The organism is Bradyrhizobium sp. LB8.2 (assembly GCF_040548035.1).
Classification (GTDB): Bacteria; Pseudomonadota; Alphaproteobacteria; order Rhizobiales; family Xanthobacteraceae; genus Bradyrhizobium.
In genome coordinates, this window is sequence record NZ_JBEPQV010000005.1 from 109,906 (window position 1) to 167,576 (window position 57,671).

The window sequence follows — 57,671 nt, forward strand, 5'->3', positions numbered from 1 at the left end:
GCGAAAATCGTCGCTGCGGAAGACTTCCAGCGCGGCGCGATATTCGCGCATCAGGCACTCCTCCAGGCTCGACGCCGTGCGCGCGAGCCGCAAAAGCTTGAGCGTCACCACCATGCCGCGCGGCGATTTTTCGTAGAGCGTCTTCAATGTCGCATGGGCGAACTCCGAGCCGTCGCGCTTGAGCGCAGCGACGATGTCCTCCATGCGGTCGAAGCCGAACAATGCGTCGATCGTCGCCTGCCTGGCCGTCACCGGCCCCGCGGCCTCGTCGGTGACAAAACCGTTGATCAACTTGCTCACATCAGCCGCGGTCACGCCCTGGCGAACCTTGGTCAGCGCTGCCCGCAACTCCGGCCATTTGGCAACCGGCACCACGGCATCGGCGAATTTCGCATGGATGGCGTCGGGGCCGTTCATGGTCTGGCCGGTGAGACCAAAATAGGTGCCGATCTCGCCCGGCGAGCGTGACAACAGATAGGTGCCGCCGACATCGGGGAAGAAACCGAGCCCGACCTCGGGCATCGCGAGCCTGGTGCGCTCGGTGACGATTCGATGACTCGCATGGGCCGAGAGCCCGACGCCGCCGCCCATCACGATGCCGTCCATGAAGGCGACATAGGGTTTTGGGAATTTCTTAATCCGGGCGTTGAGGATGTACTCCTCCCGCCACAGAATCTTGCCGAGATCGCCGTCGACCTTCGAGCTCTCCCAGAGCGCGCGGATGTCGCCGCCGGCACACAGGCCGCGCTCGCCGGCACCTTCCAGCACGATCACGGCAACGGCTGGATCGGCCTCAAAATGGTCGAGCGCCTTGTCGATGCCGCGAAACATCTCCAGCGTCACGGCGTTGATCGCCTTCGGACGGTTAAGCCTGATAATGCCGGCCGAGCCCTCGACCCGTGCGACCAGGTCGTGCTCTTCCACACCACTCATCGCCCGCCCTCGATCAGTTTGCGCGCCACGATGAGCCGCATGATTTCATTGGTGCCCTCGAGGATCTGGTGCACCCGCAAATCGCGCACGATCTTCTCGATCCCGTATTCGCTGAGGTAACCGTAGCCGCCATGGAGCTGGAGCGCCTGGTTGGCGACCTCGAAGCCGGCGTCGGTCCCAAAACGCTTGGCCATGGCACATAGCATGGTGGCGTCCGGGTCCTTGCGGTCCAGCGCCGCCGCTGCGCGCCACAAGAATGTGCGCGCGGCCTCGAGCTCGATTGCCATGTCGGCGAGGCGGAATTGCAGCGCCTGGAATTCGTCTAGGCGCTTGCCGAAGGCTTTGCGCTCTTTCATGTAGGAACGCGCCTTGTCGAACGCGGTCTGCGCACCACCGAGCGAGCATGCCGTGATGTTGAGACGTCCGCCGTCGAGACCGGCCATCGCAATCTTGAAGCCGACGCCCTCTTCGCTTAAGCGATTGGCGACCGGCACGCGGGCGTTCTCGAAAACCACGGCGCGGGTCGGCTGCGCGTTCCAGCCCATCTTGCGCTCGTTGGCGCCGAACGAGACGCCCGGCGTCTTGCCGTCGATGACTAGGGTCGAGATGCCGCCGGGGCCGTCGGCGCCGGTGCGCACCATCGTGACCAGGAGATCAGTACCACCGGCGCCGGAAATGAACTGCTTCTGGCCGTTCAGCACATAATGATCGCCGTCGCGCACGGCGCGGGTGCGCAGCGCCGCCGCGTCCGAGCCGGCGCCGGGCTCGGTCAGGCAGTAGCTCGCAATCAGCTCCATGGTGCAGACCTTTGGCAACCATGTGTGGCGCTGGGTGTCGCTGCCGTAGGCATCGATCATCCAGGACGCCATGTTGTGGATGGAGATGAAAGCCGAGGTGGTCGGACAGCCCGTCGCCAGCGCCTCAAAAATCAGCGCCGCGTCGAACCGCGTCATGGCGGAGCCGCCGACATCCTCGCGGATGTAGATGCCGCCCATACCGAGCGTGGCGGCCTCCCGCATGACCTCGACAGGGAAATGCTTCTCCTCGTCCCAGCGCAACGCGTGCGGCGCGATCCTCGAAGCCGCAAACGCCAACGCCATGTCGCGAACCGCGATCTGATCCTCGTTCAGAGCGAACTGCATGATGGGCTGCTCACTGTTCTCGTCATTGCGAGGAGCGAAGCGACGAAGCAATCCAGTGTGTCCGAGGAGAAAGTCTGGATTGCTTCGCTACGCTCGCAATGACGGGCTGGGCTACAGCCTTACTTCATCAGCGGAATCGAGAACTCCGCGCCTTCCTTGACGCCGGACGGCCAGCGCGAGGTCACCGTCTTGGTCTTGGTGTAGAAGCGGACCGAATCCGGGCCGTGCTGGTTGAGATCGCCGAAGCCGGACTTCTTCCAGCCGCCGAAGGTGTAGTAGGCGATCGGCACCGGGATCGGCACGTTGATGCCGACCATGCCGACATTGACCTTGGCCGCGAAGTCGCGTGCGGCATCGCCGTCGCGGGTGAAGATCGCAACACCGTTGCCGTAGTCATGCTCGGACGGCAGCGCCAGCGCTTCCTTGTAGTCGTGCGCGCGCACGACCGAGAGCACGGGACCAAAGATCTCTTCCTTGTAGATCCGCATGTCCTTGGTGACGTTGTCGAACAGCGAACCGCCGAGATAGAAGCCGTTCTCGTAGCCCTGCATCTTGAAGCCGCGGCCGTCGACGGCGAGGGTCGCGCCTTCCTTGATGCCGATATCGATATAGCCCTTGACCTTCTCGACCGCCTCGCGCGTCACCAGCGGACCGTAATCGGCCGACGGATCGATCGAGGTGCCGATCTTGAGCGACTCGACGCGCGGGATCAGCTTTTCCATCAGGCGGTCGGCGGCGGACTTGCCGACGGGCACGGCCACCGAGACGGCCATGCAGCGTTCGCCGGCCGAACCGTAGCCGGCGCCGATCAGTGCGTCGACGGCCTGGTCCATGTCGGCGTCCGGCATGATGATGGCGTGGTTCTTGGCGCCGCCAAAACACTGGCAGCGCTTGCCGGTCTGCGCGGCACGCTCGTAGATGTATTGCGCGATCGGCGTGGAGCCGACGAAGCCGACGGCCTTGATGTCCGGATCGTCCAGGATGGCGTCGACCGCTTCCTTGTCGCCGTTGACGACGTTGAGGATGCCGGCCGGCAGGCCCGCCTCGATCATCAGCGCCGCCAGCATCATCGGCACGCCGGGATCGCGCTCCGACGGCTTCAGGATGAAGGCATTGCCGCAGGCGATCGCGGGGGCGAACTTCCACATCGGGATCATTGCCGGGAAATTGAACGGCGTGATGCCGGCGACGACGCCGAGCGCCTGGCGCATGGAGTAGATGTCGATGCCGGGTCCGGCACCTTCGGTGTATTCGCCCTTCATCAGATGCGGGATGCCGCAGGCGAATTCCGCGACTTCGAGGCCGCGCTGGATGTCGCCCTTGGCGTCGGGCACGGTCTTGCCGTGCTCACGCGCCAGCATCTCGGCAAGCTTGTCGTAGTCGCGCTGCACCAGCTCGACGAATTTCATCATCACGCGGGCACGGCGCTGCGGGTTGGTCGCGGCCCATTCCGGCTGCGCGGCGCGGGCGTTCTCGACGGCAGCGCGGACCTCGGCCTTGGACGCCAGCGCTACCTTGCCCTGGACGTCACCGGTCATCGGCTCGAAAACGTCGGCGGTGCGGCCCGATGTGCCCTTGACCTCCCTGCCGCCGATGAAATGTCCGATTGAACGCATGGAATGATCTCCCTGGAAGTCGAGCACGATCGCTTTGACAAATCCTATCAACCTGCATTTTATAGGATTCAAGTCTGAGATAATGCACCATAGATGTGCGAAAATGCTGGATCAAGGCGCTATCGACTGGGACGACTTCCGCTTCGTGCTGGCCATCGTGCGGGGCGGCTCGGTTTCGGCTGCGGCAAAACAGCTCGGCGTCGACCATGCCACCGTCATCCGCCGCGTCGACCGGCTGGAGAAGCACCTCTCGGCAAAGCTGTTTGACCGGCGCAAGACCGGCTACCTCCTGACGGAGGCCGGGCAGCGCGTCGCCGACAGCGCGGAGGCGATGGAATCGACCATCGTCGCCAACCAGGAGCAGGTCGGCGGCTCCGTGGCCCGGCTGACCGGCACGGTGCGGATCGGCGCGCCCGACGGTTTTGGGACTGCGTTCCTGGCGCCGCGGCTCGCGCCCTTCGCCGACCGCTATCCCGACCTCGATCTGCAACTGGTCGCGACCGCGCGGCTGTTCAGCCTCTCCAAGCGCGAGGCCGATATTGCCATCAGCCTGACCATGCCGAAGGAAGGCCGCATCGTCGGCCGCAAACTGCTCGACTACCGCCTCGGACTCTATGCCGCGCCCGCCTATCTCGACCGCTTCCCGAAAATCACCTCGCGCGAGGTCCTGCCGCAGCACCGCTTCGTCGGCTATATCGAGGAGCTACTGTTCACGCCCGAGCTCGATTATCTGCCGCAGGTGTCGCCGAAGATCTCCGCACGTTTGCGCAGCGCCAATCTGATCGCGCAGCTCAATGCCACGCTCGCAGGCTTCGGTATCGCTGTCCTGCCGCACTTCATGGCGGCTGACTATCCGCAGCTGCTTGCGGTACTGACGGAAGAGGTCTCGATCACCCGCACCTTCTGGATGCTGATGCACGCCGACAGCAAGGACCTCGCGCGGATCAGGGCTGTGGCGGATTACATCAGCGAGATCGTCGAGCGCGAGCGTGCGCTGTTTGCGGGGCGGTGAATTCGGGGTGTTGAGAGCCCAACTGCCAGATCCTCATGGTGAGGAGGCGCGTAGCGCCGTCTCGAACCATAGAGGCCGGTATCTCACCCGCGACCATCCTTCGAGACGACCGCTTCGCGGTCTCCTCAGGATGAGGCCTGGAGCCTCTGGCTGTCGCTAATTCTGCTTCGCCTTCTTCGCCGCCGCAGTCTTCGGCTCACGGCGCGCGCCATCCAGCGCGCTCTCCCTGCCCGTCTTCAGCACCTCGTCCGACAGCTCGCTCGAGCCGGCGATGCGCGCCAGCAGCATGGTGCCGGCCATGGTGGTCAGCGTCGCGATTGCCTGCTTGCGCGCGGCCTTGCGCGGGAGGTTCGGGATGAAGTCGGTCATCATCTCGATCATCTCGTCGAGCTTGCCGGCAAAGGCCTTTCGCGTTTTCGGGCTCTCGCGGGCGATCTCGGCGCCGAGCGCGGGGATCGAGCAACCATGCCCGGGATTGTCGCGATGGAGCGCTGAGAGATAGGCTTCCGCGATCAGCGCCAGCCGCTTCTCCGGCGCGACCTCGTCGGTGATCTTGCGCCAATGGTCCATCCCGCGATCCATGGCGTAGCCAAACGCCTCGATCACCAGCGCCTCGCGGGAATCGAAATGCGCGTAGAAGCCGCCATGGGTCAGGCCCGCTTCCTTCATGAGGTCGGCGACGCCAATGCCGTGGGCGCCCTTTTCGCGCAGCCGCACGGAAGCCTTCTTCACGATACGGTCGTGTGTTTCCTGCTTGTGTTCCCGGGAATAGCGCATGCTGGTCTCATTGAATGTCGAAGATCATCTCATAACACAGAAATGGACTAGGCGGCGCATTAATTCATGTTAAGATATTGCCGATCATCGAAAAGGTTGCAGTTGCATGCACCGCAAGCGCCCCTTTGCCGTCGCGCACAAAACCTTCGGCGTAGCTGCTCTGGCGTCCCAGCTTGATCACTTTGCCTTCGGCCGAGATCAGCCCCGAACGGACCGAGAGCGGACGCAGGAAGGTCATTTTCAGGTCGAGAGTGACCGAGCTCTGCCCGGCCTCCAAGCGGGTCGAGATCGCACAGCCCATGGCAGTATCGATCAGCGCCGCGGCGCTTGCCCCGTGCAGGAGCCCGATGGTATTTTCGAGATCCTCGCGCGGCTCCAGTTCCATCACGATCCGGCCCGGTTCGACCACGGCCATCGTGAACCCGATCAGTTTTGCAAAAGGCGGCGGCGGCAGGCGCCCGTCCCGGATGCCCATCATCGCATCCATGCCCGATAGCCCCATGGCCGCCTTTGCGACCGGCGCGGGCACTTGCCAGTCCACGACACGCTCGCGCCGTTGCGCGGGTGAAAACAGGTCGAGTTGATCGTTGTCGGACATGGACACTCCATTGCATGATGTGCATCATGCTATCTCGCGGACTTCGCGCTGGCAACTCCGCCCCCCACCGCTTGACAACCAATGCGTTTCGGCTCGGAAGTGATCCCGAACGGCGTACCTTTGCGCAACGTCCACGAAATCAGAGATCCCATCATGGAAATGCTCAACCACCACTGCGGCGTGACGCGCGATGCGCGCGGCGTCGTTCATGTCGCGATCTGCAACGCCGGCTCGCTCAACATCCTCGGCTCCCCCGTGACCGACGCGGTCCGCGAAGGTTTGCAGAAGCTCGCGACTGATCGCAGCATCCGCGTCATGGTGCTGCGCGGCCAGAGCGAGAAGAGCATGATCGGCGGCGCCGACATCAAGGAGATGGTGAAGCTCGACCAGACATCGGCCGAAGCCTTCATCAGCCGCCTGCGCGATCTCTGCGAGGCCGTGCGCGCCTTCCCCGCCCCCGTGATCGCACGCATGCCGGGCTGGTGCCTCGGCGGCGGGCTCGAAGTGGCCGCGGCCTGCGACTTCCGCATTGCCGCGCATGATGCGCATTTCGGCATGCCGGAGGTGCGCGTCGGTATCCCCTCGGTGATCCATGCCGCGCTGCTGCCGCGCCTGATCGGCTGGGCCCGCGCGCGCTGGCTGGTGATGACCGCCGAAAACATCGACGCGCCGACGGCGCTGGCCTGGGGTCTGGTCGACAAGGTAGCTGCGCCCGGCGAACTGGACGCCCAGGTCGAGCACACAGTGAAAGCGCTGCTCGAATGCGGCCCCGAGGCGCTGCGATCGCAGAAGGCACTGCTTCGGCAATGGGAGGAACTGCCGCTGACGGAGTCGGTGAATTTGAGCGTGAAAGTGTTCGGCCAATCGTTCCTGACCGACGAGCCGACGCGGCTGATGCAGGCGTTCGTCGACCGGAAGCGGTAAGCCTGCCCCACAGCCTCCTCCCTTCGAACGAGCAAATCTCATCCGAGCCACGACAATTTCTCATGCTGGACGCGGTTGCATTTTTTGCGCCGCATCATATGATGGTCATAATCTTACCCGTCATCGCAGGGAGTCCGCCATGGCCGAAACCGCCGATCCTGTCGTCATTGTCTCCGCCGTCCGTAGCCCGCTCGGCCGTTTCATGGGCGAGCTGTCGCCGCTGCCCGCACACAAGCTCGGCTCGCATGTGATCGCCGCCGCGTTGGACCGTGCGAAGCTCGCGCCGGAAAAGGTCGACGAGGTCTTCATGGGCTGCGTGCTGCCGGCCGGCCAGGGCCAGGCCCCGGCGCGCCAGGCTGCGCGTGCAGCCGGCCTGCCCGACGCCACCGGCGCGACAACCGTCAACAAGGTCTGCGGCTCCGGCATGAAGGCGACCATGTTGGCGCACGACATCATTCGCGCCGGTTCGGCCGAGATCGTCGTCTCCGGCGGCATGGAGAGCATGAGCAACGCGCCGTATCTGCTGGCGAAGGCACGCGGCGGCTATCGCGCCGGCCATGACCGCATCATCGACCACATGATGATGGACGGCCTCGAAGACGCCTACGAGACCGGCCGCTCGATGGGCGATTTCGGCGAGGCGACTGCGGAAGCCTATCAGTTTACCCGCAAGGACCAGGACGCCTATGCGATGGAGACGCTGAGTCGCGCGCGCAAGGCGGTCGAGGGTGGTGCGTTCAAGGCCGAGATCGCGCCGATCACGCTGAGCGAGAAGGCAGGCCCCCGCATCGTTGCCAATGACGAGCATCCGCTGAAGGTCGATCCCGCAAAGATTCCCGGGCTGAAGCCGGCATTCCGCGCCAACGGCACCATCACGCCGGCGGCCTCCTCCGCCAACGCCGACGGCGCCGTCGCGCTGGTGCTGACGAAGCGGTCGCTCGCCGATCGCAACGGCCTGCCCGCATTGGCAGAGATCAAGGGCCACGCCACCCATAGCCAGGAGCCGCAATGGTTCACCACGGCGCCGATCCCGGCGATCCGCAAGCTCCTGGACAAGGTCGGCTGGAGTGCCGGCGATGTCGATCTGTTCGAGATCAACGAAGCCTTCGCCGTGGTGGCGATGGCGGCGCAGCGCGATCTCGGCATTCCCCGCGAGAAGCTCAACATCAACGGCGGCGCCTGCGCGCTCGGCCACCCCATCGGCGCCACCGGCGCACGGCTGATCGTGACGCTGCTGCATGCGCTCGAAGCAAAAAACCTCAAGCGCGGTGTGGCGGCGCTCTGCATCGGCGGCGGCGAAGCCACTGCGATCGCGGTGGAGCGCCTGACGCATTGACGCAAAAGTCCGAAAATGAGGGAACTCCGTCATTTCCGACAGACGCACCCCGTGCCATTCTGCAAACTCGCGCAGGTGTTTCAAATCCTGCCCACCAAGATTGGGGCCCAATGATCTCGAACTGGCTCGCGGCAACACTCGGCCGCCGCAATATTCACTACGGCTGGGTGATGGTCGGCGTGACCTTCCTCACCGCGCTGATCAGCGCCGGCACGGTCGGTGCGCCCGGCGTGTTCATCATTCCGCTTCAGAAGGAGTTCGGCTGGAGCACCGCGGAGATCTCGTCCGCGCTGTCGATCCGCTTCATCCTGTTCGGGCTGATGGCGCCGTTCGCTGCCGCGCTCCTGAACCGCTACGGCCTGCGCAACGTCACGCTGCTGGCTCAGCTCATCGTCGTCTCCGGGCTGATCCTGTCGCTCGGCATGACAGAGGTCTGGCAGCTCGTCGTACTGTGGGGCGTCGTGATCGGCCTCGGCACCGGCATGACCGCGCTGGTGCTGGGCGCCACCATTGCGACACGCTGGTTCGCGGCGCGGCGCGGCCTCGTCGTCGGCATTTTGACCGCGAGCGTCGCCACCGGCCAGCTCGTCTTCCTGCCGCTGCTTGCAAGCCTGACCGAACGATACGGCTGGCGGCTTGCACTCGGCTTTGTCTGCATCGCGCTCTGCGTTTCCGCTCTGGGAGTTCTCCTTGTGATGCGGGACCGCCCGAGCGACGTCGGCCTGCGCCCCTTCGGCGACGAAGGCACCGAGCCCCTGCCCGCCCCACCGGTCAGCCATGGCTCGATCACGGCTGTGGCACTCGGCACGCTGCGCGACGCCTCGAAGTCGCGCGCATTCTGGGTCCTGTTTGCGACGTTCTTCGTCTGCGGCGCATCCACCAACGGCCTCGTGCAGGTGCACCTGATCCCGATGTGCCTCGATTTCGGCATTCCGCAGGTGCAGGCCGCCGGTCTGCTGGCTGCGATGGGCATCTTCGACTTTTTCGGCACCATCATGTCGGGCTGGCTGTCGGACCGCTACGACAACCGCTACCTCTTGTTCTGGTACTACGGCCTGCGCGGGCTCTCACTGATCTTCCTCCCCTTCAGCGATTTCTCGTTCTATGGGCTCTCGATCTTCGCGATGTTCTACGGGCTCGACTGGATTGCAACCGTGCCGCCCACGGTGCGCCTCACCGCGCAGAAATTCGGACCCGAGCGCGCCAATCTGGTGTTCGGCTGGATCTTTGCCGGCCACCAGCTCGGTGCGGGCACCGCCGCCTTCGGCGCCGGATTTTCGCGGACGGTGTATCAGAGCTATCTTCCCGCCTTCTTCATCGCCGGCGCACTCTGCGTGTTCGCCTCCTTGATCGTGCTGACGCTCTCGCGACAACCGAAGCCAAAGCCGCAAGCCGCGATGGCCTAATACCTGATCGTGGTGGGTGACGCCGAAGACCGCAGCTTCGACGTCGAGATTGTGCGCGCCGTCGCAGTGATATGGGCCCCGGCTCTTCAGCGCACCGTCAAAGCGACGCTGCGCTGCGTCCGGGGCGCGAGACTGCGCATAAATTTCTTCCATTCAGAACGCATGGCTTCTCAGAACGCACGGCTTCGCATTCTCGCGGCTCATTTCGCCCGAGCTTTGCTCTCTTGTTCGCACCCTGTCGCAAGAAAGCGCGCAGGGAAGGCCGGGCGCCGGCTGGCACCCGCAGTCCCGTGTGCGAACAAGACGCGCACGGGGTGGACCACAGGTGACGCCGAGCAATCGGCCTTCCCTGCGCGAATGGTTTTACGGCTTATGACGCGCTCTCCCCGGGGAGCGATGCACTATTGCCCCCGACGCCTCGCGGATGGCTGATGTGCTGGCCCGGTTGGGCAGCAGCATCACCACAAGACTTGACGCACAGACCCCGGGCGTCAGGACCACACGATTTTGCCGTCCGCGCACCTCCCCGCCCCTGTCCCCGATGTCTGGCGTGCGCTCGCCATCGAGACCGAACGGGGACGCTGTCAGCGCCGTGTCGTACCGCGTGTGCAGTTGCTCACGGGAAAACCCGCCCTGCAGCTTGCCCAGCGCGCCGACGCAGTCGCGGCCACCGCCTCCCGGCCCGCGTCTCGTGACGATCGCGAAACGCCCTTGTAGCGGGCCGGGATGAGCGCAAACTACGCCTTATCCGAACTTCTGTAAATACGAATATTATTCCAGCGCAGGCTTGACAGGGTGTTTTGCCCGACGGCTCCACGGCTCGTTACGTGCCCCCTGCCCTTGGCCGGCTGGTCTCTCAAGTGACCGAACCGCCGCGCGGGTTGACGATCGTATACCCACGCAATGAACGCGCATGCATTCGAGTCGCGTGTCCGCCCGAGTTGGCGTCGTAGGCCAACCAGGTGTCCCCTCCCAGGTGTTGTTCGAGGACGAACACATGTCCGCGTCGGGCTGCGACCATTCCCGGTGCGGGTGATGTCCGCGGAAAGCGCAGCCAGTTCGCCGCAAGATTCAACTCCGGCACGATACGGCCGAACACGCGCAGAGCCGCGCCGCAGCCGCAGAAGGAGGAAGGGCAACCTGCCGGACGACTGCCGACAATGCGAGCCTCAGCGATGCTCGCCGTCGCGGCGCCGCCTGCGTCGGTCACTGTCAGTTGCGTCGCGCGATAGGCTTGTAATGAGGACCTGGACGTTAGCGAGGACCTGGGAATCCGCTCACGGCGCGTTTGCGAATACGAAAGGTCGCAGGGCATCGTGACATTGCATTCGGGTGCTTGATGAATTCGATAGGGCCGTGCTTCGGAAGCGACTGAGCTAAAGGCAACAAATAGACACGCAGAAAGAACCGGCTTGAACATTGCAGGGCTCCAAATTGGAAGGACCCTGCCCCGACAACGAGAAACCAACAACAGTTTGGCTGAAATGGGCTCAAAGAGCGGCTGAAAGTGGCTGCCCTTGCAGGCCGCTCCCTGCAATCATCATAATCCACACGTAGCGACGGGCATGATTGGCTCGCAGAACGCGAATGCTTATCGTTGCAACTGAGACGCGGCTGCGTGTGCATTCGCTACTGACGCCGGACTGCAAGCCGATCATGAGGCCCAATCACGACGCCCCAGAGCGCTTGCTTTCCGCGTCAATTCGAAAGTCCGACTTGGCTGCGCCGAGCGCTGCGGCGAGCTCGTCGATGTGGTAGGGTTTCGGCAAAATCTGGACGCCGGCCGTTTCGGCGTCGCGAACCGCGGCTTCGGCGTATCCGCTCGTCAGCAGAACCGGGATGTCGCTTCGCCGTCTCTTGATCTCGCGCGCGAGTTCGACACCGTTCATGCCGCCCGGCATCATGATATCCGAAAACACCAGATCGACGGAGCGGCCGTCCGCCAGGGCACCGAGCGCCGCCGCAGCACTCGCCGCGCGCGTGACCTCGTAGCCGAGTTGCGCCAGCATCTCGCTCACCAACGCGGCGACCTCGTCATCGTCTTCGACGAGGAGGATCCGGCCATGGTTGGCCTTCTTCGGCCGCGCCCTGTTCAGATCGATGAAATGGCGTTCACCAGAAGGGATGTTCCTGGATCGCGGCAGATAGAGCTCGATGCTGGTGCCCTCGCCGACCGTCGATTTGATTCGAACCGTCCCTCGTGACTGCGTCGCAAATCCGTGGACCTGGGCAAGCCCCAGGCCCGAGCCTTTCCCGACATCCTTGGTCGTGAAGAACGGCTCGAAGACCCGCGCCAGGATCTCCGGGCTCATTCCAACACCTCTATCGACCACGGACAGACGAACGTAATCGCCCGCGATCTCGTCCTCGGTCAGGCCGGCCAGGTTCTCGCCACGGACAACGATCGTGCCACCGCTCGGCATCGCATCGCGGGCGTTGACCGCCAGGTTGAGAATGACCAGTTCGAGCTCTCCCGGATCGACTTCCACCGGCCAAAGACCATCCGGAAAATCGAACTCGACGTGAACGTCGCCTCTCAGGCTCCGATCGAGCAATTCGCGCATGCCGCCGATCTGCGATGCGATGTCGACAGCCACGGGCCGGAGCTTCTGCCGCCGCGAAAAAGTCAAAAGCTGCCTGGTCAAGCCGGCACCGCGCTGCGCCGCCTGGACCATTCCTTCCATGAGACGACGCCGACGATCAGGATCTGTCTGCCGGTCGAGCAAATCGAGGCCGCCGGAGATCACCATCAGCAAATTGTTGAAGTCGTGAGCTACGCCGCCGGTCAATTGTCCGATGGCCTCGATCTTCTGGGCCTGACGAAGGGTCTCCTCGACGCGGGCGCGCTCTTCCATTTCGGCCCGCAGATGCTTGTTGGCCTCCTCGAGCGCACGGGTGCGCTCGACCACGAGCTTCTCGAGCTCCTGGGCCGTCCGCTCGCGCGCCTGCAGCAAGGTTCGAATTTCATATTGCCGCCGGCGGGCCCGCATTGCGGATTGAACCGCGCTCGTCAGCGTGATCGGCTGAACCGGGCGTTCAAGCAGCGAAACGTTGCGGAGTGTCTCGACGATACTGCGGCGCCAGGCAACCACCGCCGGCTGCTCCCGATGGCTGGTGAGAATGACAAAGGGCAGGTCAGACCAGGGCGGCTGCCTCTCGATCCAATGTGCCAGCGGCTGGGTATCCTTCCCGAACAACCCCTCCTCGGCCAGAAGGACCGCGCCCACGCCCGCCGACATCTCGCTGACCAGTTCAGGGAGACCTCGACAATTGATCGCTACGAGATTCGAATTACGTAAAAGCTCGACCGATGCCGGTCCATCGCGGCCGATCGGGGCAAACACGAGAACGCAATGATCGCGGGCAGCGCTCATTCCGCCGGCCCTTCTGGTATCTCCGTGCCCGTATAACGTGGATTTCCGGAGAAGATGCCGCTGAACTCGCTCAGCGGAGGACCCAGCGTGATGCCGGCACGGCCAAGGCGAAACTCGCGGATGGTATTTTCATGATTGCCGCTGCGTTTCTTCACGACCGAGAGGGCACGCCGCACCGTTCCGCCGACCTCGAAATAGCGCAGCATGAGCACGGCATCGCTCAAATAGCTGATATCGAGAGCCGTTTCCATCGGGCCGACCAGCCCATGTTGGGCGAGGATTAGGACGGTCAGCACGCCTTTTTGCGCAAGATAGCTCAGGAGCTCATGCATCTGGAGGATGAGAAATCGCTCATCCGGCATCGCGTTGAGGTAGCCGTTCAGACTGTCAATGACGACAATTCTGGCGTTATCCTTTTCGACGCTCTTGCGCACATTGGCGGCGAATTCCCCGGGGGACAGCTCGGCGGGATCGATCTGTTGAAATCGGATGAGTCCCGATTGCAGGTAGCTTTCGAGGGGCATCCCAAGCGTTCGAGCCCGGGCTTCCACGGTGCCGCGACCTTCATCGAAGGCAAAGAACACCGCATGCTCACCGCGTTCTGCCGACGCGATCGCATAGGTCAGCGCGAGAGACGACTTGCCGACACCGGCGGCGCCCAGAAGAAGCGCACTGGTGCCGCGCTCGAGCCCTCCTCCCAGAAGGAGATCGAGCTGCGCGTTGCCGCTGGGCGTGAACTCGCCGACAAACGAGGCGTGATGTTCCGCCGCCACAAGACGGGGGAATATCCGCACACCTCCCGCTTCGATCGTGAAATCGTGGAAGCCGCCGCGAAACCGAATGCCGCGCATCTTGATCACGCGAAGCCGCCGGCGCTCTGCTCCATAATCGATGGCGAGCTGTTCGAGCATGACGACGCCATGCGCGATCGAATGGAGTTGCAAATCGTCCTGGGAGGACGAGAGGTCGTCGAGGAGAATGACCGTGCAATTGCGGTTCGTGAAAAAGTGCTTCAGGGCCAGAACCTGGCGCCGGTATCGCAGCGGGTTCTGCGCAAGGAGGCGCAGCTCGGACAGGCTGTCCAGCACCACGCGCGCGGGATTGATCCGTTCGACTGCCTTGAATATCAGGCCGGTCGTTTCGCTCAGCTCCATTTCGGCGGGATGGAAGACGGTGAGCTCCCGGTCCGGATCGAGCGTCGTCTCCGGCGGGACAAGTTCGAAGATGTCGACAACTTGCAGCGACCAGCCGTGCCGCTGCGCCACCAGCGTCAGCTCACGCTTGGTTTCCGACAAGGAGATATAGAGCACGCGTTCACCGCAGCGGGCGCCCTCAAGGAGGAATTGAAGCGCCATGGTGGTCTTGCCCGAGCCGGGCCGACCCTCGTAGAGATACATGCGATTGGGATCGAGCCCGCCATAGAGGATGTCGTCGAGGCCCTGACTGCCGGTCGAGATCCTCGGCAAATCTTCGGACTCGCTGGTTTGGGCCCCGCTCGAAGAATCGGTCATAGAACCCCCTGAAGGTCTATCGCCAAAAGAGACGCGCCCTGGCCCGGTTCGGGCCGCGCAGCCTAGCGCCCCGGTTCCAAGCCGAAAGGCGAGATTTGGCAAAGAACGCCCGAGGCCGGTTCCCGGTTCCGCATCAGGACGCATGCCCCCAGACCGTCCCCTGCGGAACAGCTCCGGGTATTCCCCTGCTTAATTTCAGCTTCTACCGCCTGATTCGCGGCGGACGGCGCAAAAAGCGAACCGGCTCACTGCATCATCGCAGCCGCGATCTTCTCCGCCGACATCAGGACCGGAAAGTTGGTGTTGGCGCAGGGCACCACCGGGAAGATCGAGGCGTCGACGACGCGCAGTCCCTGCACGCCCTTGACGCGGCCCTCTGTATCGACCACCGCCATCGGATCTTCCGCCCGGCCCATGCGGCACGAGCAGGAGGCGTGCCACACGCCGATGGTCGCCTTGCGCACGAAGGCTTCCAGCGCCTCGTCGTCGTTGATCACGTCGTCGAAGGTAAAACCCTCGACCACGAAATTGTCGATCATGTAGTGGCGCAGCGCCGCCGGCCCGTCCATCAGGGCCGCGGCGATTTTTGTCAGTATCCGGTTCCTGGTGTTGACCACGCCGATCTTGCGCACGCGGTCGGTATAGGAGGCCGGGAACGGCTTGTCCGTCACGGCCCTGACGACGTCGCTCATCTGCACGGCCGCCATCTTGCGGAAACCGCTCATCAGGCGATCGAGATCGCGGCGGTCGGATAGCAAGTTGAACTCGACGATCGGCTCGGCTGCCGGGTCGCGCGAGGCGAGCTTGACCTGTCCGGTCTCGGAATAGGTCTTGTTGACGAACGTCAGCAGCGATCCGATCTGCTCGCCGACGGCGTGCCAGGCCGATTTGCTGAGCAGGACGACGAACATGTCGCCTTTCGGCACGCCTTCGAGCCCGGATGAATAACGCAGGCCAAGCTGCATGTGGCGCCTGGTGTGCTCGTTCATGCGCGCGCCGCGGCGGACAAAGGACGATAGCGAGATCGAGGGATGATCCATCAGGCGCTGGCCGACACCTTGCAGCCCCATCAGGACTGGAATGCCCATATCCTTGAGGTGACCGACCGGGCCGATGCCGGCGCGCAACAGATGCGCCGGCGAATGGATGGCGCCGCTGGAGAGAACGATTTCACGGCCGCGGAATTCCTGCTCCCGTCCGTCGACAGTCGCCTTCACACCGACGCACCGCGTGCCTTCGAACAGCAGCTCTCTGACTTGCGTGTTAGTGGAGATCGTCAAGTTGGCGCGCTTGCGCGTATCACGATCGAGATAGCCCATCGCGGCCGAGACGCGTTGCTCGGCCTGGTTGGAGTGCGTCACCGGGAAAAACCCGTCGACGAACTCGCCGTTCTGGTCGGCCAAGTATTGGTGGCCGGCCTGCTGGAAGGCGTCGGCGAACGCCTGCGAATGTCGCGTCCAGTGCTCCCGCGGGATCCGGCGAACCGGGATCCGACCGTCCTTGCCGTGGTACGGGCCGTCGAAATCGAGATCGCGCTCGACCTTCTTGAAGAAGGGCAGCACGTCATTCCAGCTCCAACCCGCGGCGCCGCGCGCCTCCCATTCGTCGTAATCGGTCGGCGCGCCGCGGTTGGCCATCTGGCCGTTGATCGAGGAGCCGCCGCCGAGCACGCGTGCCTGCTCGTATTTGCGTAAGGGCGGACGTCCCTCGTTCGGATTATTGTGGCTGACGATCTGGGTCGTGACCTTGAGCTCGGTCCAGTGGAAGCGCGGATCGAAATAGGCCGTGCCCGGATAGCTGTCCCTGATCTCGGCCGGCTCGTCGCCGGGCGGTGTGTCCTGTCCGGCCTCGCAGAGCAGGACCTTGTTGGCACTCTTTGCGGAGAGCCGGTGGGCCAGCACGGACCCCGCCGAGCCGCCGCCCACGATAATGAAGTCGTACACGATTGGCGCTTCCTCTTGTTCTTGTCCGGGGAGCGTAGCGCGTCCTTGTTTTGAGGTCACGCCATCGCTGCCGCGGCAAAGCGCGAGCAGCCCCCGACGGCTCTGCTTACGGCCTGATCGTCATGCTCTCCGGCGGCCCGGCCTTGCGCAGCGGCTCCGCCAGTCGCGCGAACTCGCACAGCAGCGACCGCGTCTTCCTGGGATCGATGATCTCCTCGACCCAGAATTTTTCGGCGGAGCGGAACGGCGAGCGCAGCTTGTTGAGGCGATCCTGAATCTCCTTCAGTTTCTCAGCCTTGTCCTCGGCCGCGTCGATGTCCGCGCGGTAGGCGGCTTCGATGCCGCCTTCGAGCGGGAGCGAGCCCCAATAGGCCGACGGCCAGGCGTAGCGGATCGAGTAGCGGTCGGCCGGCTGATGCACGACACCGGCGACGCCGAAGGCGTTGCGCAGGATCACCGTGCACCAGGGCACCGTGGTCTGGTTGACCGCGGCCATGGCGCGGACGCCTTGACGGATCGTGCCGGCCTTCTCGGCATCGAGGCCGATCATGAAGCCGGGGCAGTCCATGAGATAGACGATCGGCAAATGGAAGGTCTCGGCGAAGTCGACCCAGCGCACCACCTTCTGGCAGGCATCCGCGGTCCAGGAACCGCCATAGTGAAAGCTGTCGCTGGCGAGCAGCATCACCGCCCTGCCCTCGAGCCGCGCGAGACCGACGATAACAGGCTTGCCGAAATTCCTGGCGACCTCGAAGAACGAGCCCTTGTCCACGACCGATTCGATGATCGGCCGCATCTTGTAGACCTGCTTGCGGTTACGCGGCACCGCGTTCATCAGCGCCTCATCGGTGCGCTCCGGATGGTCGGTGCACGGCAAGGTCGGCGGCAGCTCGTAGACCGACGACGGCAGATAGGACAGGAATCGCCGCGCACAGGCAAAGGCCTCCTCCTCGGTGTCGACGGCATGATCGACCGCGCCGGCACGGGTCTGGATGTCGGCGCCGCCAAGTTCTTCCTTCGACAGGTCCTGCCCCAACGCCTTCACCACCGGCGGGCCCGCGACAAACATCGCGGATTTTTTGGTCATGATGGAATAGTGGCTGGCGGCAAGACGCGCGGCACCGAGCCCCGCGACCGAGCCGAGGCCGAGCGCGACCACAGGCACGCGCGACAAATTCTCCGTGGTGAAGCGATACCAGCGTGTGCCGCCGATGCCGCCCGGCAGATTAGCTGCACCCTTGGTCTCGATGGTCTTGACCGAGCCGCCGCCGCCGGAGCCTTCGATGATGCGCACGATGGGCAGACGGAAGTCGTGCGCCATCTCCTCCGCCATCAACGGTTTTGCGGAGATGGACGCATCCGCCGAGCCGCCGCGCACGGTAAAGTCGTCGCCGACCACGACGACGGTGCGGCCATCGACGCGCGCGCGGCCGAACACGCAGTTCGCCGGCGTCAATTTCTGCAACTCGCCGCTGGAATCGTATTCGCCGATGCCGGAGACGGCACCGATCTCGTGAAAGCTGCCCTTGTCGGTCAGTCTGTCGATACGCTCCCGAACAGTCAGTCGGCCCTGGTCATGCTGACGCTTGACCTTGTCAACGCCGCCCATCTCCCGCGCGAAGGCTTCGCGCCGGGCGAGCTCGTCGAGTTCCGGCTTCCAGTTCATTCACGCCCTCCGAATTGATCGGCTTGTTATTGTTGTGCACGGCCATTGCGACCGGTTTGCGCGAGATGCGATTGCTGAAGACGTCGCCTTCCGCGCCGTCCATCAGGCTGCCGAGCGAGCGGCCGAGCGCGACCATCAACGGAGCGACCTCGGCATGCAGACGCTGCTCGTCATACATCGACGACAGAAGACCGATCGTGATCACCACAAAAGTCTGGTACTGCGGCGACCAGATCGGAACCGCGAGCCCGTTGATGTGCGGGCTCCACAGGCCGCAGGCCACGACATAGCCGTGATCGCGTAGCGACTGTCGATTGGCTTCGATGCGGGGCCGCAGGATTTTCGCAGCCTCGGGGGCTTCCCGTTCCATATCCGTGATGAAGGCATCGCCGACCTCCGGTGCCAGCGCCGCGGTGTAGGCTGCTCCCGCAGCGGTCGACGCCATCGAGATGCGGCTGCCGGTGCCCTCGTGCAGGCCGAGCGCCGAAGCCGAGCGCGCGAACTGGAGATAGACCAGATGAAAGCGATCGGGCACGACGAAGCCGACCGTGCCAGGCAGTTGCTCGGCGACTTCCTGGAGCCGCTGGCGGATCATGCTGCGCAGCTGCGCGCCCTTCATCATCGAGGCGCTCATCGCCACCGCACTCGGGCCGATGCGATATTTTTGATCGCGTGGCAGATAGACCAGCTGTCCCATCCGCGTCAGCGTGTGCGTGAGCCGCGACACCGTCGAGCGCGGCAGGCCGCAGCGATTTGAAATCTCGAGATTGCCGAGCCTGATCTCGTGGCCCTCGAAGCATCGCAGCACGTCGAACGCGCGCGACACCACCTGGATGACATCACTCTCACCGGCATCGCCGGCGAGCGCACCCTGTCTACTCAACCGCTCTGAACGTCGTCCCATGATCCCTACCGCTTGTTCCGCTCTGCGGAATTAAATTCCACTTGCGGATGACGCTACCTCAGGCATTTTGCGACGACAACAAAAAGGCGATGGCATGCCAAATATAAAAATCGTCACTGAGGTCGCGGGACGCATCTGCGCAATGCCCGTGCAAGTTGGAGGAACCGTTGCGGATGGCGACGAAATTGTGGTGGTCGAAGCGATGAAGATGGAGATACCTGTGCCGTCGCCCGCGAGCGGCACGATCACATCGCTTCTGGTGAAGCTCAACGACGTCGTTGCCGAGGGACAGGCGATCGCGATCGTCGCGAACTGACTGCATTATCCGCAGTTTCCGCGACAATCTGTCAGCCTCATTGCTGAGTTCGCTGTACGGCGTTGCCATCGCTTCATCGCGATGACATGATCTGTTTCAAACAAACCCTGTTTCAAACAAAGAAAGAAAATCGTCGCGGCAAACGCGAGGATCATTGGAGGGAAACATGCTTCGTGGGCTGATCATGCTCGCGCCTGCCTTGGTGGCGGGCATTTCTTTTGCGTCTACACGCTATGCAGCCGCCGAAGACATCAAGCTGCCGGCAACATTGACGTTCACGGCCTATGACACCGGCACCGCCGGCTTCAACATCGCGGTCGGCGTCGGCAAAATGATGAAGGACAAATACTCAACCGACGTGCGCGTGCTCCCCGCAGGCAACGACGTCGCGCGTCTCGCGCCGCTGCGCGCCAAACGCGCGGTCTCGTCCGCGATGGGATCGGGCTCCTACTTCGCGCAGGAAGGCGTGTTCGAGTTTGGAACCAGGGAATGGGGCCCGCAGCCGCTTCAGATCATGCTCTCGTCGGTCGACTGCAACTGCGGTACGCTTGGCGTCGCTGCCGATGCCGGCGTGAAGGATCTGAAGGACCTCAAAGGCAAGCGCGTCGGCTTCGTCGTCGGCTCGCCGGCGCTGAACCAGAATTCGCTGGCGGTGCTCGCCTTCGCCGGATTGACTCAGAAGGACGTCAGGATCGTCGAGTTCGCAAGCTACGGCGCGATGTGGAAGGGCCTGATCAACAACGACACGGATGCCGCGTTCGGCACCACCATCACCGGCCCCGCCAAGGAAGCCGAGACCTCGCCGCGCGGCCTGATCTGGCCGCCGCTGCCCGCCAAGGACAAGGAAGGTTGGGCGCGGATGCAGAAGGTCGGCTCGTTCTTCTTCCCGCAGACCGCGACCTGCGGCGCCGGCATCTCGCCGGACAAGCCGATCGAGCTCGGCAACTACCCCTACCCGATCTTCGTCGCCTACGCCTCGCAAGCCCCCGACCAGGTCTATGCGATGACGAAGGCGATGATCGTGAACTACGATTCCTACAAGGACTCCGCACCCGGCGCCGGCGGGCTCGCGGCCGATCGCCAGACCAAGAACTGGGTGGTGCCGGTACACCCCGGCGCGGTGAAGGCGCTGAAGGAAGCCGGGCAATGGAGTGACGCGCAGGACACGCACAACAACAGACTGATCAAGCGCCAGGAGGTGCTTGGCGCCGCGTGGGCCGACTACGGCAAATCCAACCCGCCTGCGGATGACAAGGCGTTCCTCGACGGCTGGATGAAGGCGCGCGCCGCTGCTCTTGCGAAAGCCGACATGCCGAACGGGTTCGACGAATAATCGTCAACGGTTAATTGCCCACGCGCGGGGTCGATCATGTCGTCTGCTTCAGTCTCCACCGCCCCGCAGGACGAGGCCAAGCGGGTCGTGTTCGACGATCCGCATGGCGCCGCCGGCAACATGCAGGAAGCGGAGGTCACGCGCGTTCGCACGCTACGCGGCGCCTGGCGCTGGACGCTGGTGGCCGCGACCGCCGCGACCATCCTGCTCTGCATCAACCAGCAATTCTCGCTGCGCTTCTTCGTCGGCTACACCCAGCTCAACACGGAGTACTTCTATCTCCTGATCGCGCTGATGCTGCCCTTCACGTTCCTGATCTTCCCGGGAACCACGCGCGCGCCGCTCGACCGCATTCCCTGGTATGACCTTCTCTGCTTCGTCGTGACCTTTGCCGCCGCACTGCTGTTGATGTCGAACGTGCGCAAGGCCGCGGAGGCCGGCTGGGAATTCGGCGGCGCTCCGAACAGCGTCATCGCCGCCGGCCTCGTGATGTGGGTGATGCTGATGGAGGCGCTGCGCCGTACCGGCGGCTGGAGCCTGCTCCTGAGCGTGCTCCCCTTCACGGTCTATCCGCTGTTCGCAGAGGCCGGCTGGCTCGGGCCGTTCCGCGGCACGCAATCGACGCTGGAGCAGGCGACCGCCTATCACGTGCTGTCGGGCGAGAGCCTGCTCGGCATTCCCATCCAGGCGTTTGCCGACACCGTGATCGGCTTCCTGGTGTTCGGCACCGCGCTGATGATGACCGGCGCCGGAAAGTTCTTCATCAACCTCGCCTTCGCGCTGTGCGGCACGTTCCGCGGCGGCGCGGCGAAAGTCTGCATCTTTGCCAGCGGCCTGCTCGGCATGATGTCGGGCTCGATCATCTCCAACGTGCTCACTGCCGGCACCATGACCATCCCGGTGATGAAGAAGAGTGGTTTTCGCGCCTCCTACGCCGGCGCGATCGAGGCCTGTGCCTCGACCGGCGCGGTGCTGGCGCCGCCGGTCATGGGCGCGACCGCCTTCGTAATCGCACAGTTCCTCAATGTTGGCTATGCCGACGTCGCGATCGCCGCGATCATCCCGGCCGTACTCTATTATGTCGGCCTGTTCATGCAGGTCGATTCCTATGCCGCACGACACGGGCTGAAAGGCATCCCGCGCGCAGAGCTGCCGCGGATCATGGATACGATCCGGGACGGCTGGTACTACGTCTTCGTGATCGCGCTCCTGATCGTGATGCTCTTGTACTTCAAGCGCGAAAGCCACGCGCCGTTCTACGCGACCGCGCTGCTGCTGGTCCTCAACCAGCTGTTCTCGAAGGACACACGTTGGACTGTCGCGACCATCGGCAAATTCCTCGAGGTCAACGGCCGCACCTTCGTCGAGCTCGTCGGCATCCTCGCCGGCTGCGGCCTGCTGATCGGCGCCTTCTCGATGACCGGCGTGGTGTCGAGCCTCGCCAACGACCTGCTGCGCATCGCCGGCGACAATCCGTTCTTGCTGCTCGGCATGTGCGCCCTCACCAGCCTGATCCTCGGCCTCGGCCTGACCACGACGGCTTGCTACATCTTCCTCGCCATCCTGGTCGCGCCCGCGCTGGAGAAGCTCGGGCTGAACAAGATGGCCGTGCACATGTTCATCTTCTACTGGGGCATGCTGTCGTCGATCACCCCGCCGGTCGCGATTGCTTCATTCGCAGCCGCAGGTATCGCCGGCTCGCCTGCGATGAAGACGGGCTGGGAATCGATGTGGGTCGGGAGCATCATCTATTTCATCCCGTTCTTCTTCGTGCTCAATCCGGCGCTGGTGCTGCAGGGGGAAAGCCCCTATCTGGCCGGCCTCGGCCTGATGGCGCTTGCGGCGTTCGGCACGCTGTTCATCTGCGGCGGCATCCAGGGCTACCAGCCCTTCGTCGGCGATCTCCGCGGCGCCGGTGCGCTGGAATGGCCGATCCGCGTGCTGCTGGTGATCGGCGGGTTCGTGGTGGCCACCCCCGGCGGCGGCATCATGCCGCTGTCGCAGATGCAGGTGACGCTGCTCGGCCTCGCCATCCTCGTGCCCACGGTTTTGCTCGCCCTTGTTCTGGTCCGGCGGCAGACCATGGTGCCGGACGGGTTGCGCGTGCCCTGATTGCGTTGCACAAAGAGAGGCGATGAAACCGCTTTCGCCGCTCGCCACCGCCTGGACCCGCTCAAAGCCGCCTTTGCTGCGGTTTCTGGACAATTGCCTCAACGAATTCTCGGCGGAGATCTCGGGCGCGGTCGCCGACTACATTCCCGAGCTGAGCAAGGCCGATCCAGCCCATTTCGGCATCAGCCTCGCGACCCTGGACGGCCATGTCTACGAGGTCGGCGACTCCAGGGTGCCCTTCACCATCCAATCAATGTCAAAGCCGTTCGTGTTCGCGCTGGCGCTGGACCTGCTCGGCGCGAACAGGGTCGAGAGCGCGATCGGCGTCGAGCCCTCTGGCGATCCGTTCAACTCGATCCGGCTCAATTCCGAAAACCATCCGTTCAACCCGATGGTCAATGCCGGCGCGATCGCCTGCACCGGGCTGATCTACGACAGCAAGGGCGCAGACGCCTTCGAGCAGATTCGCCTCGCGCTTAGTCGTTTTGCCGGGCGCGACCTCGCCCTGGACGAGGCCGTCTACGCTTCCGAAAGCCAGACCGGCGACCGCAACCGCGCCATCGGCTATCTCCTCAAGACCAATGCGGTGATCTCGGACAATGTCGCTGCCGTGCTCGACGTCTACTTCCGGCAATGCGCGGTGCTGGTCACCGCGCGCGACATCGCGGTGATGGCGGCAACGCTCGCCAACCGCGGCGTAAATCCGGTCACGGGCGAGCAGGTGCTGACGCCTTACGCGATCTCGCGCACGCTGTCGGTGATGACGTCGTCGGGCATGTACGACTACGCCGGCGAATGGATCTACCGGATCGGCATTCCCGCCAAGAGCGGTGTCGGCGGCGGGATTCTGGCCGCCCTTCCCGCCCGCCTCGGGCTCGGCAGCTATTCGCCAAAGCTCGACAAGCACGGCAACAGCGTGCGCGGCATCAAGGTCTGCGAGGCGCTGTCCTCGCATTACGACCTTCACATGCTCAACCGCAGCGACGATGCGCGCAACGCCGTCATCGCCGACTACGACATCGGCAAGAGCCCGTCGCGGCGCGTGCGCCGTCCGCAGGAGCGCGATATTCTCGCGGCGCACGAGCAGGAGGTGCGGATCATCGAGCTGGTCGGCACGCTGTCGCTATCGGCGGTCGACTATGTCTCGCGCCGGCTTGCGGGCCGGCCGCGGCCGCAATTCGTGATCTTCGATCTGCACCGCGTCACCTCCACCACGCGCGCGGGTGCGCGGCTGGTCGCCGAAGCGTTCGAGGAGCTCGCGGCGCTGAATGTGACCGTCGTGCTGTCAGGCGTCAGGCGCGCCTCCAAGGAATGGGACAGCCTGCGGGAATGGACCGCCGAGCTGAAGAACGTCCGCGATTTCTACCTGCTCGACACCGCGATCGAATGGGCCGAAGACCAGATCGTCTATCGCCATGGCGGCTCGATCGATTTCCACGAGACCACCGAGCTTGCCGAGCAGCCGCTGCTAGCAGGCATGAGCGAGGAAGAGCTGACCGACCTCGCCTCGATCTGCACGATCCGGACCTATGCATCCGGCGCGAAGATCATCACGACAGGCGCCGCAGCTGATTCCCTGTTCTTCCTGCGCAGCGGCGCGGTGCATGTCACCCTGCCCGACGGCGTGCGGCTGGCAACGCTGACGGCCGGCATGGCGTTCGGTGAGATGGCGCTGATTGAGACCACCCGCTCCGCGGACGTGTTCGCGGACATGGCAGCGACGGCGCACGAGGTGCAGCTGAAGGACTTCGAGCGCTTCCGCAAGCAGCATCCTCACGCCAGCGAACGCATCATGCGCAATCTGGCGCAGCTTCTGGCCGAGCGTCTGATTGTCGCCAACGCCAAGGTGGATATCCTGACCGCGACCTGAGCGCGATGGTTGCGGCTCAGCGGCTCGCCGCCTCGCTCAGCCGCCGATTGATCTTGGCCGCACTCGCCTTGAGCAATTCGGATGGCTTCTGGCCGGTCGCCGCACACAGGCAGGCCCAGTAATAGATGACGTCGCCGAGCTCATCGACGAGACCTGCCTGATCGAGCCAGTCGTCGCGCAGCAATTTCTTGATGTGCTCGGCGACCTCGCCGGATTCGCCGGCGAGGCCGAGACCGAGATAGGACAGCCGCTCGTTGGACGGATGCTCATCGACTTTCGCAATGCTCGCGGCCCAGGCCGTGTATTCATCGATCGTCATCGCCAGACCTCGCCGCGGTTTTTGGATCAGCCCACCACTTCCGTCACAGGCTGAAGATCGATCTCGAACGTCTCAAGGAATTTCGAGGTCATGATGTAGAAGCCGACCGAGAGCTGCAATTCAACCAGCGCGGCCGGCGTCAACTTCGATGAGATCGCCTTGAAGGTCGCGTCCGTCGGCTTGTTCAGCTTGACGATCTCGTCGGTGAAGGCGAGCGCGGCGCACTGTGTCTCGTCGAAGCAGTTAGCTGACTGCCAGGTCTCGAGCGCCTGGTTCTGCTCGTCGGTGACGCCGACATTCTTGCCGATGCGCTTGTGCGCGACGATCTCATACGGCGCCTCGCACAGAATTCCAGTGCGGGTAATCGCGAGCTCGCGCACGATGGGGTCAAGTTCGCCCTTGTGGCGGATGGCGCCGCCCAGGCGGCAGTACTGCTCGAAATAGCTCGGCGAATGCGACATCATCCGGAAGATGTTGGCATTGCGGTTCTTGTCGAGGATTTCGCGGGTGCGGTCGGATGCCTTGGACGGGTCGCTATAGTTGATGCGGGCCATGATTTTCCTGATGTTTTTGTCGAAGGCTTCTCGGAGCCTTTGATGCTCATTGTCGTTGCCGGCGAAAGTTCCCTGAAACTCTATTCGCGGAGAGACGCAGGAGCAACAACATCGAGTCAAAATGCCGCCGCATTGCTGATCGACCTTGGCACAGTCGATATTCGCTGCGTGGGGACTAGATCGCAGCGGATACTCGAAGTGGGGTGTTCCGAGTAAAATAATTGGCCGTCCTTGCGCTCGCCGCGCATCGATGAGTCACGCCCAAGTCTAGGGAGAAAAGGCATGAAGGAAGCCACCAAGGGGGCGGCCTCGGAGGCGCTCGCGCATATGCTGGCCGTGATGGCTATGCTCGTCATCGCCAGCATCTTGTTCTACGGGCGCTAGGCAGAGTTTTTGCGTTTTCGTCATTCCGGGGTGGCTCTCGCACAGGCCAGGCCCAGAACTCCCGTTCCAGGCTCGGTCCCTTGGACCGCCCCCGAATGACGAATCCCACTATTTTCCCTTCGTGAAGAACGGCATCAGCTTTCCGGCAAACGGCTTAAAGCTCGCGACGACCTCGTCGCCGATGCCGAGATCATTCTCACCATGCGCCATCATGCGAAACCCTTCGGCGCAATCGACCAGCAGAATATTGTAGGGCACGTGCGCGCGCGTCTCAGGCGTGGCGGCACGGCAGACCAGCGATGTCGCATACACCCTGCCCTTGCCGCTGGCGCGCGCCTCGCGCGGATCGGACATGCCGCAGGCCGCGCAGAAAGCGCGACGGAAATACTGCACATGGGCGCAGGCGGTGCAGGTCTGATAGGTGACCGCCTCTTCGTCCCTGGTCCAGTCCGCTAGACGCTCGCTCATCGCACCCGCTCCAAAAACATGCTGACGTGGGACGACAGCACGCCGCCGTCGCCGTGCAGCAACGCGATCGAGGCGTCGCGCACTTGCCGATTCCCCGCCCGCCCCGTCATCTGCAGATGCGTTTCGACCAGATGCGCCATGGCGCCGCCAACGCCGCAATGGCCGTAGCTGAGCAGGCCGCCATGGGTGTTCAGCGGCATCGCGCCGTCGCGGCCGAAATGGCCTGATCGTACGCGGGCGGCTGCCTCGCCGCGCGCGGCAAGACCGAGGTCTTCCAGCAGCATGGCGAGCGTGATGGTAAAGCTGTCGTAGATGGCCGCGTAGCGCACGTCGGAGATCGCAAGGCCCGCGGCCTCCTTGGCGCGGGCGACGGAGATCTCGGCGCCGAGCTCGCTGAGGGCGGGCGCAGCGGTAACATGCTGATGGGTATGCGCCTGGGCACAGCCGCGAATGCGTACGCCGGCCTCTCCCGTCCGCTCGCGGCTGATGACGAAGGCGGCGCCGCCGTCGGAGACCGGGCAGCAGTCGAGCAGTTTCAGCGGCATCGCCACGGGCTTCGATGCCATGACGTCAGCGACCGTGATGGGATCGTGGAATTGCGCCCCGGGATGGGTGCAGGCGTGTGCGCGCATCAGCACCGCGAATTCGGCGAGGTCTTCTTCCGTCACGCCGTATTCGTGCATATAGCGGGTAGCGACGAGGCCGTAATAGGCGGGAATGGTCGGCCCCAGCGGCACCTCGTAGTCGGGATGGCCGACCTGCGCCAGCGCCTGGATCGAGGCATCGCGGCTCTGCCCGGTGAGTCGGTTCTCGCCGCCGACGACGAGCACGTTGCGGGCGACGCCTGCTTCGACGAGATGATGGGCGAGCATGGTCATCGCGAGGCCGGTCGCACCGCCGACCTGGACGGCGTGGGCGTAAGCCGGACGGATGCCAAAATGCTCGGCGAAGACAGTCGCCAGCATGATGTGCGGCGAGACGGTGGAGTAGCCGCAGAGGATGCCGTCGATCTCGGCGCGCTTGAGCTCCGCATCGTCGAGTGCGGCCTGCGCGGTTTTGCTCATCAGGTCGAGCGAGGATGAGCCTTCGTGCTTGCCGAAAGATGTGAGGCCGACGCCCGTGATGAAGCTCATGGCAGCACCTGTGCATCGTCATTCCGAGGCGGCGAACGGGTGACACCGTCGCGGACCAGCGCGTCGATCTCGTCCGCGGAATAGCCGATCTCGCGCAAAATCTCCGCGCCGTGCTCGTTGAGCCGCGGCGCCAGCCGCACCGGCTCGGCCTCGGTCTCCGACCAATTGGCCGTCACCTTCATGCTGCGGATCGGCCCTTCGGTCGGATGGTTTACGACCGGGAAGAAGTTCGTGGCGTCCAGATGCTCATCGTGCAGCATCGATGCGAGGTCGTGCATCGGCATCACAGGCACATCGGCCTTGGTGAGCAGGTCGATCCATTCCGCAGTGCTGCGCGTCTCGAAGATGCGCGCGAGTTCGGCATAGACGACGTCGATGTTGGCGGCACGGCCGGCAAAGCTCGCAAATTTCGGATCGGCGCGCAGATCGTCGCGGCCCGTCGCCTTGAAGAAGTTCTCCCACTGCTTGTCGTTGTAGACAATGACGCTGAGATAGCCGTCCGATGTCTTGTAGGGCCGGCGGTCGCGCGAGAGGTGGCGGGCGTAGCCGCCCTTGTCGAGCGGAGGCTCAAAGGTGAGCCCGCCCATGTGGTCGCCCATGACGAAGCCGGCCATGGTCTCGAACATCGGGATGTCGACGCGCTGGCCGCGTCCGGTGCGGTCGCGGTGCACGAGGCTGGCGCAGATCGCGCCGACGGCGGTGAGGCCGACAATGCGATCGACCAGCGCGTTCGGCACATAGCGCGGCACGCCGTCACCGGTCTGCGCCATCAGCGCCGGCAGCGCGGTCGCGCCCTGGATCAGATCGTCATAGGCGGGCTTTGCGGCATACGGCCCGTCCTGACCAAAACCGAACACGCCGGCATAGACCAGACGCGGATTGATCTTGGACACAACGTCATAGCCGAGCTGGAGCCGTGCCATCGCCTGCGGACGGACGTTGTAGACGAGAGCATCGGCGTCCTTCAGCAGCCGCAGCACGGCCTCGCGGCCGGCGGGCTTCTTCAAATCGAGACAGATCGAGCGCTTGCTGCGGTTGGTGTTGAGGAACACCGGGCCCATGCCGGCGTGACGCATCGGGCCGATCAGGCGGGTGACGTCGCCGTCGAGCGATTCCACCTTGATGATGTCAGCACCGTAGTCGCCGAGCATCTGGGTCGCATAGGGCCCCATCAGCACGGTGGTCATGTCGACGACCTTGATGCCCTTCAGCGGCCCCATTGGTTCGCTCCCGATTGCGCGGGGCTCTAGAAGCGGCCCCGCGATTTCGGTCCAGCTAAAGGCAGCAGCGCCGCGCGCGCAAGGGCGGCCGGCGTATGGCCGCATGCGCCGCGCGTCCGCTATTTCTTCTGGCGGGATTCACGGATCTTGATGAGACGGTCGAGTTCGTCGTTCTGCTGGTTGATGCGGTCGGCGATCCGCGACTCGTTCTGCTCGCCCGAGGCCGCCGCGGCCTGCTCGATGAGCTGCCTTATATTGTCCTCGAGGATCGCGATGCGGTCGTTGAGTGCGTCCATCGACAGCGAGTCTTCGTAGTCATTGCTCATGATGCATTTCCCGCGAATCAATCAGAGCCATGATGGGCAAAGCGAAGCGTGCCCACCATCTAGCGCAAACAAGTTGGCGGGCACGGCGCTTGCGCGCCCTTCCCCACCCTACAAGGTCGGAGCTTACTTCAGCGGCTCCAGCACGGAGACGTAGTTGGCGACGGCCGCGCCCCCCATGTTGAAGATGCCGCCGAGTTTTGGGTTGTTGAGCTGCATGCCCTCGGGCGCCTGGCCTGCGAGCTGCATCGCGGTCATCACGTGCATGGAGACACCGGTGGCCCCGATCGGATGGCCCTTGGCCTTCAGCCCGCCGGACGGATTGACCGGCAGCTTGCCGTCCTTGAGCGTCCAGCCTTCCTTGATGGCGCGGGCGCCCTGCCCCCTCGGCGTCAGGCCCATCGCTTCGTACTCGATCAGCTCGGCGACGGTGAAGCAGTCATGGGTCTCGACGAAGGAGAGATCGGACAGCGTGACCCCGGCCTGCTCCAGCGCGCGCTGCCATGCGACCGTGCAGCCTTCGAACTGGAGGATGTCGCGCTTGGACATCGGCAAGAAATCCTGGGCGTGCGCGGTGGCGCGGAAGCCGATCGACTTGCTCATGGTCTTGGCGGTCTCGGCGTCGGCCAGCACCAGTGCGGCTGCGCCGTCAGAGACGAGCGAGCAATCAGTGCGCTTCAAGGGGCCGGCGACGTAAGGGTTCTTCTCGCTCTCGGCGCGGCAGAAATCGAAGCCAAAATCCTTGCGCATCTGGGCGTAGGGATTGGCGACGCCGTTCTTGTGGTTCTTGGCCGCGATCAGCGCCAGCGCATCGGACTGGTCGCCGTATTTCTGGAAATAGGAGCTGGCGATCTTGCCGAACACGCCGGCGAAGCCGCCGACGGTGTCACCGTCCTCAGGCAGGTAGGATGCCTTCAACAGGTTCTTGCCGATCTCCGGCCCCGGCGTGCGCGTCATCTGCTCGACGCCGACGACCAGCACGATCTTGGCCGCACCCGCAGCAATCGCACGCACGCCCTGATGCACGGCGGCGGAGCCGGTGGCGCAGGCGTTCTCGACGCGGGTGGTCGGCTTGAATCGCAGCTTCGGGTCGGCCTGGAGCACCAGCGAGGCGGTAAAATCCTGCGGCGAGAAGCCGGCGTTGAAATGGCCGAGCACGATCTCATCGACGTCGGACGCGGAGATACCGGCATCCGCCATCGCCTCATTGGCGACGCGCGTGACGAGGCTTTCGACGGTTTCGGTGTCGAACTTGCCGAACGGCGTATGCGCCCATCCAACGATGCTGGCGGTCATGGTCTTTTCTCCCTACGGTCTCTTACTGACCTAAGTCTTAGCCCAGCGATGGCAAGACTTCACGCGGCTTTCAGGGCCTTGATCGTGCGCTGGCAGATGGCAGTTATGCCGGCCCAGTTCCCGGCCTTGATCTCCGCCGCCGGGCACAGCCAGGAACCGCCGACCGCAACCACGTTGGGCTCGGCAAGCCAGGTCGCCGCATTGGCCTCGCCGACGCCGCCGGTGGGGCAGAACCGCACGTTCGGAAACGGACCACCGAGCGCGCGCAGGCCCTTGATACCGCCGGCCTGCTCGGCCGGAAAGAATTTTGCAACGTCGAGGCCATGGGCCAGCGCCATCATCAGCTCGGACGCCGTGGCGATGCCCGGCGCGAACGGCAAGGAGCTGTCGGCGGCAGCCTTAAGGAGATCCGGGGTCAGGCCCGGGCTGATGCCGAACGCGACGCCGAGCCTCTCGACACGGGCGAAGTCTGCCGGATTGAGAATTGTGCCGATGCCGACGATCGCCTCGGGTACTTCGGCCATCATCGCCCTCGCGGCCTCGATAGCAACAGGGGTGCGCATGGTCACCTCTAGCGTGCGGACGCCGCCGGCAACCAGCGCACGCGCCAGCGGCACCGCATCCTGGATCCGCTCGATGGTGAGGACGGGGATGACGGTCGCGGCCTTGAAGAGCGCAACGAGGTGGTTCTGTTGGGCAGTCGTGGTCATGGGTCTCGATCTTACTTGGTCGCTTGACGAGAGGTCGCCGGCCGGTGCCGCTTCTTCGGCGGCATGGCATAACCCGGAATGATGGCGCCGGAATAGCAGATCACGAGGCTGGCAAGGCGATGCCCGGCCTGGGCGGCCTCGACCGGGTCGGAACCGGCGAGCCGCGCCGCGATATAGGCCGCCGCAAAGCTGTCCCCGGCCGCCGTGGTGTCGACCACCGGCTTGGTCATGGGCTCGGCGCGGACCTCGTGGGTGGCTCCGGCAAAGCGCAGCAGGCTGACCGGCTCGGCGAGCCGGAACACCAGCTCGGGGCTCGGGATGCGCGCCATCAGCTGGTCCTGGCTCTCGCCGGGATAGAGGGCGAGCAGATCCTCGGTCGAGGTCAGCACGATGTCGGCGGCCGCGAAGGCCGCTGCAAACACCTCGCGCGCGACATCGCGGTCCGGCCACCCTCGCGCGCGAAAATTGGTGTCGAACACGAAGCGGGTGCCGAGCAGGCGCGCGCGCTTGATCGCCGCGAACAGGCGCTCGCGTCCGGCCGCATCGTAGATCGAGAGCGTGATCGCAGAGAGATAGATGATGTCGTAGCTCATCAGCGAGTTGAGCAGCTCGTTCGTCTCCGGCAAGTCCATCAGCTGGCGCGCCGCCGCACTGTCGCGCCAGTGGAAGAACTGGCGCTCGCCCTTCGCATCCAGCTGGATCATGTAGAGGCCGGGCAGCTTGCCCGCCAACCGCGCGACACGCCTTGTGCCGACGCCCTCCGAGGTCCAGGCCGCGATCATCTCATCGCTCAGGGCATCGTCGCCAAGCGCGGTGAGATAATCGACCTTGATCTCGAGCCGCGCCAGATACACGGCCGTATTGAGGGTGTCTCCGCCGAAGCCGCGCGAGTACAGGCCACCGCCCTGCCCGGCAGACTGTCCCGAAGACTGTCCGCCCTGGGCCTGCCGAAGCTCGACCATACATTCGCCGATGCAAGCAACGCTCGCCATCACTTTACCCGCTCAGTCAGAGATCAGGCGACGAAATTGCCGCCGAGCTCGTCTTCGATGTGAATGCGGATGATGTCGTCGAAGGTCTTTTCCTCGGTGGTGAAGCCGAGCTCGAGCGCCCGCTTGGCATTGAAGTTGCGCGGCCAGCCGCCGACGATGCCGACGATGAAGGGATCGGGCTCCCGCTTGATGCGGGCGGCGACCTTGTCGCCCGCGACACGCTTCAGCGCGGCGATCTGCTCGCCGACCGTCGCCGACAGGCCCGGCATGGTCAAATTGCGGCGCGGACCGGCGGTGGCGAGGTCCATGGTGCCGGCATGCAGCAGGAAGCCGACGGCGGAGCGCGGCGTGGCGTGCCAGTGACGGACGTCCTCGGAGACCGGCAGCACGACCTCCTTGCCGGCGAGCGGCTCGCGCAGGATGCTGGAGAAGAAGCCCGATGCCGCCTTGTTGGGCAGGCCGGGCCGGATGCAGATGGTCGGCAGGCGAATGCCGATGCCGTCGAGGAAGCCGCGGCGCGAATAGTCGGCCAGCAGCAGTTCGCCGATCGCCTTCTGGGTGCCGTAGCTCAACAGCGGCGTGTGGAAGAACTCGTCGCCGATCGCCTCGGGGAACGGCGCGCCGAACACCGCGATCGAGGAGGTGAACACCACGCGCGGCTTGTAGCCGCCGCCAGCAAGCCTGACCGCGTCGAGCAGCATCCGCGTGCCGTCGAGATTGATGCGGTAGCCCTTGTCGAAATCGAGTTCGGCTTCGCCCGACACGATCGCGGCGAGATGGAAGATCACGTCGGGACGGCGGGCGATCAGCTTTTCGGCGGCGCCGGGGACGGCGAAGTCGCTCGATACCGTCTCGACGGCAAAACCGGCCTTTTCCGGTTTCTTCGGCTCGACCACGTCATGCATGGTGAGCTTGGTGATGTCGCTCTTGCCGAGCCGGCCGTCGCGCAGCAGCCGTTCACACAATTTGCGGCCGACCATGCCGGCGGCGCCCAGAACCAGAATGTGCAAGAGCCTACTCCTTTTTATTGGCGCGCTGCCCTCAGCGCGCCCTCATTGCGGCCCCGCGATCATTCCTTCACGGCGCCGGTCATCGCCGACACATAATACTCCACGAAGAAGGAATAAAGGATAACTACGGGGACCGAGCCGGTCAGTGCCGCCGCCATCAGCGCGCCCCAATGGTAGACGTCGCCATTGACGAGCTCGGTGATCGCGCCGACGGGGATCGTCTTGTTCTCGGACGAGGAGATGAAGGTCAGCGCGTAGATGAACTCGTTCCAGGACAACGTGAAAGCGAAGATGCCCGCCGAGATCACCCCCGGCAGCGACAGCGGCAGCGTGATCTTCATGAGAATCTGCAGCCGCGTCGCCCCGTCAATCAGCGCACACTCCTCCAGCTCATAGGGGATGGTGCGGAAATAGCCCATCAGGAGCCAGGTGCAGAACGGGATCAGGAAGGTCGGATAGGTCAGGATCAGCGCCAGATTGCCGTCGAACAGGCCGAGCTGAAACACGATCGCCGCCAGCGGAATGAACAGGATCGAGGGCGGCACGAGATAGCCGAGGAAGATCGCAAGGCCGATATAGCGCGAGCCTTTGTAGCGCAGACGTTCGATCGCATACGCGGCGCACACGCTGGCAAACAGCGAGATGAAGGTCGAGGACACCGAGACGATCACCGTGTTCCACATCCAGAGCGGATAGTCGGTGTCGAAGAACAGCTTCTTGATGTGCTCCAGCGTCGGATGCACGATCCAGAACGGATTGTACCTCTCGTAGTCGTACATCTCCGCGTCCGGCTTGAACGTCGCGATCGCCATCCAGTAGAACGGGAACAGCAGCAAGAAGATGATCAGACCGAGCGGAAGGTAGACGCGGAGAAATTTCCGCGGGAAGCTCTCGAGGTAGTCCATTCCGACGCTTTGGTCGTCCGCTGTGCTCATGGTCAGTCCCTCCCGCCCTGCTGCCAGCGGGAACGCTGAAGCCCGAAAAAGCTGAGCAGGATCGCCGCAACCAGGAACGGAATCATCGCGTTCGAGATCGCCGCGCCCTCGCCGAGATTGCCGCCGGTGATGGCGCGCTGGAACGACAGCGTCGCCATCAGATGGGTGGCGTTGATCGGCCCGCCCCGCGTGATGGTGTAGATCAACTGGAAGTCGGTGAAGGTCATCAGCACCGAGAACGTCATCACCACCGCGATGATCGGCGACAGCATCGGCAGCGTGATGTGGCGGAAGCGCTGCAGATTGGTGGCGCCGTCGAGATTGGCGGCCTCGTAGAGCGAGGGCGAGATGGTTTGTAATCCCGCCAGCAGCGTGATCGCCACGAAGGGCACGCCGCGCCAGATGTTGGCGGCGACGACCGACCAGCGCGCATTCCAGGGATCGCCGAGGAAATCGATGTAGTGCGTGATCAGGCCGGCCTTGAGCAGCACCCAGGAAATGATCGAGAACTGGCTGTCATAGATCCACCAGAACGCGATCGCGGAGAGCACCGTCGGCACCACGAAGGGCAATAGCACGATGGCGCGGACGATCGACTTGAACGGCAGCCGCTCGTTGAGTAGCAGCGCCAGGTAAAGTCCGATCGCGAATTTCACGGCGCTGGCGGCGACCGTGTAGAAGATGGTGTTGAACACCGACAGCCAGAACACCGAGTCCTTGGAGAGCGAGACGAAGTTCTGGAACCCGATGTAGCGCCCGGCTCCGCCGATCTTGGTATCGGTCATGCCGAGCCAGAAGCCCAGCGCCAGCGGGTAAGCCAGAAACAGGATGAGAATCGCGATCGCCGGCACCATGAACATCGCGCCGAGGAAATTCCGGCTCTCGAATGCTCTGGTCCACAAGCTGCTGCGCTTGACATGCGCGGCAACGGGCTCGGCCATAACTGCCATGTCGGACTCCCCTCAACGAAAAGTCGCGGCGTCCGGCGAACCGGACGCCGCGTAGATTGGAACTGATCAGACCTGGTAGTAACGCTTGGCGCGCTCGGCCGCGCGTGCGGCTGCCTGCTTTGGCGTCACGGAGCCCGACGCCGCCTCGGCGAACATATCGACGACGACGAAGTCGCCCATCACGGCGGCGGAGGCATAGCCGAGATCGCCGGCATAGCCGTTGTCGCGGCAACGCTTCAGGCAGTCCCGATACGGCGTGATCTTCGGATCCGACGTCCACACCGGGTTGTCGTTGTAGGCCGGAAGCGGCGGCGAGACGTAGCCGTTGGAGGAGACCTCCCAGGCGTCGTAGTTCGCCTTGTCCATCATGAATTTGATGTATTCCTTGACCGCCTTGGGATACTTCGAGTGCTTGTAACCGTAATAGACGAGCACGTTCTGCTGCTCGGTCGACACGCCGACCGGCCCGATCGGCATCGGCGCGTGGTTCATGTCCTTGGCGATCTCCTGCTGCTTCGGATCGGTCGAGTTCTTTCCGACGGTCCAGATCGAGATGCCGTTCAGCGTCAGGCTGAGTTCGCCGTTGAGGAACGCCTTGTTGTTATTCGAGTCGTTCCACGACAGCACGCCGGGGATGAAGGTCTCGTAGAGCTGCTTGACGTATTCGAGCGCGGCGATCGTCTCCGGCGAGTCGATCACGACCTCGTTCTTGTCGTTGACGACCTTGCCGCCGAATGCCCACAGCGCCCACTGGCACCACCCGTTGGCGTCGCCCGTGGCGTGGCCGAGCGCGAAGCCGGCCGGCGTGTTGTTCTTCTTCAGGGCCTGGCACAGCTTGAGGAAGCCGGCGGTGTCCTTGGGGAATTCATCGAAGCCCGCGGCCTTCACGTGGCTGACGCGGTAGTTAAGGCAGCCACCGGTCGCGCCTTGCGGAATGGCGATCCAGCTGTTGCCCTTCTTGCCGTAGCGTTCGGCAACCGGATACCAGCCGCCATACTGCGCGCCGAGATAGTCGGCGACGTCAGTCATGTCGATCAGCTTTTCCGGGAATTTATGGGGATCATCGAGCGTGCCGATGATCAGGTCGGGACCGGCGCCGACGTTGGCGGCGACCGCCGCCTTGGGGCGGATGTCTTCCCAGCTTTCGGCCTCGAGCTTGACCTTGACACCGGTCTTCTCGGAGAACGCCTTGGTCTGCTCGGCGAATTTGTCGAACTCGGCCTGAATGAACTGCTTCCAGCGCAGCACGCGGATGGACGCGTTCGGCTCCGGCGTGTTGGTCCAAGTCGCCGCACGCACCGGGACGATGCCCGGGCCAGCCAGCAACGCCGCGCCGCCGAGGCCGACTTTAAGCACACTTCGCCTGTCGAAATCGCTCATCGTTCTCTCCCTAAATTTTATATTTTGTATTGGGTGGTCTTGTGTTGGGTCTTCTTGGGCAGTCGTTCGGCGTCGCTACACGCGTTTGCCCGTCGCCTCGTCGAACAGATGAACCACGGAAGGATCGGGCTTCAGCTTGACCTTGTCACCCGGATTGAATTGGTGACGTTCGCGGAAGACCGCGACGACCTGCTCACCACCGAGCTTCGCAAACACCTGCGTTTCGGAGCCGGTCGGCTCGACCACGACGATCTCGGCATCGGCGCCGTCGTCGGCGATGGTGAAATGCTCGGGCCGCACGCCGTAAACGACGGGACGGCCGTCGGACGCCGCCGGCGCATTCTTGAGCGGCAGCTTGACGCCGTTCGGACCCTCGAAGGTCGCAACGCCGTTGACGCGCACATGCCCCTTCAGGAAGTTCATGGAGGGCGAGCCGATGAAGCCGGCGACGAACTGGTTGTCGGGCTTGTCGTAGAGCTCGAGCGGCGTGCCCATCTGCTCGACGATGCCGTCATGCATGACGACGATCTTGTCGGCCATGGTCATGGCCTCGATCTGGTCGTGGGTGACGTAGACGGTCGTTGTCTTCAGCCGCTGGTGCAGCTCCTTGATCTCGGTGCGCATCGCGACGCGGAGCTTGGCGTCGAGGTTCGACAAGGGCTCGTCGAACAGAAACACCTGCGGATCGCGCACGATGGCGCGGCCCATGGCGACGCGCTGGCGCTGGCCGCCGGAGAGCTGGCGCGGGTAACGCTCGAGCAGCGGCGACAGCGCGAGAATTTCGGCGGCGCGCTTGACGCGCTTGTTGATCTCGTCGGTGCTCTCGCCCCGCAGCTTCATCGAGAAGCCCATGTTCTCGCCGACCGTCATGTGCGGATAGAGCGCGTAGTTCTGGAACACCATCGCAATGTCCCGCTCCTTGGGCTGGACATTGTTGACGACGCGGTCGCCGATCGAGATCGTGCCGGAGGTGATGTTCTCGAGGCCCGCGAGCATGCGCAGAAGCGTCGACTTGCCGCAGCCGGAGGGACCAACCAGGACGACGAACTGGCCGTCCTCGATCGGAATCGAAACGCCGTGCAGGACTTCAAAATTGCCGAACGATTTCCGCACGTCGCGGATTTGCACAGACGACATCTAGCTCCCTCCTCGAAAGTCCACGACGCATCTTGCGCCGCGACCGTCTTGTTTTTTCAGACTTCACCGAACGAAGCCCAACCTTAGCGGGGGACATTGTCGGCAGTTTGTGCGGTTTTGGCAATTTGTCTTTGGTTAGTCTGTGCTGGTAGCGCTGTCAACGTTCCTTTGTTTGCGACAGTGAGTGTGTTAAGAGCAGCAAATGGGTCGAAAACGCACCAAGTCAGGCAAAATCCGGCTGGCGGAAGTCGCCGAACTGGCCGGCGTCAGCCCGATCACAGCGTCCCGCTTCTTCCGCAATCCCGAGGCGCTGTCGGTCGCCAAGCGGACACGGGTCGAGAGCGCGGCCAAGGAGCTCGGCTATGTGCCCAACCTGGCGGCACGCGCGTTGGCCTCGCAGCGCACCGAAGTGATCGGCGTCTTGATTCCGTCACTGACCAACAACGTGTTCTCCGACGTGCTGCGCGGCATCTATGACGCCTCCGAAAGCAGCCGTTACTCGATTCAGTTGTCCAATACACGCTACAGTATTCTCCAGGAGGAGAAGCTGCTGCGTCTGTTTCTCGCGCAGAAGCCGGCCGGACTGATCGTCACCGGCATCGACCAGACCGCGGAATCGCGCGCGATGCTCGATGCCGCCGACTGCCCGATTGTGCAGATCATGGAGATCGGACCCAATCCGGTCGACATGATGATCGGCTTTTCGCACTATGACGCAGCCCGCGCGGCGATCGCGCACCTGTTCGCGCAAGGTCACCGCAAGATCGGCTTCGTCGGCGCGCGGATGGATCCACGGGTGCAGCGGCGGCTCGACGGATACGTCTCGGCCATGAAGGACGCTGGACTGTTCGAGCAACGCCTCGTCGTCACGACGGCAACACCGACCTCGGTGACGCTCGGCGCCGCCCTTTTCACCGACCTCCTGGCGCAGGAGCCCGGCATGGACGCGGTGTTCTGCGCGAATGACGACCTCGCGCTCGGCGTGCTGTTCGAATGCAGGCGCCGGGAGATTGCGATACCCGAACAGATCGCGATCGTCGGCTTCAACGATCTCGAATTCATGGCGTCCACCGTGCCGACCCTCTCCAGCGTGCGCACCAACCGCTACGAGATGGGCAACACGGCCGCGGCCATGCTGATCGAGGCGATCGACGGGCGGCGCCCGCAGCATCCGGTGCTCGATCTCGGCTTCAAGGTGATAGAGCGGCAAAGCTCCTCGGCGCGGCGTTCGGACAACAGGCCGGCGGTTTCAGGCGCGGGCGCTGCGAACAAATTGGTAGCGTTACCAAGTGGCCATGACTAGTATCGGACTTGTGAGGAAACGACCCGCCAGCGGGCAGGCAAATCATCACTCGCGCCGTTGGGCATCGCACAAGCCGACACCATAAAACGGACGCCAGTGCGTTTGCATTGCAGGAGAAACCAATGACAAAAAAACCAACCAATGGGCATGCCCCCGCCGAGAACGGCGCTCGGCGCCACCTTCGCTCGCAGGAATGGTTCAACAATCCGCATAACCCGGGCATGACCGCGCTCTATCTGGAGCGCTATTTGAACTACGGTCTGACCCGCGCCGAGCTTCAGTCCGGCAAGCCGATCATCGGCATTGCACAAACCGGCAACGACCTCTCACCCTGCAACCGCCACCATATCGAGCTTGCTCATCGCGTCCGCGAAGGCATCCGCGAGGCCGGCGGCATTGCGATGGAATTCCCGACCCATCCGATCCAGGAGACCGGCAAACGTCCGACCGCGGCGCTCGACCGCAACCTTGCTTATCTCGGCCTGGTCGAGATCCTCTACGGCTATCCGCTCGACGGCGTGGTGCTGACCACCGGCTGCGATAAGACCACGCCGGCCTGCATGATGGCGGCCGCGACCGTCAACCTGCCCGCGATCGTGCTGTCGGGCGGCCCGATGCTGAACGGCTGGCACAATGGCGAGCGCACCGGCTCCGGCACCATCGTGTGGAAATCGCGCGAGCGGCTCGCCGCAGGCGAGATCGACTATGAGGAATTCATGGAGATCGTGGCGTCATCGGCGCCCTCGGTCGGCCATTGCAACACCATGGGCACCGCCTCGACCATGAACGGGCTTGCGGAAGCGCTCGGCTTCTCGCTACCGGGCTGTGCGGCGATCCCCGCGCCTTATCGCGAGCGCGGCCAGATTGCCTATGAGACGGGCAAGCGCGCCGTCGAGATGGTCTGGGAGGATCTAAAGCCCTCGGACATCCTGACCCGCGAGGCGTTCGAGAACTGCATCGTGATCAACTCGGCAATCGGCGGCTCGACTAACGCGCCGATCCACATCAACGCGCTGGCGCGCCACATCGGCGTGGAGCTCTCGATCGACGACTGGCAGAAGGTCGGCCACGACGTGCCGCTGCTGGTCAACATGCAGCCGGCCGGCTTCTATCTCGGCGAGGAATTCCACCGCGCCGGCGGCGTGCCGGCGGTGGTGCGCGAATTGATGAAGCACAAGCGGATCCACGAGAACGCGGTCACCGTGAACGGCCGCGGCATCGGCGAGAACTGCGCCAATGCGCCGAAGCCCGACAACGACGTGATCTGGAATTACGACAAGCCGCTGGTCAAGGACGCCGGGTTCCTGGTGCTGCGCGGCAATCTGTTCGATTCAGCGATCATGAAGACCAGCGTGATCTCCAAGGAGTTTCGCGACCGCTATCTCAGCAACCCCAAGGACCTCAACGCCTTCGAGGGCCGTGCCATCGTGTTCGAGGGACCCGAGGACTATCACGAGCGGATCGACGATGCCTCGCTGGACATCGACGAGCATTGCGTGCTGTTCGTCCGGGGCACCGGGCCGATCGGCTATCCCGGCGGCGCCGAGGTCGTGAACATGCAGCCGCCGGCGGCGTTGATCAAACGCGGCATCCTCGCCCTGCCCTGCATCGGCGACGGCCGCCAGTCCGGCACATCGGGCTCGCCCTCGATCCTCAACGCCTCGCCGGAAGCTGCCGCCAATGGCGGGCTGGCGATCCTCAGGAACGGCGACAAGGTGCGCATCGACCTCAACAAGGGCAGCGCCAACATTCTCATCTCCGACGACGAGGTGAAGAAGCGCCATGCCGACCTGGCGGCCAATGGCGGCTTCAAGCATCCGCCGAATCAGACGCCGTGGCAGGAGCTTTATCGCAACACCGTCGGCCAGCAGTCGACCGGCGCCTGCATGGAGCTGGCGACACGCTACCAGAACGTCGCCGGCACGTTTGGTGTCGCGCGGGATAATCACTAACCACTCGTCATTGCGAGGAGCGAAGCGACGAAGCGATCCAGACTGTCTCCACGGTGAGATTCTGGATTGCTTCGCTTCGCTCGCAATGACGGCTCGAAATTCCAATGCAAGGTGAGGAGAATTACAAATGGCAGACCGCCTCAAAGGAAAGCGTGCCGTCATCACGGCTGCAGCGGCAGGCATCGGACGCGCATGCGCCATCGCATTCGCGCGTGAAGGCGCGACCGTGATCGCCACCGACATCAACGAGAGCGGCATCGCGGGCCTGGCCAAGGAAGGCATTGCCGAGACGGCGAAGCTCGACGTTCGCAACACCGCCGACGTCAATGCCTTCGCCAAGCGCGTCGGCAAGGTCGACATCCTGCTGAATGCGGCGGGCTTCGTGCATCACGGCACCATCCTGGAGTGCTCGGAAGAGGATTTTGATTTCTCGTTCGACCTCAACGTCAAGTCGATGCACCGGACCATCAAGGCATTCCTGCCGGACATGCTCGCGGGCGGCGGTGGCAGCATCGTCAACATCTCCTCCTGCGCGGCGCTGCGGCCGCCGGCCAATCGCTACGTTTACAGCTCCTCGAAGGCCGCGGTGTCGCTGCTGACGCGCGCGGTCGCGCTCGACTTCATCACCAAGGGTATCCGCTGCAACAGCATCTGCCCCGGCACCGTCGAGACGCCCTCGATGCTCGACCGCGCTGCCGCGCAAGGCCCGCAGGGCAAGGAGATGTTCGTCTCCCGCCAGAAGATGGGCCGGCTCGGCACCGCCGACGAGATCGCATCCATGGCGATCTATCTCGGCAGTGACGAGAGCGCCTTCACCACCGGCGTCGACCTCGTCGTCGACGGCGGCTACATGCTCTGATTAGTCCTCATCCCGAGGAGCCGCGACAGCGGCGTCTCGAGGGATGGACCACGGGCTCAATGGTTCGAGACGCGCGCCAAGTGCGCGCTCCTCACCATGAGGGATAGATGAAGGGATTTCGCGATGAACAAGATCGATCTCAACGGCCGCGTCGCCATCGTCACCGGCGGCGCGCAGGGCTTTGGCCGCGCCATCACCCAGCGCTTTGTCGATTCCGGCGCCAAGGTCGCGATTTGGGATTTTGACGCCGCGCTGGCCGAGAAGACGGCGAAGGAGATTGGCGACAGCGTCCGCATCTTCAAGGTCGACGTCACCGATACCGCAGCCGTCGAGCAGGCCCGCGATGCGACGCTTGCGGCCTTCGGCAAGATCGACATCCTCGTCAACAATGCGGGCATCGCCGGCGTCAACAAACCGGTCTGGGAAACCGATCTCGAGGAATGGCGCAAGGTGCTGCGCATCAACCTCGATGGTCCCTTTATCGTCTGCAAGGCGATCGTGCCCACGATGCTCAAGCAGAAATACGGGCGCATCGTCAACATCGCCTCGATCGCCGGCAAGGAAGGCAATCCGAACGCCTCGCACTATTCGGCCTCCAAGGCCGGCCTGATCGCGCTGACGAAGTCGCTCGGCAAGGAATTGGCGGCGCATGACATCCTCGTCAATGCGGTGACGCCTGCGGCTGCGAAGACCGCGATCTTCGACCAGATGACGCAGCAGCATATCGACTTCATGCTGTCGAAAATCCCCAAAGCGCGCTTCGTGCTGGTGGAAGAGCTCGCCGCGATGGCGGCCTGGCTCGCATCGGAGGACTGCGCGTTCTCGACCGGCGCCGTGTTCGACATCTCCGGCGGGCGGGCAACCTACTGAGGGCATCATGATCAGAGAAGGCGGCTGCCTCTGCGGCGCGGTGCGGTTCAAGGCGGAAGGCGAGCCGCTCAACGTTCGCATCTGCCATTGCCGCATGTGCCAGAAGGCAATGGGTTCGCCCTACTTCGTCCGCGCGCAGTTCGACCAGCGCGCCCTGACCATCGAGGGTGACACCGCCCGCTATGCGTCGTCCGAGAACATCGATCGCGTGTTCTGCAAACGCTGCGGCACGCACCTGTTCTCATGGCGGCGCAACGGCACGCTGGCGGGCGTCGCACTCACCACGTTCGATGATCGCAACGCCTTCGCGCCGACCGAGCACATCTGGGTCTCGGAGAAGCTCGCCTGGCTGAAGCTCGACGACGGGCTGACGCAGTATCCGGGCACGATCCCGGCGTGAATTTTGGCGGCAGCATAGCGGCTTCGGGCCACGCGGATCATTTGCAGCGTGGCATTTCGGAACCGGCCACCCTATGTTGAGGTGAAGCGTTGCTGCACCACCGGTTTGGCTGGGTCGGCTGCATGACCGCAGGCAAACCGGGACGGACGAGCCGTGAACATTTCTTTCTATGACATATCGGTGTGGGTGCTGCCGCTGGTGCTCGCCATCACCTTCCACGAGGCCGCGCACGCCTTCGTCGCATACCGTCTCGGTGACACCACGGCCTGGCAGCTCGGCCGCGTCAGCTTCAACCCGCTCAAGCATATCGACCCATTCGGCACCGTAATCCTGCCGGCGACGCTGCTGTTTGCGCATTCGCCGTTCCTGTTCGGCTATGCCAAGCCGGTACCGGTGAATTATCGCAACCTCAACCATCCCCGGCTCGACATGGTCTGGGTGGCGTTGGCCGGGCCCGTCACCAACATCCTGCTGGCGCTCGTCGCAGCTCTTGCCCTGCACGCCCTGCCCTGGGTGCCGGCCAGCTCGGCGCAGTGGATCTTCGACAACCTCAAGAATGCGCTGTTGATCAACGCGGTGCTGGCGGTGTTCAATATGATGCCCATTCCGCCGCTCGATGGCGGGCGCGTCGCGCTCGGGCTGTTGCCCCGGCCTCTCGCCCTGCCGCTGGCCCGGCTTGAGCCGTTCGGGATGCTGATCCTGATCGGTCTCTTGATCCTGCTGCCGCTGGCGGGCTCCCAGTTCGGTCTAAATCTTGATGTTATTTCAGCAATACTGCGAACGTTGACCGGTTATGTGATTCAGACTGTTCTCATTCTGACCGGCAATGCGTAGTTGAACAGCCACACACCCGAACACAAGCCGAAGGGCTCGAGGCCGACTTGGTCAAAGCTGCCGATATGCTGATCGCGCGACGCGCCGACACCCGCGCCCGCGCCGATTTTGCCACCTGGAAGATGATGGCCAAGCTCAACGGGTCGTCCGCGCTGCCTCCGGAAGCGCAGGAGTTCCTCGTCAGCTACAAGAACATGCTGGCGCAGATGAACGAGGGCGAGGCCACAGAGGCCACCATCGGCGTGATCTACAAGGCCTATTATTCCGAGATGGGCGGCGCAGGAACCCCGCCCGACGTCCGTCCCCGGGCGCCTGAAACGGCGTCGGACAATGTTACCGCCTTCCGCCGCCCAGAACCGAAGCCGAAAAAGGTCAATTTCTTCGGGGCAGCGACCGCAGGCGCAACCCAGAAACGTCCGCTTCCGGTGGCGCTGATCTTCGCTTGCCTGGTCGTTGTCTATGTCGCGATCAGGCTCTACTGGCGCTGAGCCGCCTTCTTCTTTTTCTTGGCGTCCGGCGGCGTGAAGATGATGTCGACGGTGCGCTCGAACCGGTCTTCGGTCAGCCCGGCCGGAGGCTGCGGGACGGGATCGGACTTGCGGACGATCGAGATCGCGGCCGTATCGTAAGCTGCATCCCCGGACGACTCCACGACGTCGACCGAAAGCACGTTGCCCCGTCGGTTGATCGCGAAGGAGACCTTGACCTTCTGATTGTTGGGCTGCTTCCCCTCCGGATTGACCTTGTGGGCCGTGAGGTGCGCGCTGATCTTGCGATTCCAGTCGGCCGTCAGCTTCAGCATGTCCTTGCCGATGCCAAGCACAGGCGCCAGCGCCTTCTCGGCCTCGCGGGCGTCCTCATCGAGTGTCTGCCGCGCCGTCGCAACGGACTGCGGCGAGGCCTCCGCAGCGGGGGTTTCAATCGCCGCGATCTTCGGGTCCTCGTCCTGCGGCTTCTTCGAGATGTTTTCGGTGACGACCCGATCGGGATCGTCGACCTGTTGCGACTGATCCTTCGGAAGCTCGGTTTCCTTGGTCTCGGCTTTTTGCTCGGGAAGCGCCTGCTGCTCCTGCATCGCTTCACTGTCCGGTCCGGGCGGAAGATCGGTGTCAGGCGCCTTCGGCGAGGCCATCTCGACGGCGAACTCCGCGCCGGCTGCCCCCAGGCCATCGTCGCCGTCATCGGTTTGTAAATGGGCCAGCGCGAGCGCGGCACCACCCAGATGCAGCGCGAGCGCTGCCACCGCTGCCAAAATCCAAAGCTTCCGGGGTGGTCTGGGTTCGTCCGACATAGCGGGCCTCTAAGGCTGAGCGGCGCCTGCCGCAGGCGCCCCCGGAGCGCCTTCCAGCGCAACCAGCTTCACCCGCGAATAGCCGCCTGCGCGCAACAGCTCCATGACGCCCATCAACTCGCCATACGGCACCGAGCGATCAGCGCGCAGGAAGACATACTTGTCCTTGCTCATGTCCGACAGGCCGTCGAGGGTGCCGATCAACTCGGCGCGGTGGACCGGGTTCTCTCCGATCGCAAGCGTCAAATCGGGCTTGATGCTGAGATAGGTCGGCTTGTCCGGCTTCTTCTGCGGCGTCGCGCTCGACGTCGGCAAATCGATCGGCAGGTCGACCGTGGAGAGCGGCGCTGCGACCATGAAGATGATCAGCAGCACCAGGATGACGTCGATGAACGGCGTGACGTTGATCTCATGCGTCTCGCCGAAATCATCGTCGTCGTCATTGTCTGCGAGCGAAACGCCCATGGTTCACTCCGCCGCGCGCGAATGCACGCTGCCGTGGCTGCGGTCGAGATCGCGCGAGAGCAGCCGCCCCGCCGCGCCCGAGGCACGGCTGACGAGTTCGAGATAGCTCTTCGTCACGCGCGAGAAGTAGTTGTAGATGATGACGGCGGGAATGGCGGCGACAAGGCCGATCGCGGTCGCGAGCAGCGCCTCGGCGATGCCGGGCGCGACCACGGCGAGATTCGTGGTCTGCGACTTCGAGATGCCGATGAAGCTGTTCATGATGCCCCACACCGTGCCGAACAGGCCGACGAAGGGCGACGTGGAGCCGATGGTCGCGAGCACACCCATGCCGACGCGGATGCGCCGCGCCTCCGCGCGCACGATCTCGGAGAAGCTCGAGGCGGCCCTCTCCTTGATGCCGGTATCGCTGGACAGGCCGGCCGACATCCGCGCCTCGCGCAGCGCCGCCGCCAGGAACGACGGCAGGATGCCCTCCTTGGAGCCGAGTGCCATCTGCGCTTCCGCGAGCGAGCGCGCCTCCGCGATCTTCTTCAGCGCCGAACGAAGTTTTGCCGAGGCAACCGACAGCTCGATCGACTTGGCGATCAGGACCGTCCAGGTCATCAGCGATGCGAAGGCGAGCCCGATCATCACCGCCTTCACGATGATGTCCGCCGACTGGAACATCACCCAGGGCGACAGTTCCTTCATGGCCGGCGCGATGCCGACCGCCGCATCGGGCTTTGCCGCCGCCGGCGCGGCAGCTGAGGGAGCCGCGGCGGGCGCGGCCGGCTGAGCTGTCGATTGGACCGGCGTCGCCGGCGGGCTTTGTGTCTGGGCAGAAACAGGGGATGCGAGCCAGGCGGCCGCCAACATCAAGGCTGCGGCAACGCTTGCTTGGAAGGACATGATCTTCATACTTCGGCCCAGTAGCGAATGAGGTTGTGATAGATACCCGTCAATTTGACCGTTTCGGGATCGTCACGCCCGAGCCGTTCCACCAGCGCCTGAATCGCGGTGTCGAGGTCAAAGATCATGCTCCGGGCTTGACCGTCCCGTATCATGCTCTGAAGCCAGAAGAAAGACGCAACCCGCGTTCCCCTCGTCACCGGGGTGACGAGATGGAGGCTGGTCGAGGGATAGAGCACGCAGTCCCCGGCTTGCAACTTGACTTCGTGCGAACCGTAGCTGTCCTCGATCACAAGTTCGCCACCATCGTACTCCTCCGGCTCGGCCAGGAACAAGGTGACCGACAGGTCTGTACGGATGCGAAGGCCGGTCAGGCGGTCGCCGCGGACCGCATTGTCGACGTGCAGGCCGAAATGGTGGCCGCTGCTGGCCGCATAGCGGTTGAACAGCGGCGGGAAGATCTGGAGCGGAATTGCCGCCGCGATGAAGCGCGGGTTCGACGTCAGCGCCGAGATGATGCGGTTGCCGAGCTTGCGCGCGACCTCGCTGTCCGGCGGCAATTGCTCGTTGCGCTTGACCATCGCCGACTGCGAGCCGGCGGTGGAGCGCCCGTCTTCCCAGTCGCTGGCGTCCATGATGCGGCGGAAATCCGCCACATCATCCTTGCTCAAAACGCCTTCAATGCATGTCAGCATGGCACCTCGTCATGACTTCATCAGTAGCGCGCCGAGATCACCAGATAGGCGGCGCGTCCCGGTGCTTCCAGCACGAACGGTGCCGCGCTCTGGTACAGCGCGTCGTAGTAGCGCTTGTCGAAGATGTTGTTCACGAACAGCTTGACCTGCCAGTTCTTGTTGATCTTGGCCTCCGCGAACATGTCGAAGCGCCAGTAGCTTGGGATCGACGTGCCCTGGTTGGCCGCGAGCAAGGTGCCGCCGTAGATCTTCGAGCGGTAAACCGCCTGCCCGCCAAGCTCCCAGACATCGGTGAGCTGATATTTCGAGAGCAGGCTGAACGACTCGTGCGCAACATTGGCGAGCGGACGGCCGACGTTGGTGGGATACAGGGTCTTGTTCGCGGACGGCGCCAGCGACTGCGTCACCTCCGACTGCATCAGTACGAGACCGCCGAATACGCTCCACTTGTCGGTGATCTTGCCACCGACACCGAGATCAATGCCGCGGATGCGGTAGGCTGCGCCGGCCGTGATACAGGACACCGAGCCGGTAGTCGCCGGTACAGTTACTGGATAGGGACAAGTCGCCGTTGCCGTTGCCGCGGTAATGTTCTGCGATTCGCGCGCGTTGTCCTTCGTGGTCTGAAACAGCGCCGCCGTCAGCAAAAGGTGACGGTCGAACAACTCCCATTTTGTGCCGAGCTCGATCGCCTTGTTCTTCTCCGGCCCGAAAATCTGGTTCGTACTGCCGTTGAGGACGGGTGTGAGACCACCATAAGCGGTGCTCGTCCCATCGAACTCGGCACCGACGGGATTCGCTGAGGTCGCATACGCCACGTAGACGCTGCCATTCGGAAGCGGCTTGAGCGTGAGACCGAGGTTGAAGTTCGGAATCAGGAACTCGGCAGACTGCTGGCCAAACTGGCTCACGCCACCGACCGTTCCGTATCCCGACGTGTTGATCTGGTAATTATCGTAGCGGAAACCGCCGTTGAGGATCAGGAGGTCGCGATAATTCGCGCTATCCATGACGTAGCCGCTGACGGTGTCGATGCCGATTTTGGTCGGCAGCCCTGCCAGCGCGAGCGCTTTGCCGGGCAAAAACGTATCTTGGGGAAAGAAGACGCTGACGCCCGTCGGCGAACCGGATGGGCTTACGGGCACTCCGTTCCCCTCCGAGGTGAGCCCGAGATACTTGTCGATCGACGATCTCTCGCGATCGACTTCGATTCCCGCCAGCGCGGTATGCTTGAACCCGGCCCCGTCCTGAAATTTGTAGGTCGCCTCCGTCTGGTTGGCGGTCACGTCGGTGATCTGGAGACGGCTTTGCGGATTCATCGTGAGCGTCGAAGCCGAGAGCGGGGTGCCGTTGATCGGGCTCTCCGGCAGCGTTCCGACGTAGTTCTGCGTCGAGCGCGACGCACGGAACCTGTTGCTGACCATCAGGTCCGGGGTGATCTGCACTTCCGCGTTGAGCGAACCGATGTCCTGGCCGGTCCGGTAGAAGTCGCGATTGATCTGGCCATACCAGTTGTTGCGGTTGGCGCCGAAGTCCGGGAACGGACCGCCGGCGGTCGACGCGGTGCTCGGCCGATAATAGGGCACACCGAAGTCCGGAACTCCCGTCAATTCGGTATGAATGTAACCAGCCGTGACCTTGACAGCATCGACAGGCTTCCAGGTCGTCGCGACGAAAGCGCCATTGCGATTGTCCTTGACGAAATCGCGCCCGGCGACACCGGCATCCTGGAACAGACCGCCGGCACGAACGGCCAGTGTCGGGTTGATCACCTGGTTGACGTCGAGGGTGACACGCTTGGTCTGGTCGGTGCCAAACGTGGTGTCCATGTTGTAGAAGCTCTTCTCCGTCGTCGCCTGCTTGGTGACGATGTTGATCGCACCACCGGCGACACCGCGACCGGCAAAGGTCGAGCCGGGACCGCGCAGGATCTCAACCTGCTCGGTGAAGAAGTTCTCACGAACGCTCACGCCGGGATCGCGGACACCGTCGATGAAGATGTCGTTGCGGGCGTCGAAGCCGCGGATAAAGAAGCGGTCACCGAAGGCGTTGCCGCCCTCGCCTGTTCCAAGCGTCACGCCAGCCGTACTCAGGATCGCCCGTTTCAGCGACGTGGCGTTCATGTCCTCGAGCACATCCTTTGTAAGCACAGTGATCGATTTTGGCGTGTTGAGGATCGGCTCGGGGAATTTGCCTGACGCCTGCACCCGGGTCGCCATGTAAGGCGCGGCGGGATTTGCGTACGGATCACGGTCGGCCGCAAGACCGCCTGGATTGACGACTGGCGCCGTTGCTGCCTGCTGCCGCTGCGCCGCGCGCCGAAGCGCATTGCGCGCGCGGACCTGGTCGGCCGCCGGTTTCGAAGCCACGGGGCGCGGACGCTGGACCGGCGCATCGACCGTCACCGGCGGCAGGTTCGACTGCTGCGCCTGAGCCCCGCTCGAAACTGACGCGACGGCGATCAGACTGGCCACTGCAGAAACGGTCTTGCCCGTCGCAGCATCCAAATTGTTGCCGAATGATTTCCGAACAGCGACCGGACGCAACGATCGCGGTGTTTTCGTCATGCTCATCACACGCCCCGCAGTGTTTTTGCTTCCATTGGCCGCGTTGCGACAACGCGACGCACCGGTGCTATCGGGCGTATTGATGGGGGTCAACGCGATCACGGCAACACACCGGAGGAATCCGCCCATTTCAAAGCAATTCTAAACTTGCCTGCGCGCGTCACTTTGTAAGCGTTCTAATCTCGAGTTTGTAAGCGTTCTAAACTGATGCCGATTTTGTCCCTCGGACACCGGTGGCACGCACTCTCACCATCGGATGCGGAAGGTGGAGGGATGCCCGCCATGGCGGACATCCCAGCCTTGGATAGACGAAATCAGAACTTCGCCGTCGTCACGAGATAGAATGCCCGGCCCGGCGCGACCGCCACGAACGGCACGGCGCTGCGGTAGAGCGTATCGTAGTAGAGCTTGTTGGTGAGATTCTGCGCGTAGAACTTCATGGTCCAGTTCTTGTCGATCTTCTTCTCGACGAACGCGTCGAAGCGCCAGTAGCTCGCGAGCTCGTTGCCGGTATTGGCCGCGAACGTGCCGCCATAGACTTTCGAGCGGTACACCGCCTGCCCGCCCAGCTCCCAGCCGCCATCGAACTTGTACTTGGTCAGCATGCTGAACGACTGGTGCGCGACGTTGGCGAGCTGCAGGCCGAGGTTGGAGGCGATGTTGCTCTGCGTGACCTTCGACTGCATCAGCACGATGCCGCCGAAGATGCTCCAGCGATCGGTGATCTTGCCCTCGGCCTCGATGTCGATGCCCTGGATGCGGTAGGCAGCGTTCGACGTGAGCAGGCCCGCGGCGTTTGTCTCGCGCGCATTGTCCTTCGTGGTCTGGAACAGCGCAGCGCTGACCAGCAGGTGACGATCCGCCAGCTCCCATTTGGTGCCGAGTTCGGCCGCCTTGTTGCGCTCGGGCCCGAGCAGGATGGCCGTGTTGGCCGGAACGCCACCGTAGTCGGTGCCGGTCGCGTCAAGCTCCGAGCCGAACGGATTGGCCGAGGTCGCATAGGCCGCATAGACGCTGCCGATCGACGTCGGCTTGTAGACCAGGCCGACGTTGTAGTTGACGAGGTCGGCGTTCATTTTCAGGTAATTCGGCGAGTTGGTCGACGAGCTCATGTTGTAGCCGTCGTAACGGATGCCGCCATTGACGATGATCGTGTCCTGCCAGTTGGCGGTATCCATGACGTACACGCTGCTGGTGTTGACACCATAGCGCGTCGGATTTCCGGTCAACGACGGCGATCCGAACGGGATGTTGGTGTACTGGGGGGAATAGAGATTGACCCCTGTAACGGCGCCGGTGCTGGTGAAGGCGCTGCCGGCCAGTTCCGACGCGAGGCCGGCGTAACGGTCGATCGAGATGTTCTCGTTCGCATATTCCACGCCGAATACGGCAGTGTGCTTCACCCCGCCGGTGTCGAGCTTGAACGTGGCCTCGTTCTGGTTGGCCCACACGTCCACGTTCTGCAGCCGGCTCTGCGCGCTGGCCGTCGTGGTCCAGAGCAAGGGATTGGGGCTGGTCGTATTCGGGTTCTGCGGCAGCGTGCCGATGTAGTTCAGCAGCGAGTGCTCGCCGCGCACTTTGCTGCTCAGCGTGATGGCCTCGTTGACCTTGTACTCGATCGTGCCGGTGCCGAAATCCTGCCGCGCGGTCTGGAAGTCGCGGTTGAGGAAGCCGTACCAGTTTCCACGCGGAATGCCGGCGGACGTCACCGGCACGTTACCCTTCTTGTAATAAGGCACGCCGAAATCCGGCAGGCCGCTGAGATCGGTATGGACGTAGTTCGTGGTGATCTTGATGTCGCTGGTCGGGGTGTACTTGGTCGAGATGAAACTGCCCCAGCGATTGTCGGTGACGTAGTCGCGGCCGGCGACGTTGGCATCCTGGAACATGCCGCCGGTGCGCACCGAGAAGGTCGGATCGATCACCTGGTTGACATCGATCGTGACGCGCTTGGTCCTGTCGGTGCCGAACTCGGTATCCATGCGCTTGAAGTTGGTGTCGCCGGCCTGCTTGGTGACGATGTTGATGGCGCCGCCGGCGGTGCCGCGGCCGGCATAGGACGAGGCTGGCCCGCGCAGAATCTCGATCTGCTCGGTGAAGAAGTTCTCGCGGATCGAGACCGCGGGATCGCGGATGCCGTCGATGAAGACGTCGTTTCGCGCGTCGAAGCCGCGGATGAAGAAGCGGTCGCCGAAGGCGTTGCCGCCCTCACCCGATCCCAGCGTCACGCCGGCGGTCGAACGGCCGATCTCCTTCAGCGTCGTGGCATTCTTGTCCTCGAGCACTTCCTTGCTGAGCACCGTGATGGTCTTCGGCGTGTTCAGCATCGGCTCGGGAAACTTGCCGGAGGCCTGGACGTGGTCGACCTTGTAGGGCGCCGCCGGATCGGAATAGGGATTGCGATCGACTTCGCCGGCCGGGACCGTGGGCGCGGTCTGCTGCGCCGCCTGCTGCCGCTGCGCGGCGCGCCGAAGCGCATTGCGCGCGCGGACCTGATCCGGCGTCGGCTTCGAAACCGCGGGACGCGGACGCGCGACGGGAGCGTCGACCGTCACCGGCGGCAGGTTCGACTGCTGCGCCTCTGCGCCGCTCGACACCGACGCCACCGCGATCAATCCTGCAACGGCAGAAACCGCCTTGCCAGAATGCCCATCGAACTTGTTCTCAACCGAATGCCCCCCTGCGATCGAACGCAACGATCGCGGCACAACTGCCAGCTCCATCCCAACGCACCCCATCTTGAATTCATCGATCCGCAACATGCGCGATGAACGATGGGCCGGTGCTATCGATCGAGAAAATGCAGGTCAATGCAGTGTGATCCGTTCGATCACTTGAAATCGTCCAGTTCAAATCGATTCTAAAATCGAGCTTTGTAATCGATCTAAATCCGCGCGACATAGTGATGCAGTTGATCTGCACGCGCCTTGCTTCACACGGTAGCGTGTTGCAGCTCAATCGCTGCTCGGCGGCTTCATCAGCGAGAACAATTCGTCGATGGTCTTCTGCGCCACGGCGCGCACGCGATCGCTATCGTCCATGCCGGCGATGTTGACGCCGTTGACGACGGCTTTGATCTCGTCGCGGAAGTCCGTGAGGAAGCGCAGGGGATCACGCTGCTCGTTGGCAACGCGTGCGATCAGTCCCGTGATCAGAATCTGACACGCGATCAGCTTGCCGTTCAGCTCGTCCATCCTGCGCTCCCTCTGGTGGCGGGGCCGATATGAACGATGCCGATTTTCCTGACAACCGAAACGGCCTCTGCACGGTTTAGAACCGTTCTTGTAAAGCGTCCGCCCCGGCGGCTCTGCGCGGCGCCATTCAGCGTGGCGCACACCGCTTTCGAGCATTGCACAAGGTTTGCACGCTGATCGTTCACGCCGGGAAAATGCAGTGCTGCACACCGTAGCGCCACGGAGCTGCCTAGACAGTGCAAAGCTTTCCAATTGTTTAGGATTCTCAACCGATAGTGCTGTTTACTCTGGAACTTGGCGTGTATTATACAGGCGCCTTGGAACCCAATGATTGCCCTCATAATTCGTAGCTTAGGGCACGAGAGCCGACACGAGACGATATGAAAAAGTCCCGGCCGATCCTCTGGATTCTGATCATCGCGGCCGTGGCCTCCGCGGGTTACTATGGTTGGCACAAATTCGGCTCGCCCGACGCCGCAAAAACCCAGACCGCGCAGAAGGGTCCGCAGCGCCCGCCCGCCGTCCTCGTGAGTGTTTCGCCGGTCCAGAAGGTCGACTTCCCGGTCTACCTGACCGGTCTGGGCACGGTTGCGGGCTTCAACACCGTACAAGTCCGGACGCGGGTGGATGGCCAGATCGACAAGATCGCCTTCACCGAAGGCCAGATCGTCAAGCAGGACGAGCTTCTCGTCTCGATTGATCCCCGCCCCTATCAAGCCACGCTCGACCAGGCCAAGGCCAAGAGGGCCCAGGACGAGGCGAATCTGGCCAACGCCAATCTCGAGCTCCAGCGCGCCATGAAGCTCGGTGAATTCGCCACCGCACAGCGGGTCGACACCCAGCGCTCAACTGTCGCCCAGCTCACTGCGCAGATCGCCGCCGACGATGCCGCAATCTCCAACGCCCAGACCCAGCTCGACTACACCCAGGTCAAGGCACCGATCACCGGCGTCGCGGGCCTGCGCCAGGTCGACGTGGGCAACATTGTCAACGCCTCGACGCAGACCGGCATCGTCACGATATCGCAGGTCGAGCCGATCTCGGTGATCTTCACGGCGCCGGAGGATCAGCTTCCCTATATCAGCGAGGGCCAGAAGGCCGGCGCGCTCAAGGTGATCGCTTTCACCACCGACGGCAAGAAGACGCTGGCCGAGGGCAAGCTCGCGGTCATCAACAACCAGGTCGACACGAGCAGCGGGACGATCCGGCTCAAGGCGGTGTTCGACAATAAGGACCACGCGCTGTGGCCCGGGCAGTCGGTGTCGACGCGCCTTCTGGTGCGCACCTTGAAAGATGCGACCGTCGTTCCCGATGACGCGGTCCAGCACTCCACCAACGGCCTCTATGCCTATACCGTCAATCAGGACAACAAGGCCGAGATGCACAAGATCAAGGTCAGCTACGGCATCGACGGGCGTTCGGTCATCGACGAAGGGCTGACGCCCGGGCAACAAGTGATCACCGGCGGCCAATTCAAGGTCCAGCCGGGAAGCCTCGTCTCCACGGCCGTGGCGAGTACGGATCCGGCCCAGAACAAGGTTCGACAGGAATGAACGCGGGAGGGATTTCGGCACCTTTCATCCGTTATCCCATCGGCACCTCGCTGCTGATGGCCGGCATTCTCTTCGTCGGTCTCGTCGCCTATCCCCTGCTGCCGGTCGCGCCACTGCCGCAGGTGGACTTCCCGACCATCCAGATCACCGCCAATCTGCCGGGCGGCAGCCCGGAGACCATGGCCTCGTCGGTGGCCCAGCCGCTCGAACGGCAATTCGCCCAGATCCCGGGCATCGCCCAGATGACCTCGACGAGCTATCTGGGCACCGCGTCGATCACGATCCAGTTCGACCTCAACCGCAGCATCGACGGCGCCGCCAATGACGTGCAGGGCGCCATCAATGCCGCGAGCGGCCAGCTGCCGAAGAATCTGCCCTCGCCGCCGACCTACCGCAAGGTCAACCCGGCCGACGCGCCGATCCTGCTGCTGTCGGCGACCTCCGATACATTGCCGCTGACCAGCGTCAGCGACGCGGTCGATGCCCAGCTCGCCCAGCAGATCAGCCAGCTCTCGGGCGTCGCGCAGGTGTTCATCGGCGGCCAGCAGAAACCGTCCATCCGCATCCAGATCGATCCGGCGAAACTCGTCGCCAAGGGCCTGTCGATGGAGGACGTGCGCAGCCAGATCGCGATCACCACGGTCGACAGCCCCAAAGGCAATATCGACGGCCCGAAGCGCGCCTACACGATCTACGCCAACGACCAGCTGACCCAGGCCAAGGACTGGAACGACGTCATCATCGCCTATCGCAATGGCGGTCCCTTGCGAATCCGCGACATCGGCCAGGCGGTCAGTGGCGCTGAAGACGCCAAGCAGGCGGCCTGGGCCAATGGCAAGCGCGGCGTGTTCCTGGTGATATTCAAGCAGCCGGGCGCCAACGTGATCGAGACCGTCGACCGGATCAAGGCCACCCTGCCTCGCCTCGTGGCCGCGATACCGCCCGCGATCAAGATCGAGCTCATCAGCGACCGCACCACGACCATCCGCGCCGCCGTCGAGGACGTCCAGTTCACGCTGCTGCTGACCATTGCGCTGGTGGTCATGGTCATCTTCATTTTCCTGCGCAGTTTCTGGGCGACCGTCATTCCCACCATTACGGTTCCCCTGGCGCTGCTGGGCGCGTGCGCCTTGATGTGGGTGGTCGGCTATTCGCTCGACAATCTGTCGCTGATGGCGCTCACCATCGCGGTCGGCTTCGTCGTCGACGACGCCATCGTGATGCTCGAGAACATCACCCGCTACATCGAGGAAGGCGAATCGCCGATGGCGGCCGCCTTCAAGGGCTCCAAGGAAATCGGCTTCACCATCGTGTCGATCAGTATCTCGCTGGTCGCGGTGCTGATTCCGCTGCTGCTGATGGGCGGCATCATCGGGCGCCTGTTCCGCGAATTCGCCGTCGTGCTGGCGATGACGATCTTCGTCTCGATGTTCGTGTCGCTGACCCTGACGCCGATGATGGCCTCGCGCTTCCTGCGCGCCCATGGCGAGGTGACCCACGGCAAGTTCTACCAGTGGAGCGAGCGCGGCTTCGATGCGATGCTGCGCGGCTACGAATGGGTGCTCGACCATGCCCTCGCCTGGCGCCGCACGACGCTCGCGATCTTCTTCGCAACCCTTGCTTTGTCGGTCTACCTGTTCGTCCTGATCCCGAAAGGGTTCTTCCCGCAGCAGGACGTCGGCCTGATCACCGCGACCTCGGAAGCCTCCCAGGACATCTCGTTCGCGGAGATGCAGCGCCGCCAGGTCGAGCTCGGCAAGATCGTGATGGACGATCCCGACGTCGCAACGATCGCGATGAACATCGGCGGCAGCGGCCGCGCCGGCAACAACGGCAACATGTTCATCACGCTGAAGCCGCTCGGCGTCCGCACTACCTCGGCGCAGCAGATCATCGCGCGGCTGCGTCCCCAGCTCGAGAAGGTGTCGGGCGCCCGTCTCTACATGCAGGCGGCCCAGGACGTCCGGCTCGGCGGCCGGCCGACGCGCACGCAGTTCGAGTTCACGTTGCAGGACGCCGATCTGGCCGAGCTCAACGACTGGGCGCCGAAAATCCTCGCCAAGATGCAGACGTTGCCGCAACTGCGCGACGTCGCGACCGACCAGCAGACCAAAGGCACCACGGTTCAGCTCAAGATCAACCGCGATACCGCAGCGCGCTACGGCATCCAGCCTCAGCTGATCGACGACACGCTGTACGACGCCTTCGGCCAGCGCCAGGTCACGCAGTATTTCACCCAGCTCAACACCTACAAGGTGATCCTGGAAATCCTCCCGGAGATGCAGGGCAGCCTCGAAAGCCTGAACAAACTCTATCTGAAATCGCCGCTGACCGGGGACCAGGTGCCGCTGTCGACGTTTGCGACCTGGAGCACCGATCCGGTCCGCCCGCTCTCGATCAGTCATCAGGGCCAGTTCCCGGCGATCACGATCAGCTTCAACCTCGCCCAAGGCGTCGCGCTCGGCCAGGCCACGGAGGCCGTGCAGAAGGCGATGGCCGATCTCGGTGCGCCGCCAACGCTCAATTCGAGCTTCCAAGGCACGGCACAGGCGTTCCAGCAGTCGCTGGGCACCGTGCCGCTCCTGATCCTCGCGGCGCTGGTCGTGGTCTATCTGATCCTCGGCATCCTCTACGAGAGCTACATCCATCCGATCACGATTCTCTCGACCCTGCCCTCGGCCGGCGTCGGGGCGCTCGCGATCCTGATGGCGGCCGGTTTCGAGTTCAGCCTCATTGCTTTGATCGGCATTATTCTGCTGATCGGCATCGTGAAGAAGAACGGCATCATGATGGTGGACTTCGCCATCGCCGCGGAGCGCGACGAGCACAAGACGCCGGCGGAATCGATCCGGCAGGCAGCGCTCTTGCGCTTCCGTCCGATCATGATGACGACGATGGCTGCCCTGCTCGGCGGCGTGCCGCTGATGCTCAGTCACGGCACCGGCGCCGAGATCCGCCAGCCGCTCGGCTACGCCATGGTCGGCGGCCTGATCGTCAGCCAGGCGCTGACGCTGTTCACCACCCCGGTCGTCTATCTCTATCTCGACGAGCTCAACAACTGGTTCTCGGGTTGGGGCCGTAAGGGTGACGGCGAAGGCGACGAGACGATCGCGCACGGCACCGTTAAGGAAGCTGCCGAGTAGCAGCTTGCACCGCGCGCCTGGCGACGCTACAGCGAGCGAGACCCCGGTTCACGCCAACGCGGTTTTGCCA

Annotated in this window: 50 protein-coding genes (2 of these 50 only partly in view); 18 read left to right on the forward strand and 32 right to left on the reverse strand. The window is 63.7% G+C overall.

What is annotated here, in order from left to right:
• From ABIB06_RS08715 to ABIB06_RS08725, 3 genes are all read right to left on the reverse strand, one after another.
• A protein-coding gene (locus ABIB06_RS08715; RefSeq protein WP_354046795.1) for an enoyl-CoA hydratase/isomerase family protein crosses the window boundary here: on the reverse strand, positions 1–933 show its 5' portion. Its footprint begins 135 nt before the window's first position; only the first 933 of its 1,068 coding nucleotides appear in the window; the start codon lies at positions 931–933; its stop codon lies beyond the left edge, outside the window.
• Positions 930–2,075 carry an isobutyryl-CoA dehydrogenase gene (locus tag ABIB06_RS08720; protein WP_354046793.1) on the reverse strand — a complete coding sequence of 382 codons (1,146 nt, stop codon included), beginning with the start codon at positions 2,073–2,075 and terminating at the stop codon, positions 930–932. The genes ABIB06_RS08715 and ABIB06_RS08720 overlap by 4 nt, the downstream gene beginning before the upstream one ends.
• A 119-nt stretch (positions 2,076–2,194) precedes the next feature.
• Positions 2,195–3,691 (reverse strand): CoA-acylating methylmalonate-semialdehyde dehydrogenase, encoded by a 1,497-nt coding sequence (locus ABIB06_RS08725; RefSeq protein ID WP_247345963.1) that lies wholly within the window; start codon positions 3,689–3,691, stop codon positions 2,195–2,197.
• Positions 3,692–3,794: 103 nt separating this feature from the next.
• Here ABIB06_RS08725 and ABIB06_RS08730 point away from each other — a divergent pair, with 103 nt between their 5' ends.
• Positions 3,795–4,703, forward strand: a complete 909-nt coding sequence (locus ABIB06_RS08730; RefSeq protein WP_354046790.1) for a LysR family transcriptional regulator — start codon at positions 3,795–3,797, stop codon at positions 4,701–4,703.
• A gap of 156 nt (positions 4,704–4,859) precedes the next feature.
• Here the strand turns inward: ABIB06_RS08730 and ABIB06_RS08735 are convergent, their stop codons facing one another.
• Positions 4,860–5,480 (reverse strand): TetR/AcrR family transcriptional regulator, encoded by a 621-nt coding sequence (locus tag ABIB06_RS08735; protein WP_247345957.1) that lies wholly within the window; start codon positions 5,478–5,480, stop codon positions 4,860–4,862.
• Between the two features lie 64 nt (positions 5,481–5,544).
• Positions 5,545–6,078 carry a PaaI family thioesterase gene (locus tag ABIB06_RS08740; RefSeq protein WP_354046788.1) on the reverse strand — a complete coding sequence of 178 codons (534 nt, stop codon included), beginning with the start codon at positions 6,076–6,078 and terminating at the stop codon, positions 5,545–5,547.
• Positions 6,079–6,231: 153 nt separating this feature from the next.
• Between ABIB06_RS08740 and ABIB06_RS08745 the strand changes: the two genes are divergently transcribed.
• The 3 genes from ABIB06_RS08745 to ABIB06_RS08755 all read left to right on the forward strand — a co-directional run bounded on the left by ABIB06_RS08745 (position 6,232) and on the right by ABIB06_RS08755 (position 9,744).
• Positions 6,232–7,002, forward strand: coding sequence for an enoyl-CoA hydratase (locus ABIB06_RS08745; protein WP_354046787.1), 771 nt, complete (start codon positions 6,232–6,234; stop codon positions 7,000–7,002).
• Positions 7,003–7,141: 139 nt separating this feature from the next.
• A complete protein-coding gene (locus tag ABIB06_RS08750) occupies positions 7,142–8,338 on the forward strand; it encodes an acetyl-CoA C-acyltransferase (protein WP_354046785.1) in 1,197 nt (398 codons plus the stop codon).
• 110 nt (positions 8,339–8,448) lie between these two features.
• On the forward strand, positions 8,449–9,744 hold the full coding sequence (locus ABIB06_RS08755) for an MFS transporter (protein WP_247345944.1): 1,296 nt from the start codon (positions 8,449–8,451) through the stop codon (positions 9,742–9,744).
• 856 nt (positions 9,745–10,600) lie between these two features.
• Here the strand turns inward: ABIB06_RS08755 and ABIB06_RS08760 are convergent.
• The 6 genes from ABIB06_RS08760 to ABIB06_RS08785 form a co-directional block, all read right to left on the reverse strand.
• Positions 10,601–11,164, reverse strand: coding sequence for a hypothetical protein (locus ABIB06_RS08760; RefSeq protein ID WP_354046783.1), 564 nt, complete (start codon positions 11,162–11,164; stop codon positions 10,601–10,603).
• 247 nt (positions 11,165–11,411) lie between these two features.
• Positions 11,412–13,118 carry a response regulator gene (locus ABIB06_RS08765; protein ID WP_247345935.1) on the reverse strand — a complete coding sequence of 569 codons (1,707 nt, stop codon included), beginning with the start codon at positions 13,116–13,118 and terminating at the stop codon, positions 11,412–11,414.
• Entirely contained in the window at positions 13,115–14,629 is a 1,515-nt protein-coding gene (locus tag ABIB06_RS08770) for an ATPase domain-containing protein (protein ID WP_354046981.1), read from the reverse strand. Before ABIB06_RS08770 ends, ABIB06_RS08765 begins: the two co-directional genes overlap by 4 nt.
• A gap of 245 nt (positions 14,630–14,874) precedes the next feature.
• Positions 14,875–16,572: a GMC family oxidoreductase gene (locus ABIB06_RS08775; protein WP_354046781.1), complete on the reverse strand. Its 1,698-nt coding sequence runs from the start codon at positions 16,570–16,572 to the stop codon at positions 14,875–14,877.
• 106 nt (positions 16,573–16,678) lie between these two features.
• Complete coding sequence (locus ABIB06_RS08780) at positions 16,679–18,238, reverse strand: acyl-CoA carboxylase subunit beta (protein ID WP_354046779.1); 1,560 nt, start codon at positions 18,236–18,238, stop codon at positions 16,679–16,681.
• Positions 18,168–19,142 carry an IclR family transcriptional regulator gene (locus ABIB06_RS08785; protein WP_354046778.1) on the reverse strand — a complete coding sequence of 325 codons (975 nt, stop codon included), beginning with the start codon at positions 19,140–19,142 and terminating at the stop codon, positions 18,168–18,170. The genes ABIB06_RS08780 and ABIB06_RS08785 overlap by 71 nt, the downstream gene beginning before the upstream one ends.
• 94 nt (positions 19,143–19,236) lie before the next feature.
• On the opposite strand from ABIB06_RS08785, the gene ABIB06_RS08790 reads away from it, so the two are divergent.
• The 4 genes from ABIB06_RS08790 (at position 19,237) to glsA (ending at position 24,773) form a co-directional block, all read left to right on the forward strand.
• Positions 19,237–19,458, forward strand: coding sequence for an acyl-CoA carboxylase biotin carboxyl carrier protein subunit (locus ABIB06_RS08790; RefSeq protein ID WP_354046776.1), 222 nt, complete (start codon positions 19,237–19,239; stop codon positions 19,456–19,458).
• A gap of 166 nt (positions 19,459–19,624) precedes the next feature.
• Positions 19,625–20,791 carry a TAXI family TRAP transporter solute-binding subunit gene (locus ABIB06_RS08795; protein WP_354046774.1) on the forward strand — a complete coding sequence of 389 codons (1,167 nt, stop codon included), beginning with the start codon at positions 19,625–19,627 and terminating at the stop codon, positions 20,789–20,791.
• A gap of 36 nt (positions 20,792–20,827) precedes the next feature.
• Positions 20,828–22,903 (forward strand): TRAP transporter permease, encoded by a 2,076-nt coding sequence (locus tag ABIB06_RS08800; RefSeq protein ID WP_354046773.1) that lies wholly within the window; start codon positions 20,828–20,830, stop codon positions 22,901–22,903.
• 22 nt (positions 22,904–22,925) lie between these two features.
• Positions 22,926–24,773 carry a glutaminase A gene (glsA, locus tag ABIB06_RS08805; protein ID WP_354046771.1) on the forward strand — a complete coding sequence of 616 codons (1,848 nt, stop codon included), beginning with the start codon at positions 22,926–22,928 and terminating at the stop codon, positions 24,771–24,773.
• 16 nt (positions 24,774–24,789) lie between these two features.
• Here the strand turns inward: glsA and ABIB06_RS08810 are convergent, their stop codons facing one another.
• From ABIB06_RS08810 to ABIB06_RS08875, 14 genes are all read right to left on the reverse strand, one after another.
• Positions 24,790–25,092: a nucleoside triphosphate pyrophosphohydrolase family protein gene (locus tag ABIB06_RS08810; protein WP_247345910.1), complete on the reverse strand. Its 303-nt coding sequence runs from the start codon at positions 25,090–25,092 to the stop codon at positions 24,790–24,792.
• A gap of 26 nt (positions 25,093–25,118) precedes the next feature.
• Positions 25,119–25,646: a carboxymuconolactone decarboxylase family protein gene (locus ABIB06_RS08815; RefSeq protein ID WP_354046769.1), complete on the reverse strand. Its 528-nt coding sequence runs from the start codon at positions 25,644–25,646 to the stop codon at positions 25,119–25,121.
• 492 nt (positions 25,647–26,138) lie between these two features.
• On the reverse strand, positions 26,139–26,498 hold the full coding sequence (locus ABIB06_RS08820; protein ID WP_354046767.1) for a Zn-ribbon domain-containing OB-fold protein: 360 nt from the start codon (positions 26,496–26,498) through the stop codon (positions 26,139–26,141).
• Positions 26,495–27,631 carry a thiolase family protein gene (locus tag ABIB06_RS08825; protein WP_354046766.1) on the reverse strand — a complete coding sequence of 379 codons (1,137 nt, stop codon included), beginning with the start codon at positions 27,629–27,631 and terminating at the stop codon, positions 26,495–26,497. Before ABIB06_RS08825 ends, ABIB06_RS08820 begins: the two co-directional genes overlap by 4 nt.
• On the reverse strand, positions 27,628–28,851 hold the full coding sequence (locus ABIB06_RS08830) for a CaiB/BaiF CoA transferase family protein (RefSeq protein ID WP_354046764.1): 1,224 nt from the start codon (positions 28,849–28,851) through the stop codon (positions 27,628–27,630). Before ABIB06_RS08830 ends, ABIB06_RS08825 begins: the two co-directional genes overlap by 4 nt.
• 119 nt (positions 28,852–28,970) lie before the next feature.
• Positions 28,971–29,177 carry a hypothetical protein gene (locus ABIB06_RS08835; protein ID WP_354046762.1) on the reverse strand — a complete coding sequence of 69 codons (207 nt, stop codon included), beginning with the start codon at positions 29,175–29,177 and terminating at the stop codon, positions 28,971–28,973.
• Positions 29,178–29,300: 123 nt separating this feature from the next.
• Complete coding sequence (locus ABIB06_RS08840; protein ID WP_354046760.1) at positions 29,301–30,470, reverse strand: acetyl-CoA acetyltransferase; 1,170 nt, start codon at positions 30,468–30,470, stop codon at positions 29,301–29,303.
• A 59-nt stretch (positions 30,471–30,529) separates the two neighbouring features.
• Complete coding sequence (gene eda / locus ABIB06_RS08845) at positions 30,530–31,180, reverse strand: bifunctional 4-hydroxy-2-oxoglutarate aldolase/2-dehydro-3-deoxy-phosphogluconate aldolase (RefSeq protein WP_354046758.1); 651 nt, start codon at positions 31,178–31,180, stop codon at positions 30,530–30,532.
• 11 nt (positions 31,181–31,191) lie between these two features.
• Positions 31,192–32,172 (reverse strand): sugar kinase, encoded by a 981-nt coding sequence (locus ABIB06_RS08850; RefSeq protein WP_354046757.1) that lies wholly within the window; start codon positions 32,170–32,172, stop codon positions 31,192–31,194.
• Positions 32,173–32,195: 23 nt separating this feature from the next.
• Positions 32,196–33,182, reverse strand: coding sequence for a D-erythronate dehydrogenase (gene denD / locus ABIB06_RS08855; RefSeq protein ID WP_354046755.1), 987 nt, complete (start codon positions 33,180–33,182; stop codon positions 32,196–32,198).
• Between the two features lie 59 nt (positions 33,183–33,241).
• Positions 33,242–34,117 carry a carbohydrate ABC transporter permease gene (locus ABIB06_RS08860; RefSeq protein ID WP_354046753.1) on the reverse strand — a complete coding sequence of 292 codons (876 nt, stop codon included), beginning with the start codon at positions 34,115–34,117 and terminating at the stop codon, positions 33,242–33,244.
• A gap of 2 nt (positions 34,118–34,119) precedes the next feature.
• Positions 34,120–35,067 (reverse strand): carbohydrate ABC transporter permease, encoded by a 948-nt coding sequence (locus ABIB06_RS08865; RefSeq protein WP_247446802.1) that lies wholly within the window; start codon positions 35,065–35,067, stop codon positions 34,120–34,122.
• A gap of 66 nt (positions 35,068–35,133) precedes the next feature.
• The gene (locus ABIB06_RS08870) at positions 35,134–36,447 is read right to left on the reverse strand and encodes an ABC transporter substrate-binding protein (RefSeq protein WP_354046750.1); all 1,314 of its coding nucleotides are present in this window, start codon (positions 36,445–36,447) and stop codon (positions 35,134–35,136) included.
• A 75-nt stretch (positions 36,448–36,522) separates the two neighbouring features.
• Positions 36,523–37,584, reverse strand: coding sequence for an ABC transporter ATP-binding protein (locus ABIB06_RS08875; protein ID WP_247345873.1), 1,062 nt, complete (start codon positions 37,582–37,584; stop codon positions 36,523–36,525).
• Between the two features lie 202 nt (positions 37,585–37,786).
• On the opposite strand from ABIB06_RS08875, the gene gntR reads away from it, so the two are divergent.
• The 7 genes from gntR to ABIB06_RS08910 all read left to right on the forward strand — a co-directional run bounded on the left by gntR (position 37,787) and on the right by ABIB06_RS08910 (position 44,290).
• Positions 37,787–38,887 (forward strand): HTH-type transcriptional regulator GntR, encoded by a 1,101-nt coding sequence (gene gntR / locus ABIB06_RS08880; protein ID WP_247345870.1) that lies wholly within the window; start codon positions 37,787–37,789, stop codon positions 38,885–38,887.
• Positions 38,888–39,009: 122 nt separating this feature from the next.
• Positions 39,010–40,839: an IlvD/Edd family dehydratase gene (locus ABIB06_RS08885; RefSeq protein WP_354046747.1), complete on the forward strand. Its 1,830-nt coding sequence runs from the start codon at positions 39,010–39,012 to the stop codon at positions 40,837–40,839.
• A gap of 127 nt (positions 40,840–40,966) precedes the next feature.
• Positions 40,967–41,698: an SDR family oxidoreductase gene (locus tag ABIB06_RS08890; RefSeq protein ID WP_354046745.1), complete on the forward strand. Its 732-nt coding sequence runs from the start codon at positions 40,967–40,969 to the stop codon at positions 41,696–41,698.
• A 123-nt stretch (positions 41,699–41,821) separates the two neighbouring features.
• Positions 41,822–42,568: an SDR family NAD(P)-dependent oxidoreductase gene (locus ABIB06_RS08895; RefSeq protein ID WP_354046743.1), complete on the forward strand. Its 747-nt coding sequence runs from the start codon at positions 41,822–41,824 to the stop codon at positions 42,566–42,568.
• Between the two features lie 7 nt (positions 42,569–42,575).
• Positions 42,576–42,968, forward strand: coding sequence for a GFA family protein (locus ABIB06_RS08900; protein WP_354046741.1), 393 nt, complete (start codon positions 42,576–42,578; stop codon positions 42,966–42,968).
• Between the two features lie 153 nt (positions 42,969–43,121).
• Positions 43,122–43,802 (forward strand): site-2 protease family protein, encoded by a 681-nt coding sequence (locus ABIB06_RS08905; protein ID WP_354046740.1) that lies wholly within the window; start codon positions 43,122–43,124, stop codon positions 43,800–43,802.
• Between the two features lie 65 nt (positions 43,803–43,867).
• Positions 43,868–44,290, forward strand: a complete 423-nt coding sequence (locus tag ABIB06_RS08910) for a hypothetical protein (RefSeq protein ID WP_354046979.1) — start codon at positions 43,868–43,870, stop codon at positions 44,288–44,290.
• On the opposite strand, the gene ABIB06_RS08915 is transcribed toward ABIB06_RS08910, so the two are convergent.
• From ABIB06_RS08915 to ABIB06_RS08945, 7 genes are all read right to left on the reverse strand, one after another.
• Positions 44,278–45,093, reverse strand: coding sequence for a TonB family protein (locus ABIB06_RS08915; RefSeq protein WP_247446797.1), 816 nt, complete (start codon positions 45,091–45,093; stop codon positions 44,278–44,280). The two genes, ABIB06_RS08910 and ABIB06_RS08915, sit on opposite strands and share 13 nt — an antisense overlap.
• A gap of 9 nt (positions 45,094–45,102) precedes the next feature.
• Entirely contained in the window at positions 45,103–45,558 is a 456-nt protein-coding gene (gene exbD, locus ABIB06_RS08920) for a TonB system transport protein ExbD (RefSeq protein WP_247446796.1), read from the reverse strand.
• 3 nt (positions 45,559–45,561) lie between these two features.
• Entirely contained in the window at positions 45,562–46,458 is an 897-nt protein-coding gene (exbB, locus tag ABIB06_RS08925) for a tonB-system energizer ExbB (protein ID WP_354046738.1), read from the reverse strand.
• Complete coding sequence (locus ABIB06_RS08930; RefSeq protein ID WP_354069117.1) at positions 46,455–47,144, reverse strand: Fe2+-dependent dioxygenase; 690 nt, start codon at positions 47,142–47,144, stop codon at positions 46,455–46,457. The genes exbB and ABIB06_RS08930 overlap by 4 nt, the downstream gene beginning before the upstream one ends.
• Positions 47,145–47,164: 20 nt before the next feature.
• Positions 47,165–49,717, reverse strand: coding sequence for a TonB-dependent receptor (locus ABIB06_RS08935; RefSeq protein ID WP_354046735.1), 2,553 nt, complete (start codon positions 49,715–49,717; stop codon positions 47,165–47,167).
• A gap of 308 nt (positions 49,718–50,025) precedes the next feature.
• Positions 50,026–52,434, reverse strand: a complete 2,409-nt coding sequence (locus ABIB06_RS08940) for a TonB-dependent receptor (RefSeq protein ID WP_354046733.1) — start codon at positions 52,432–52,434, stop codon at positions 50,026–50,028.
• A gap of 231 nt (positions 52,435–52,665) precedes the next feature.
• Positions 52,666–52,905 (reverse strand): hypothetical protein, encoded by a 240-nt coding sequence (locus ABIB06_RS08945; RefSeq protein WP_247345835.1) that lies wholly within the window; start codon positions 52,903–52,905, stop codon positions 52,666–52,668.
• A gap of 380 nt (positions 52,906–53,285) precedes the next feature.
• On the opposite strand from ABIB06_RS08945, the gene ABIB06_RS08950 reads away from it, so the two are divergent.
• The 3 genes from ABIB06_RS08950 to ABIB06_RS08960 form a co-directional block, all read left to right on the forward strand.
• Positions 53,286–54,458: an efflux RND transporter periplasmic adaptor subunit gene (locus ABIB06_RS08950; RefSeq protein ID WP_354046730.1), complete on the forward strand. Its 1,173-nt coding sequence runs from the start codon at positions 53,286–53,288 to the stop codon at positions 54,456–54,458.
• A complete protein-coding gene (locus tag ABIB06_RS08955; protein ID WP_354046729.1) occupies positions 54,455–57,601 on the forward strand; it encodes an efflux RND transporter permease subunit in 3,147 nt (1,048 codons plus the stop codon). Before ABIB06_RS08950 ends, ABIB06_RS08955 begins: the two co-directional genes overlap by 4 nt.
• 69 nt (positions 57,602–57,670) lie before the next feature.
• A protein-coding gene (locus ABIB06_RS08960) for an invasion associated locus B family protein (RefSeq protein ID WP_247345826.1) crosses the window boundary here: on the forward strand, position 57,671 shows a 1-nt sliver of it. The gene runs 572 nt beyond the window's last position; just 1 of its 573 coding nucleotides falls inside the window; the start codon is cut by the window's right edge — 1 of its three bases falls inside, at position 57,671; its stop codon lies off the right edge, out of view.

Coding starts and splice junctions, on each gene's coding strand:
- ABIB06_RS08790 (WP_354046776.1), top strand. CDS start 19,237: ATGCCAAATATAAAAATCGTCACTGAGGTCGCGGGACGCATCTGCGCA.
- ABIB06_RS08895 (WP_354046743.1), top strand. CDS start 41,822: ATGAACAAGATCGATCTCAACGGCCGCGTCGCCATCGTCACCGGCGGC.
- glsA (WP_354046771.1), top strand. CDS start 22,926: ATGAAACCGCTTTCGCCGCTCGCCACCGCCTGGACCCGCTCAAAGCCG.
- ABIB06_RS08955 (WP_354046729.1), top strand. CDS start 54,455: ATGAACGCGGGAGGGATTTCGGCACCTTTCATCCGTTATCCCATCGGC.
- ABIB06_RS08890 (WP_354046745.1), top strand. CDS start 40,967: ATGGCAGACCGCCTCAAAGGAAAGCGTGCCGTCATCACGGCTGCAGCG.
- ABIB06_RS08750 (WP_354046785.1), top strand. CDS start 7,142: ATGGCCGAAACCGCCGATCCTGTCGTCATTGTCTCCGCCGTCCGTAGC.
- ABIB06_RS08735 (WP_247345957.1), bottom strand. CDS start 5,480: ATGCGCTATTCCCGGGAACACAAGCAGGAAACACACGACCGTATCGTG.
- ABIB06_RS08800 (WP_354046773.1), top strand. CDS start 20,828: ATGTCGTCTGCTTCAGTCTCCACCGCCCCGCAGGACGAGGCCAAGCGG.
- ABIB06_RS08875 (WP_247345873.1), bottom strand. CDS start 37,584: ATGTCGTCTGTGCAAATCCGCGACGTGCGGAAATCGTTCGGCAATTTT.
- ABIB06_RS08760 (WP_354046783.1), bottom strand. CDS start 11,164: ATGTTCAAGCCGGTTCTTTCTGCGTGTCTATTTGTTGCCTTTAGCTCA.
- ABIB06_RS08815 (WP_354046769.1), bottom strand. CDS start 25,646: ATGGCCCGCATCAACTATAGCGACCCGTCCAAGGCATCCGACCGCACC.
- ABIB06_RS08730 (WP_354046790.1), top strand. CDS start 3,795: ATGCTGGATCAAGGCGCTATCGACTGGGACGACTTCCGCTTCGTGCTG.
- exbD (WP_247446796.1), bottom strand. CDS start 45,558: ATGGGCGTTTCGCTCGCAGACAATGACGACGACGATGATTTCGGCGAG.
- ABIB06_RS08940 (WP_354046733.1), bottom strand. CDS start 52,434: ATGGAGCTGGCAGTTGTGCCGCGATCGTTGCGTTCGATCGCAGGGGGG.
- gntR (WP_247345870.1), top strand. CDS start 37,787: ATGGGTCGAAAACGCACCAAGTCAGGCAAAATCCGGCTGGCGGAAGTC.
- ABIB06_RS08915 (WP_247446797.1), bottom strand. CDS start 45,093: ATGTCGGACGAACCCAGACCACCCCGGAAGCTTTGGATTTTGGCAGCG.
- ABIB06_RS08820 (WP_354046767.1), bottom strand. CDS start 26,498: ATGAGCGAGCGTCTAGCGGACTGGACCAGGGACGAAGAGGCGGTCACC.
- ABIB06_RS08870 (WP_354046750.1), bottom strand. CDS start 36,447: ATGAGCGATTTCGACAGGCGAAGTGTGCTTAAAGTCGGCCTCGGCGGC.
- ABIB06_RS08745 (WP_354046787.1), top strand. CDS start 6,232: ATGGAAATGCTCAACCACCACTGCGGCGTGACGCGCGATGCGCGCGGC.
- ABIB06_RS08725 (WP_247345963.1), bottom strand. CDS start 3,691: ATGCGTTCAATCGGACATTTCATCGGCGGCAGGGAGGTCAAGGGCACA.
- ABIB06_RS08720 (WP_354046793.1), bottom strand. CDS start 2,075: ATGCAGTTCGCTCTGAACGAGGATCAGATCGCGGTTCGCGACATGGCG.
- ABIB06_RS08840 (WP_354046760.1), bottom strand. CDS start 30,470: ATGACCGCCAGCATCGTTGGATGGGCGCATACGCCGTTCGGCAAGTTC.
- ABIB06_RS08910 (WP_354046979.1), top strand. CDS start 43,868: ATGCTGATCGCGCGACGCGCCGACACCCGCGCCCGCGCCGATTTTGCC.
- ABIB06_RS08765 (WP_247345935.1), bottom strand. CDS start 13,118: ATGAGCGCTGCCCGCGATCATTGCGTTCTCGTGTTTGCCCCGATCGGC.
- ABIB06_RS08885 (WP_354046747.1), top strand. CDS start 39,010: ATGACAAAAAAACCAACCAATGGGCATGCCCCCGCCGAGAACGGCGCT.
- ABIB06_RS08945 (WP_247345835.1), bottom strand. CDS start 52,905: ATGGACGAGCTGAACGGCAAGCTGATCGCGTGTCAGATTCTGATCACG.
- ABIB06_RS08740 (WP_354046788.1), bottom strand. CDS start 6,078: ATGTCCGACAACGATCAACTCGACCTGTTTTCACCCGCGCAACGGCGC.
- ABIB06_RS08755 (WP_247345944.1), top strand. CDS start 8,449: ATGATCTCGAACTGGCTCGCGGCAACACTCGGCCGCCGCAATATTCAC.
- ABIB06_RS08950 (WP_354046730.1), top strand. CDS start 53,286: ATGAAAAAGTCCCGGCCGATCCTCTGGATTCTGATCATCGCGGCCGTG.
- ABIB06_RS08810 (WP_247345910.1), bottom strand. CDS start 25,092: ATGACGATCGATGAATACACGGCCTGGGCCGCGAGCATTGCGAAAGTC.
- ABIB06_RS08795 (WP_354046774.1), top strand. CDS start 19,625: ATGCTTCGTGGGCTGATCATGCTCGCGCCTGCCTTGGTGGCGGGCATT.
- ABIB06_RS08830 (WP_354046764.1), bottom strand. CDS start 28,851: ATGGGGCCGCTGAAGGGCATCAAGGTCGTCGACATGACCACCGTGCTG.
- ABIB06_RS08825 (WP_354046766.1), bottom strand. CDS start 27,631: ATGAGCTTCATCACGGGCGTCGGCCTCACATCTTTCGGCAAGCACGAA.
- ABIB06_RS08770 (WP_354046981.1), bottom strand. CDS start 14,629: ATGACCGATTCTTCGAGCGGGGCCCAAACCAGCGAGTCCGAAGATTTG.
- ABIB06_RS08900 (WP_354046741.1), top strand. CDS start 42,576: ATGATCAGAGAAGGCGGCTGCCTCTGCGGCGCGGTGCGGTTCAAGGCG.
- ABIB06_RS08930 (WP_354069117.1), bottom strand. CDS start 47,144: ATGCTGACATGCATTGAAGGCGTTTTGAGCAAGGATGATGTGGCGGAT.
- eda (WP_354046758.1), bottom strand. CDS start 31,180: ATGACCACGACTGCCCAACAGAACCACCTCGTTGCGCTCTTCAAGGCC.
- ABIB06_RS08865 (WP_247446802.1), bottom strand. CDS start 35,067: ATGGCAGTTATGGCCGAGCCCGTTGCCGCGCATGTCAAGCGCAGCAGC.
- ABIB06_RS08835 (WP_354046762.1), bottom strand. CDS start 29,177: ATGAGCAATGACTACGAAGACTCGCTGTCGATGGACGCACTCAACGAC.
- ABIB06_RS08860 (WP_354046753.1), bottom strand. CDS start 34,117: ATGAGCACAGCGGACGACCAAAGCGTCGGAATGGACTACCTCGAGAGC.
- ABIB06_RS08785 (WP_354046778.1), bottom strand. CDS start 19,142: ATGGGACGACGTTCAGAGCGGTTGAGTAGACAGGGTGCGCTCGCCGGC.
- exbB (WP_354046738.1), bottom strand. CDS start 46,458: ATGAAGATCATGTCCTTCCAAGCAAGCGTTGCCGCAGCCTTGATGTTG.
- ABIB06_RS08780 (WP_354046779.1), bottom strand. CDS start 18,238: ATGAACTGGAAGCCGGAACTCGACGAGCTCGCCCGGCGCGAAGCCTTC.
- ABIB06_RS08850 (WP_354046757.1), bottom strand. CDS start 32,172: ATGGCGAGCGTTGCTTGCATCGGCGAATGTATGGTCGAGCTTCGGCAG.
- ABIB06_RS08935 (WP_354046735.1), bottom strand. CDS start 49,717: ATGAGCATGACGAAAACACCGCGATCGTTGCGTCCGGTCGCTGTTCGG.